Origin of the sequence: Streptomyces mutabilis, assembly GCF_046628145.1 — a bacterium.
GTDB lineage: Bacteria > Actinomycetota > Actinomycetes > Streptomycetales > Streptomycetaceae > Streptomyces > Streptomyces mutabilis.
This window is the reverse complement of record NZ_CP176874.1, coordinates 3940687-3997130: the sequence shown is the minus strand read 5'-3', so window position 1 is coordinate 3997130 and position 56444 is coordinate 3940687. Positions and strand designations below refer to the sequence as shown.

The 56444-nt window shown below is 72.4% G+C and carries 52 protein-coding genes and 2 tRNA genes (1 of these 54 running past the window's edge); 23 read left to right on the top strand and 31 right to left on the bottom strand.

Annotation, left to right across the window (positions count from 1 at the left end; genetic code table 11):
• Positions 1-240 precede the first annotated feature (240 nt).
• Together ACLIN4_RS17920 and ACLIN4_RS17915 are read left to right on the top strand one after the other, a co-directional pair.
• Positions 241-897 (top strand): response regulator, encoded by a 657-nt coding sequence (locus tag ACLIN4_RS17920; protein WP_100047470.1) that lies wholly within the window; start codon positions 241-243, stop codon positions 895-897.
• Positions 898-1028: 131 nt separating this feature from the next.
• The gene (locus tag ACLIN4_RS17915; RefSeq protein WP_100047471.1) at positions 1029-1436 is read left to right on the top strand and encodes a hypothetical protein; all 408 of its coding nucleotides are present in this window, start codon (positions 1029-1031) and stop codon (positions 1434-1436) included.
• 80 nt (positions 1437-1516) lie between these two features.
• Here ACLIN4_RS17915 and ACLIN4_RS17910 read toward each other — a convergent pair whose 3' ends face one another.
• A complete protein-coding gene (locus ACLIN4_RS17910; RefSeq protein WP_179342444.1) occupies positions 1517-3151 on the bottom strand; it encodes a protein kinase domain-containing protein in 1635 nt (544 codons plus the stop codon).
• Positions 3152-3497: 346 nt separating this feature from the next.
• Between ACLIN4_RS17910 and ACLIN4_RS17905 the strand changes: the two genes are divergently transcribed.
• A complete protein-coding gene (locus ACLIN4_RS17905; RefSeq protein WP_107477851.1) occupies positions 3498-5159 on the top strand; it encodes a protein kinase domain-containing protein in 1662 nt (553 codons plus the stop codon).
• Positions 5159-5338 carry a hypothetical protein gene (locus ACLIN4_RS17900; RefSeq protein ID WP_411575999.1) on the top strand — a complete coding sequence of 60 codons (180 nt, stop codon included), beginning with the start codon at positions 5159-5161 and terminating at the stop codon, positions 5336-5338. Before ACLIN4_RS17905 ends, ACLIN4_RS17900 begins: the two co-directional genes overlap by 1 nt.
• Here ACLIN4_RS17900 and ACLIN4_RS17895 read toward each other — a convergent pair.
• Positions 5329-5868 (bottom strand): bacterial proteasome activator family protein, encoded by a 540-nt coding sequence (locus ACLIN4_RS17895; protein ID WP_100047474.1) that lies wholly within the window; start codon positions 5866-5868, stop codon positions 5329-5331. The genes ACLIN4_RS17900 and ACLIN4_RS17895 overlap by 10 nt on opposite strands.
• A gap of 199 nt (positions 5869-6067) precedes the next feature.
• Between ACLIN4_RS17895 and ACLIN4_RS17890 the strand changes: the two genes are divergently transcribed.
• Positions 6068-6847 (top strand): hypothetical protein, encoded by a 780-nt coding sequence (locus ACLIN4_RS17890; RefSeq protein WP_289908562.1) that lies wholly within the window; start codon positions 6068-6070, stop codon positions 6845-6847.
• Positions 6848-6857: 10 nt separating this feature from the next.
• Here the strand turns inward: ACLIN4_RS17890 and ACLIN4_RS17885 are convergent, their stop codons facing one another.
• A complete protein-coding gene (locus ACLIN4_RS17885) occupies positions 6858-7838 on the bottom strand; it encodes an NAD(P)H-quinone oxidoreductase (protein ID WP_290013082.1) in 981 nt (326 codons plus the stop codon).
• Positions 7839-8388: 550 nt separating this feature from the next.
• On the opposite strand from ACLIN4_RS17885, the gene ACLIN4_RS17880 reads away from it, so the two are divergent.
• Positions 8389-9423, top strand: coding sequence for an ATP-binding cassette domain-containing protein (locus ACLIN4_RS17880; RefSeq protein WP_100047477.1), 1035 nt, complete (start codon positions 8389-8391; stop codon positions 9421-9423).
• A complete protein-coding gene (locus tag ACLIN4_RS17875) occupies positions 9420-10268 on the top strand; it encodes an ABC transporter permease (RefSeq protein ID WP_107476135.1) in 849 nt (282 codons plus the stop codon). The genes ACLIN4_RS17880 and ACLIN4_RS17875 overlap by 4 nt, the downstream gene beginning before the upstream one ends.
• Before the next feature lie 69 nt (positions 10269-10337).
• On the opposite strand, the gene ACLIN4_RS17870 is transcribed toward ACLIN4_RS17875, so the two are convergent.
• From ACLIN4_RS17870 to pdhA, 6 genes are all read right to left on the bottom strand, one after another.
• The gene (locus tag ACLIN4_RS17870) at positions 10338-11435 is read right to left on the bottom strand and encodes a potassium channel family protein (protein WP_107476134.1); all 1098 of its coding nucleotides are present in this window, start codon (positions 11433-11435) and stop codon (positions 10338-10340) included.
• The gene (locus ACLIN4_RS17865; protein WP_411575998.1) at positions 11432-12865 is read right to left on the bottom strand and encodes a molybdopterin molybdotransferase MoeA; all 1434 of its coding nucleotides are present in this window, start codon (positions 12863-12865) and stop codon (positions 11432-11434) included. Before ACLIN4_RS17865 ends, ACLIN4_RS17870 begins: the two co-directional genes overlap by 4 nt.
• The gene (locus tag ACLIN4_RS17860) at positions 12865-13860 is read right to left on the bottom strand and encodes an NTP transferase domain-containing protein (protein ID WP_381989862.1); all 996 of its coding nucleotides are present in this window, start codon (positions 13858-13860) and stop codon (positions 12865-12867) included. The genes ACLIN4_RS17865 and ACLIN4_RS17860 overlap by 1 nt, the downstream gene beginning before the upstream one ends.
• 101 nt (positions 13861-13961) lie before the next feature.
• On the bottom strand, positions 13962-15542 hold the full coding sequence (locus ACLIN4_RS17855; RefSeq protein WP_411575997.1) for a dihydrolipoamide acetyltransferase family protein: 1581 nt from the start codon (positions 15540-15542) through the stop codon (positions 13962-13964).
• Positions 15542-16546, bottom strand: a complete 1005-nt coding sequence (locus ACLIN4_RS17850; protein ID WP_100047482.1) for an alpha-ketoacid dehydrogenase subunit beta — start codon at positions 16544-16546, stop codon at positions 15542-15544. Before ACLIN4_RS17850 ends, ACLIN4_RS17855 begins: the two co-directional genes overlap by 1 nt.
• A complete protein-coding gene (gene pdhA / locus ACLIN4_RS17845; protein WP_411575996.1) occupies positions 16543-17724 on the bottom strand; it encodes a pyruvate dehydrogenase (acetyl-transferring) E1 component subunit alpha in 1182 nt (393 codons plus the stop codon). Before pdhA ends, ACLIN4_RS17850 begins: the two co-directional genes overlap by 4 nt.
• Positions 17725-17913: 189 nt before the next feature.
• On the opposite strand from pdhA, the gene ACLIN4_RS17840 reads away from it, so the two are divergent.
• Complete coding sequence (locus ACLIN4_RS17840; RefSeq protein ID WP_100047484.1) at positions 17914-18417, top strand: Lrp/AsnC family transcriptional regulator; 504 nt, start codon at positions 17914-17916, stop codon at positions 18415-18417.
• A 29-nt stretch (positions 18418-18446) separates the two neighbouring features.
• Here the strand turns inward: ACLIN4_RS17840 and ACLIN4_RS17835 are convergent, their stop codons facing one another.
• Both ACLIN4_RS17835 and ACLIN4_RS17830 read right to left on the bottom strand, forming a co-directional pair.
• The gene (locus ACLIN4_RS17835; protein WP_100047485.1) at positions 18447-19058 is read right to left on the bottom strand and encodes a TetR/AcrR family transcriptional regulator; all 612 of its coding nucleotides are present in this window, start codon (positions 19056-19058) and stop codon (positions 18447-18449) included.
• Positions 19055-20572 carry a 3-hydroxyacyl-CoA dehydrogenase gene (locus tag ACLIN4_RS17830; RefSeq protein ID WP_381910892.1) on the bottom strand — a complete coding sequence of 506 codons (1518 nt, stop codon included), beginning with the start codon at positions 20570-20572 and terminating at the stop codon, positions 19055-19057. The genes ACLIN4_RS17835 and ACLIN4_RS17830 overlap by 4 nt, the downstream gene beginning before the upstream one ends.
• A gap of 173 nt (positions 20573-20745) precedes the next feature.
• Between ACLIN4_RS17830 and paaN the strand changes: the two genes are divergently transcribed.
• A complete protein-coding gene (gene paaN, locus ACLIN4_RS17825) occupies positions 20746-22437 on the top strand; it encodes a phenylacetic acid degradation protein PaaN (RefSeq protein WP_289908554.1) in 1692 nt (563 codons plus the stop codon).
• A 50-nt stretch (positions 22438-22487) separates the two neighbouring features.
• Here paaN and ACLIN4_RS17820 read toward each other — a convergent pair whose 3' ends face one another.
• From ACLIN4_RS17820 to ACLIN4_RS17795, 6 genes are all read right to left on the bottom strand, one after another.
• A complete protein-coding gene (locus tag ACLIN4_RS17820) occupies positions 22488-23249 on the bottom strand; it encodes a TrmH family RNA methyltransferase (protein ID WP_289908553.1) in 762 nt (253 codons plus the stop codon).
• 10 nt (positions 23250-23259) lie between these two features.
• On the bottom strand, positions 23260-24546 hold the full coding sequence (locus ACLIN4_RS17815; RefSeq protein ID WP_289908552.1) for an HTTM domain-containing protein: 1287 nt from the start codon (positions 24544-24546) through the stop codon (positions 23260-23262).
• Positions 24543-25394: a DUF5819 family protein gene (locus ACLIN4_RS17810; RefSeq protein WP_289908551.1), complete on the bottom strand. Its 852-nt coding sequence runs from the start codon at positions 25392-25394 to the stop codon at positions 24543-24545. The genes ACLIN4_RS17815 and ACLIN4_RS17810 overlap by 4 nt, the downstream gene beginning before the upstream one ends.
• 163 nt (positions 25395-25557) lie before the next feature.
• Positions 25558-25905 (bottom strand): rhodanese-like domain-containing protein, encoded by a 348-nt coding sequence (locus ACLIN4_RS17805; RefSeq protein ID WP_289908550.1) that lies wholly within the window; start codon positions 25903-25905, stop codon positions 25558-25560.
• 31 nt (positions 25906-25936) lie between these two features.
• Positions 25937-26752, bottom strand: coding sequence for a hypothetical protein (locus tag ACLIN4_RS17800; RefSeq protein WP_289908549.1), 816 nt, complete (start codon positions 26750-26752; stop codon positions 25937-25939).
• 57 nt (positions 26753-26809) lie between these two features.
• Complete coding sequence (locus tag ACLIN4_RS17795) at positions 26810-28297, bottom strand: DUF2252 domain-containing protein (protein ID WP_381910883.1); 1488 nt, start codon at positions 28295-28297, stop codon at positions 26810-26812.
• 600 nt (positions 28298-28897) lie between these two features.
• Here ACLIN4_RS17795 and ACLIN4_RS17790 point away from each other — a divergent pair.
• A complete protein-coding gene (locus tag ACLIN4_RS17790) occupies positions 28898-29785 on the top strand; it encodes a carbohydrate-binding protein (protein WP_107479468.1) in 888 nt (295 codons plus the stop codon).
• An 87-nt stretch (positions 29786-29872) separates the two neighbouring features.
• On the opposite strand, the gene ACLIN4_RS17785 is transcribed toward ACLIN4_RS17790, so the two are convergent.
• Positions 29873-29959, bottom strand: a tRNA-Leu gene (locus ACLIN4_RS17785).
• Positions 29960-30493: 534 nt separating this feature from the next.
• Between ACLIN4_RS17785 and fhaA the strand changes: the two genes are divergently transcribed.
• The 6 genes from fhaA (at position 30494) to pknB (ending at position 38735) form a co-directional block, all read left to right on the top strand.
• Complete coding sequence (gene fhaA / locus ACLIN4_RS17780; RefSeq protein WP_289908546.1) at positions 30494-31375, top strand: antibiotic biosynthesis regulator FhaA; 882 nt, start codon at positions 30494-30496, stop codon at positions 31373-31375.
• 10 nt (positions 31376-31385) lie between these two features.
• Complete coding sequence (fhaB, locus tag ACLIN4_RS17775) at positions 31386-31904, top strand: antibiotic biosynthesis regulator FhaB (protein WP_100048619.1); 519 nt, start codon at positions 31386-31388, stop codon at positions 31902-31904.
• Between the two features lie 144 nt (positions 31905-32048).
• On the top strand, positions 32049-33596 hold the full coding sequence (locus ACLIN4_RS17770) for a Stp1/IreP family PP2C-type Ser/Thr phosphatase (protein WP_307653564.1): 1548 nt from the start codon (positions 32049-32051) through the stop codon (positions 33594-33596).
• Between the two features lie 27 nt (positions 33597-33623).
• Positions 33624-35060, top strand: coding sequence for an FtsW/RodA/SpoVE family cell cycle protein (locus ACLIN4_RS17765; RefSeq protein WP_107479174.1), 1437 nt, complete (start codon positions 33624-33626; stop codon positions 35058-35060).
• Positions 35057-36529 (top strand): peptidoglycan D,D-transpeptidase FtsI family protein, encoded by a 1473-nt coding sequence (locus ACLIN4_RS17760; protein ID WP_289908545.1) that lies wholly within the window; start codon positions 35057-35059, stop codon positions 36527-36529. The genes ACLIN4_RS17765 and ACLIN4_RS17760 overlap by 4 nt, the downstream gene beginning before the upstream one ends.
• Before the next feature lie 190 nt (positions 36530-36719).
• A complete protein-coding gene (gene pknB, locus ACLIN4_RS17755) occupies positions 36720-38735 on the top strand; it encodes a Stk1 family PASTA domain-containing Ser/Thr kinase (protein WP_411575995.1) in 2016 nt (671 codons plus the stop codon).
• Positions 38736-38951: 216 nt separating this feature from the next.
• On the opposite strand, the gene ACLIN4_RS17750 is transcribed toward pknB, so the two are convergent.
• The 5 genes from ACLIN4_RS17750 to ACLIN4_RS17730 are packed head-to-tail and all read right to left on the bottom strand — an operon-like array spanning position 38952 to position 42439.
• On the bottom strand, positions 38952-39722 hold the full coding sequence (locus ACLIN4_RS17750) for a class E sortase (RefSeq protein WP_290014960.1): 771 nt from the start codon (positions 39720-39722) through the stop codon (positions 38952-38954).
• 13 nt (positions 39723-39735) lie between these two features.
• Complete coding sequence (locus ACLIN4_RS17745) at positions 39736-40785, bottom strand: class E sortase (RefSeq protein WP_381940818.1); 1050 nt, start codon at positions 40783-40785, stop codon at positions 39736-39738.
• Positions 40782-41420, bottom strand: coding sequence for an aminodeoxychorismate/anthranilate synthase component II (locus ACLIN4_RS17740; RefSeq protein WP_290014961.1), 639 nt, complete (start codon positions 41418-41420; stop codon positions 40782-40784). Before ACLIN4_RS17740 ends, ACLIN4_RS17745 begins: the two co-directional genes overlap by 4 nt.
• Complete coding sequence (locus ACLIN4_RS17735; protein ID WP_369176692.1) at positions 41417-41614, bottom strand: hypothetical protein; 198 nt, start codon at positions 41612-41614, stop codon at positions 41417-41419. Before ACLIN4_RS17735 ends, ACLIN4_RS17740 begins: the two co-directional genes overlap by 4 nt.
• 45 nt (positions 41615-41659) lie before the next feature.
• On the bottom strand, positions 41660-42439 hold the full coding sequence (locus tag ACLIN4_RS17730) for a DUF881 domain-containing protein (RefSeq protein ID WP_179350528.1): 780 nt from the start codon (positions 42437-42439) through the stop codon (positions 41660-41662).
• A gap of 121 nt (positions 42440-42560) precedes the next feature.
• On the opposite strand from ACLIN4_RS17730, the gene crgA reads away from it, so the two are divergent.
• Positions 42561-42815 carry a cell division protein CrgA gene (gene crgA, locus ACLIN4_RS17725; RefSeq protein ID WP_003975080.1) on the top strand — a complete coding sequence of 85 codons (255 nt, stop codon included), beginning with the start codon at positions 42561-42563 and terminating at the stop codon, positions 42813-42815.
• 253 nt (positions 42816-43068) lie between these two features.
• Here crgA and ACLIN4_RS17720 read toward each other — a convergent pair whose 3' ends face one another.
• Together ACLIN4_RS17720 and ACLIN4_RS17715 are read right to left on the bottom strand one after the other, a co-directional pair.
• Positions 43069-43959, bottom strand: coding sequence for a rhomboid family intramembrane serine protease (locus ACLIN4_RS17720; RefSeq protein WP_289908537.1), 891 nt, complete (start codon positions 43957-43959; stop codon positions 43069-43071).
• Between the two features lie 112 nt (positions 43960-44071).
• The gene (locus ACLIN4_RS17715; protein ID WP_100048611.1) at positions 44072-44605 is read right to left on the bottom strand and encodes a peptidylprolyl isomerase; all 534 of its coding nucleotides are present in this window, start codon (positions 44603-44605) and stop codon (positions 44072-44074) included.
• Between the two features lie 385 nt (positions 44606-44990).
• On the opposite strand from ACLIN4_RS17715, the gene ACLIN4_RS17710 reads away from it, so the two are divergent.
• The gene (locus ACLIN4_RS17710) at positions 44991-45692 is read left to right on the top strand and encodes a DUF5324 family protein (RefSeq protein ID WP_100048610.1); all 702 of its coding nucleotides are present in this window, start codon (positions 44991-44993) and stop codon (positions 45690-45692) included.
• A 97-nt stretch (positions 45693-45789) separates the two neighbouring features.
• Here ACLIN4_RS17710 and ACLIN4_RS17705 read toward each other — a convergent pair whose 3' ends face one another.
• On the bottom strand, positions 45790-46566 hold the full coding sequence (locus ACLIN4_RS17705; protein ID WP_100048609.1) for an isoprenyl transferase: 777 nt from the start codon (positions 46564-46566) through the stop codon (positions 45790-45792).
• A 365-nt stretch (positions 46567-46931) separates the two neighbouring features.
• Positions 46932-47004, bottom strand: a tRNA-Ala gene (locus tag ACLIN4_RS17700).
• 178 nt (positions 47005-47182) lie between these two features.
• Here ACLIN4_RS17700 and ACLIN4_RS17695 point away from each other — a divergent pair.
• The gene (locus tag ACLIN4_RS17695; RefSeq protein ID WP_100048608.1) at positions 47183-47731 is read left to right on the top strand and encodes a helix-turn-helix domain-containing protein; all 549 of its coding nucleotides are present in this window, start codon (positions 47183-47185) and stop codon (positions 47729-47731) included.
• A gap of 88 nt (positions 47732-47819) precedes the next feature.
• On the top strand, positions 47820-49556 hold the full coding sequence (locus ACLIN4_RS17690; RefSeq protein ID WP_411575994.1) for a protein kinase domain-containing protein: 1737 nt from the start codon (positions 47820-47822) through the stop codon (positions 49554-49556).
• Positions 49557-49566: 10 nt separating this feature from the next.
• Here ACLIN4_RS17690 and ACLIN4_RS17685 read toward each other — a convergent pair whose 3' ends face one another.
• Positions 49567-50865, bottom strand: a complete 1299-nt coding sequence (locus ACLIN4_RS17685) for a hypothetical protein (protein WP_411575993.1) — start codon at positions 50863-50865, stop codon at positions 49567-49569.
• Positions 50866-51183: 318 nt separating this feature from the next.
• Positions 51184-51312 carry a DLW-39 family protein gene (locus tag ACLIN4_RS17680; protein ID WP_003999697.1) on the bottom strand — a complete coding sequence of 43 codons (129 nt, stop codon included), beginning with the start codon at positions 51310-51312 and terminating at the stop codon, positions 51184-51186.
• A 337-nt stretch (positions 51313-51649) separates the two neighbouring features.
• On the opposite strand from ACLIN4_RS17680, the gene ACLIN4_RS17675 reads away from it, so the two are divergent.
• The gene (locus ACLIN4_RS17675; RefSeq protein WP_100048237.1) at positions 51650-52024 is read left to right on the top strand and encodes a DUF6344 domain-containing protein; all 375 of its coding nucleotides are present in this window, start codon (positions 51650-51652) and stop codon (positions 52022-52024) included.
• A gap of 326 nt (positions 52025-52350) precedes the next feature.
• Positions 52351-53145, top strand: a complete 795-nt coding sequence (locus tag ACLIN4_RS17670; protein ID WP_107480315.1) for a glycosyltransferase family 2 protein — start codon at positions 52351-52353, stop codon at positions 53143-53145.
• Between the two features lie 191 nt (positions 53146-53336).
• Here ACLIN4_RS17670 and ACLIN4_RS17665 read toward each other — a convergent pair whose 3' ends face one another.
• Both ACLIN4_RS17665 and ACLIN4_RS17660 read right to left on the bottom strand, forming a co-directional pair.
• A complete protein-coding gene (locus ACLIN4_RS17665; protein WP_107480316.1) occupies positions 53337-54212 on the bottom strand; it encodes an FkbM family methyltransferase in 876 nt (291 codons plus the stop codon).
• A 62-nt stretch (positions 54213-54274) separates the two neighbouring features.
• On the bottom strand, positions 54275-54469 hold the full coding sequence (locus ACLIN4_RS17660) for a ferredoxin (protein ID WP_107480313.1): 195 nt from the start codon (positions 54467-54469) through the stop codon (positions 54275-54277).
• A gap of 739 nt (positions 54470-55208) precedes the next feature.
• Here ACLIN4_RS17660 and ACLIN4_RS17655 point away from each other — a divergent pair.
• Positions 55209-56444, top strand: partial view of a WD40 repeat domain-containing protein gene (locus ACLIN4_RS17655; RefSeq protein ID WP_307652470.1) — the beginning only. 2787 nt of this gene lie beyond the right edge of the window; 1236 of the gene's 4023 nt are visible here — the first part of the coding sequence; its start codon is at positions 55209-55211; its stop codon lies off the right edge, out of view.

The window sequence follows — 56444 nt, the reverse complement described above, 5'->3', positions numbered from 1 at the left end:
GTGCGGCCCGTTCGGGAACAGGCGTGACAGGTGCCCCGGCGAGCGCCCTGCGAACAGCACGTTACCCAGTGCTCCACATTTCTGTGAAACCCCTCCTGACCTGCTTTTTTACTCGGATTTCCAAGTAAATCGGCGAAGTGCGGAAGTTTTACTGGTCACAGCCTCGCAGGGGGCCGGAACAACGGCACGTTATCCCGGGCACCCCGGGCACGGGAAGAGTCGGTGTGTGACACTGAGCGCGTGCGCGAAGACGGAAAAATCCGGGTATTCCTCCTCGACGACCACGAGGTCGTCCGCCGTGGCGTGCACGATCTGCTCGCGGGCGAGCCCGACATCGAGGTGGTGGGCGAGGCCGGCACGGCGGCCGACGCGCTGGCCCGGGTCCCGGCCGTCCGGCCCGACGTCGCGGTCCTGGACGTCCGGCTGCCCGACGGCAGCGGCGTGGAGGTGTGCCGCGAGATCCGCTCCCGGGACGAGTCCGTGCGGTGCCTCATGCTGACCTCCTTCGCGGACGACGAGGCCCTCTTCGACGCGATCATGGCGGGCGCCTCCGGGTACGTCCTCAAGGACATCCGGGGCGCCGAGCTGCTGGGCGCCGTACGGGAAGTGGCCGCGGGCAAGTCGCTGCTGGACCCGGCGGCCACCGCGCGGGTGCTGGAGCGGCTGCGCGACGGCGGCACCCGGACGGACGACCGGCTCGCCCGCCTCACCGAACAGGAGCGGCGCATCCTGGAGCTGATCGGCGAGGGGATGACCAATCGCGCGATCGGCGAACGGCTGCACCTCGCCGAGAAGACGATCAAGAATTACGTGTCGAGTCTGCTGGCCAAACTCGGAATGCAGCGGCGTTCGCAGGCGGCGGCCTTCGTCGCTCGCCTTCAGGCCGAGAACCGGTGAGAACCGCTGCGAAGCACTTGGCCACGGGGAGCCCCTGAGGATCCGGGCGGGGATTTATTCGGGACTTACGTCCCTTCCTGCCGGGGCGGGCGACTCTGTCTCCTTTCCGTCCACCCGCGCACAGTGGGTGCATGCCCTCCGACGCACAGCTCGCCGTCGGCCTGCTCGGCCGCACCGCCTACGGCCGGGCGGCCACCACCATGCGCGCTCTGCCCTTCCTCGCCACCGCGCGGCACATCGTGGCCGACGGCCGGGTCCTGCTGCGCATGCCCAGGAGCTGCGGGTACCACCAGGTGTGCGCCGGGAGCGTCGTCGCGTACGGCGCGGACAACCTCGGCTCCGCCGGGCCCGGCGAGAGCCTGTGGACGGTGCAGGTCGTCGGCAGGTGCGAGGCCCACGAACCCAGCGCCGCCGAGATCGACCGGTTCGGTCCGGCACCGCGCCGGGTGGACGGCGAGCCGTTCGAGCCGGTCTACCTGCGGATCGAGCCGCGGTTCGGGTCGGTGCACGTGACGGAGGGGGCCGCCGGCGTGCTGTGACGGTCGGCGTGGCGCCCGGAAACGCGACGCGCGCGTGGCCCGGGGTCGGGTCGCACGCGCGCGTGGGGAGTCGGTTGCGGTCAGCCGCCTTCGCCGCCCGGGGCGGTCGCGCCACCGGTCGGCTCACCGCCGGTGCCGCCGGTCGGTTCACCGCCACCGCTGCCACCGGTCGGCTCACCACCGCCGTCCGTGGGCTCACCACCGCCGTCCGTGGGCTCGCCACCGCCGTCGGTGGGCGTGGACGGCTCCGTCTGACCGTCGGTCGGCTCCCCGGTCGGGTCGTCCGTCGCGGTCTGGGACGGCGCGTACGACGGCGTGTACGGCTGGTCCCAGTCCCCGCCGGTGCCCCCGCTGCCGTTGTTCCGGTCCGTTCCCGGGTCGGTGTTCTCCTGCGTCTCCTCGTCGCTCGGCGAGGGGCTGGACGACTCGGTGCCGGTGCTCTGCGAGGTGGTCGCCGTCGGGCTCTTGTCCGTCTCGCCGCCGCCCTCGCCGCCCCCGTCGTTGTTCAGGGCCAGCGCGACACCGGCGGCGATGGCGATCACCGCGAGGACGGCCAGTATCCACAGCTTGCCGCGGCCGCTGCCCTTGTTGCCGTGGTTCTCGAAGCCGCCGTCGTCGCTCCCGCCGTAGCCGTTCGGCAGGATCGGCTGGGGGATCTGCTGGGTGCCGGAGGCGCCGTGGCCGGGGTGCGGCATCACCGTCGTGCCCGCGAGGCCGGCCGCGGGCGTGTGCCGGCCATCGTGCGCGACGACCGGGCCGGTGTTCCAGGTGCCGGTGTGGCCGCCCTGTTCGTACAGCATCTGCAGCCCGTACTGGACCAGCCCGCGCATCTCCTCGGCGGTCTGGAAGCGGTCGTCGGGCTCCTTGGCCAGCGAGCGCATCACCAGGCCGTCCAGCTCCGGCGGGCAGGCGTCGGAGGCCTCGGACGGCGGCGTCGGGATGTCCTGGACGTGCTGGTAGACCACCGACAGCGGGGTCTCGCCGGTGAAGGGCGGGCGCAGCGCGAGGAGTTCGTAGAGCAGGCAGCCCGTCGCGTACAGGTCGGAGCGGTGGTCGACGGCCTTGCCGAGGGCCTGCTCCGGGGAGAGGTACTGCGGGGTGCCCATGACCATGCCGGTCTGCGTCATCGTCGTGGACGCGCCGTGCAGGGCGCGGGCGATGCCGAAGTCCATCACCTTCACGGCGCCGTTGTTGGTGATGATGACGTTGGCGGGCTTGATGTCGCGGTGCACGATGCCGTGCTGGTGCGAGTAGGCCAGCGCCTCCAGGACGCCGGAGACGATGATCAGCGCCTGCTCGGGGCCGGGCGCCTCCGCGTTGAGGAGGAGGTCGCGGATGGTGCGGCCCTCGACGATCTCCATCACGATGTACGGCACGGACTGGCCGCCGACGAAGTCCTCGCCGGAGTCGTACACGGCGACGATGGCGTGGTGGTTGAGCCCGGCCACCGACTGGGCCTCGCGCGTGAAGCGGGCCTTGGAGACCGGGTCCTCGGCGAGATCTGCACGCAGCAGCTTGACCGCCACGGTGCGTCCGAGGCGGACGTCCTCGGCGGCGAACACCTCGGCCATGCCGCCCCGCCCGAGTCTGCGGGTCAGCCGGTACCGGCCGTCGCCGACCAGGCCGCCGTTGCCCCAGTTCTCCGGCGCGTCAGACATACCGCCGCCAGATGCCTCGGGTTCGGACGGGCCCTGGGCGCGCTGCTGCTGTGCCATCAGTCCTCGCCGTCGTTTCTGCCCGCGGTGCGCGCGGTGTTGTTACGGTCTCCGTCGGCCACGCTACAGCCTCCGCGCAAGCCTCCGGTCCGAGACGGGCTGCCGGGACCGGCATCGAGACGGACCGGTCATGAAACCCTGGTTCCGTACTGCCGTGCAAATTCTGTGTGCCGGTAGTACGCCGGCTGTAACGCTTCCGCGACGCTTCTTTCGCGTACGGTCACGGAACGGGCACCGCGCTTGACGTGTCGGTGCCCTGGGGCAGACTTGGCCGGGAATAGCACTTTCGATCACGAGCGTGCGTGCCGCCGCCAACGGCGCCGACGCCTATGGGGGACGCAGACACATGAGCCAGGACGCCGGACAGGGCCGGTATGCGGGGCGCGCGCTCGCCGGCGGCCGCTACCAGCTGCGCGACTTGCTCGGCGAGGGCGGCATGGCCTCGGTGCACCTGGCGTACGACTCGGTGCTGGACCGGCAGGTCGCGATCAAGACACTCCACACCGAGCTGGGCCGGGAGCAGGCCTTCCGCGAGCGCTTCCGCCGCGAGGCCCAGGCAGTGGCCAAGCTCACGCACACCAACATCGTCTCCGTCTTCGACACCGGCGAGGACGACCTGGGCGGCATGACGACGCCGTACATCGTCATGGAGTACGTCGAGGGCCGGCCGCTCGGCTCGGTGCTCGACGAGGACGTCCGGCAGCAGGGCGCGATGCCCGCCGACAAGGCGCTGAAGATCACCGCGGACGTGCTGGCGGCGCTGGAGATCAGCCACGAGATGGGCCTGGTCCACCGGGACATCAAGCCGGGCAACGTGATGATGACCAAGCGCGGCGTGGTCAAGGTGATGGACTTCGGCATCGCCCGCGCCATGCAGTCCGGCGTGACGTCCATGACGCAGACCGGCATGGTGGTCGGCACCCCGCAGTACCTCTCGCCCGAGCAGGCCCTCGGCCGCGGCGTGGACGCCCGCTCCGACCTGTATTCGGTCGGCATCATGCTGTTCCAACTGGTCACCGGGCGCCTGCCGTTCGACGCGGACTCGCCGCTGGCCATCGCGTACGCGCACGTGCAGGAGGAGCCGGTGGCTCCTTCGTCGGTCAACCGCTCCCTGCCGCCGGCCGTGGACGCGCTGGTGGCCCGCGCGCTGAAGAAGAACCCCAACGAGCGCTTCCCCAGCGCCGAGGCCATGCGCGACGAGTGCCTGCGGGTGGCGGCCTCCTTCCAGGCGGCCCCCCCGAGCATCGTGCCCGGCGCGCAGACGTCCAGCGGCGCGGGCGTCGGCTCCGCGGTGTTCCCGCCGGTCGACCAGAGCGCCCCGGCGCCCACCGGTCCGGTCCAGACGCCGTACCAGCCGACCCCGACCCCCAACCCGTACGGCACGCCGACCCCCGCGCCCGCTCCGGCGTACGGCTATCCCCAGCAGGGCGGCTACCCGACGCCGGCCGCGTCGCCGTACGCGCCGCAGCAGCACTCGCAGCCGCAGGGCGCGCAGACGCCGCCGCCGTACAACCTCACGCCTTCCGCCCCGGCGTCCGGCTCCGGAGGCGGCCGCAAGGGCAACAAGATGGTGATCATCGGTTCGATCGTGGTCGCCGTCCTGGTGGTCGGCGGTCTGATCGGCGCGCTGACCATGGACGACGGCGGGGAGGACGCGAAGGGCGGGGACACCACCGCCAGCGGGTCCGCGTCGCCGTCGAAGGCGGAGGGCTACCGGGGGCCGGACACGACGAAGACGATCGAGAAGGACGAGTGCACGGAGCCTGAGGAGTCGTACAACGACCCCGACCAGATCAAGGTGCCGGACTTCACCTTCAAGTACATCGGCTCGGTCAAGGAGTGCTTCCAGGCCGCCGGCTGGTCGATGGAGGTCGTCGAGGTCGACGAGAACACCTACGGCGAGGGCTCGGTCCGGGACCAGTTCCCCACGCCCGGCACGGACGTCGACCCCGAGAAGATGCCGACGATCCAGCTCAAGGTGTCGACGGGCAACCCGCCGTCCTCCTGATGACCCGAGACAGGGCGAAGGGCCCGGCGGCCGGTGCCGCCGGGCCCTTCGTGTCGGTCCTGTCGGTCGTGGCGGTCGTGGCGGTCGTGGCGGTCGTGGCGGTCCTGGCGGTCCTGGCGGTCGTGGCGGTCCTGGCGGTCCTGGCGGTCAGGTGCGCGTGGGCCGGGGCCTACAGGTAGGGGCCGCCGGAGCGGCCGCCCGGGTGCGGCTCCTCGCCCTCCTGGCCCACGCCCGGCGGCAGCGCCCGGCGCATCTGCTCCAGCTGGGCCCGCGCGGCCATCTGCTGGGCGAACAGCGTGGTCTGGATGCCGTGGAACAGGCCCTCCAGCCAGCCGACCAGCTGTGCCTGGGCGATCCGCAGCTCCGCGTCGGTCGGGGTCGCGTCGTCCGTGAAGGGCAGGGAGAGCCGCTCCAGTTCCTCGACCAGCTCGGGGGCCAGGCCGTCCTCCAGCTCCTTCACCGAACTGGCGTGGATCTCCTTGAGCCGGGCCCGGCTCGCCTCGTCCAGGGGCGCGACACGCACCTCTTCCAGCAGCTGCTTGATCATGCTGCCGATCCGCATGACCTTGGCAGGCTGCTCCACCTGCTCGGTCACCGGGATCTCACGGGAGTCGTCGTCTCCCCCGCCGCCGCTGAGCGCCATTCCGTCCTGGCCGACGACCAGGATCTGGGGGTTCTCCGGCGACCTGTCGTTCCTCGGCATCTCCATGCCGCCATTCTCTCGTACCCGTACGCCTCCACAGGGTGGTGCCCCCGCCGGGCGTTGATCCACCACACCCCGGCGCACGATCCACCGCTTTCGGCGGTGTCCGGAATGCCGGGAGGGCCGAGCGATGTGAGGCTTGTTCCGTCGATTTCCGCGACTGGCGATTACTGCGACCGGTCATCACCGGGAGGGGATCACGGGCGTGACTCCATGGCTGCGCACCCTGCGAGCGACGGGGCTGGTGGGCGTACTGGGGGTGGGGGCGCTGCTGTCGCCGTGCGGGGCCGGCCCGGCTCACGGCGCCGGGTCCGCGGTGGTGGGAGCCGCCGTGGAGCCGGCTCCGCCCGTGCCGGACGCCGCCTCGGGGCGGGCCTCCGAGCCGGACGGGTCCGAGGGGCACGACGGGTCCGAGGGTGACGGAACCAGGGGTGAGGGCCCCCGGGACGATGGGTCCGGAGGCCACGCGCGTCCCCCGGGGCAGAACGGTCACGACGGCCCCGGCGGTCCGGACGCGGGGGCCGCCGACGACGACGCCGAGGAGGCGCGGCCCGCCGGGCGGCCGACCTCCGGTCCGGCGGGCAGCGCGGCGCGCGGATCCGCGTCGCCCTCCCCCTCGTCCTCGGCGTCCGACGCCGCCTCGGCGACCGCGGAGCCGTCCCGGGCGGGGAGCCGGCCGGGTGAGGGGCGGCAGCGGCCCGGGCGGCCCGCGGAGCCGGAACCGGAGCGGGACGACGCGGACGGGAGCGCGCGCCACCGCGCGGAGGACGAGGGCGGGGGCCCGGCCGACGACGCGGCCGTCGCCGTCCCGTCCGGCGAGGCCGCCCCGGCCTCCTCCGCGGCCCCGTCCCGTGGGCGGGCCGGTACGCACACCGAGCAGGCCGCCGGGGGCGTACCGCAGGTCCTGCCCCTGGGCACCGGGCTGGTCCTGGTCGGCCTGGGGCTGGCCCTGGCCTTCGTCGGCCTCCGCCTGCGGCGCGGCTGAGCCGCAGGCGCTACGAGGTGACCAGCAGGACCTTTCCGATGTGGCCGCTCTCCTCCACGACCCGGTGGGCTTCGGGGGCGTCGCTCATCGGGAGCTCGCGGTCGACGATCGGGCGGACGTGACCACCGGCCAGCAGCGGCCAGACGTGTTCGCGGACGGCCGCGACGATGGCCGCCTTCTCCTCCAGGGGACGGGCGCGCAGCGAGGTCGCGCTGACGGCGCCGCGCTTGGCGAGGAGGGCGCCGATGTTCAGTTCGCCCTTCCGGCCGCCCTGCATGCCGATGATCGCGAGCCGGCCGTTGACGGCGAGCGCCTGGACGTTGCGGTCCAGGTACTTGGCGCCCATGTTGTCGAGGATGACGTCGGCGCCCGCGCCACCGGTGGCGTCCTTCATCTCGGCGACGAAGTCCTGCTCCCGGTAGTTGATCAGGATGTCGGCGCCCAGTTCGGCGCAGCGCTCCAGCTTCTCCTCGGTGCCCGCCGTCACGGCGACCTTCGCGCCGACGGCCTTGGCCAGCTGGATCGCCATGGTGCCGATGCCGCTCGAGCCGCCGTGCACCAGCAGTGTCTCCCCGGGGCGGAGGTGGGCCACCATGAAGACGTTCGACCAGACGGTGCAGACCACCTCGGGCAGTGCCGCCGCCTCCTTGAGACCCACGCCCTCCGGCACCGGCAGCAGCTGGCCGGCCGGTACGGCGACCTTCTCGGCGTAACCCCCGCCCGCGAGCAGCGCGCACACCTCGTCGCCGACGGACCAGCCGGACACGCCGGGACCGAGGGCGGCGACGCGCCCGGAGCACTCCAGGCCGGGGTAGGGGGAGGCGCCCGGCGGGGGATCGTAGAAGCCCTGGCGCTGCATGATGTCGGCGCGGTTGACGGCACTGGCCGTCACCTCGACCAGGACCTCGCCCTCGCCGGGCACCGGATCGGGGACCTCGGCCCAGGCCAGCGCCTCGGGGCCTCCGGGTTCGGAAATCGTGATCGCATGCATGAGGGCGACGCTACTCCCCGGTCCCGGGCCGGGGCCCCCACCCGGGTCCGGGTCGCGGGTCGTCTGCTCCCGGGGCACCGGTCACGGGGCGGGGTCGCGGGCACGGGCGCGGGTGGGGGCCCCGGCCCGGGTCGCAGGGCGCGGGCGCGGGTCGCAGGCGCCGAGGCAGATGGCGGGCGCGGGGGCAGATGGCGGGCTGCCGCCCCGTCGCAGGTGGCGGTGGCGAGCCCGCGACCGGGCCCCGGTGGCGGGTCGCGAGCCCGGGACCGGGCGCAAGTGGCGGGTCGCGGGACCCCGGGCCCCGGGTATCGGCCTTCCGTCCCGGACGTTCTCCGCCTCACGTCCCGGGCGGCCTCGGCCTTTGGGCCCGTTCGCCCGAAAACCTCGTGCGCGACCGATGAATTTGCGCGACGGTAAAGGTCTTCCCATGCGTAGCCCAAGAACGCGTAGCCCAAGAACGCGTAGGCCAAGAACGCGCAGCCGAAGACGCGCAGCCGAGAAGGCGCGGCGCAAGAACGCGTAACCGAAGAACGCGGAAGGACCACGAAGCATGAGCACGCACACGTCCGGACTCGCGATCGAAACCGCGGGGTTGGTGAAGACGTTCGGTGAGACCCGGGCCGTGGACGGCGTCGATCTCGCGGTGCCCGCCGGCACGGTCTACGGCGTCCTGGGGCCGAACGGCGCCGGCAAGACCACCACGGTGAAGATGCTCGCCACCCTGCTGCGGCCGGACGGCGGCCAGGCCCACGTCTTCGGTCACGACGTCGTGCGCGAGGCGGACGAGGTGCGCAGCCGGGTGAGCCTCACCGGTCAGTACGCGTCCGTCGACGAGGACCTCACGGGCACCGAGAACCTGATCCTGCTGGGCCGGCTCCTCGGACACGGCAAGACGGCCGCGCGGCAGCGGGGCGAGCAGCTGCTGGAGGCCTTCGGGCTGACGGACGCGGCGGCCAAGCAGGTCAAGCACTACTCCGGCGGCATGCGGCGGCGCATCGACATCGCCGCGTCCATCCTCAACACGCCCGACCTGCTCTTCCTCGACGAGCCGACCACCGGCCTCGACCCGCGCAGCCGCAACCAGGTGTGGGACATCGTGCGCGCGGTCGTCGCCCAGGGCACGACCGTGCTGCTGACCACGCAGTACCTGGACGAGGCCGACCAGCTCGCCTCCCGGATCGCCGTCATCGACAAGGGCAGGGTGATCGCCGAGGGCACCAAGGGCGAGCTGAAGGCGTCCGTCGGGGCCGGCACCGTGCATCTGCGGCTGCGGAACGCGGACCAGCGGCCCGAGGCCGAGCGGCTGCTGCGGGACCTGCTGACCGCCGAGGTGCAGCTGGAACCCGACCCGGTCGCGCTGACCGCGCGGCTCGCGGCGGCGGCGAGCGACACGGCCGCCGACCAGGCCGCCAAGGCGCTCGGCGAGCTGGCCCGGGCCGGCATCACCGTCGACAACTTCTCCCTGGGACAGCCCAGCCTCGACGAGGTCTTCCTGGCGCTGACCGGGCACGACACCGGCCAGGGCACCGGTGACGCCACCGGTACCGGACCCGACACGGACACGAAGGACGAGGTGGCGGCATGAGCACGGCCACGAGCACCGAGAGCAAGGAGCTCTCCGCGGTCAGCACCGAGTCGCTGGCGGCCCTGCTGGTCGCCAAGGAACGGCCGGCACGGCCCAGCGCCCTGTCGACGTCGCTGACGTTCGGCTGGCGCGCGATCCTGAAGATCAAGCACGTGCCGGAGCAGCTCTTCGACGTCACCGCCTTCCCGATCATGAACCTGCTGATGTTCACGTACCTCTTCGGCGGTGCGCTGGCGGGTTCGCCGAGCGACTACATCCAGTTCGTGCTGCCGGGCATCCTGGTGATGTCCGTCGTGATGATCACGATGTACACCGGAGTCTCGGTCAACATCGACATCGAGAAGGGCGTCTTCGACCGCTTCCGCTCGCTGCCCATCTGGCGGCCCTCGGCGATGGTCGGCTATCTGCTCGGCGACGCGCTGCGCTACACGATCGCGTCCGTGGTCATGCTCGTCGTGGGGCTGATCCTCGGCTACCGGCCGGACGGCGGCTTCGGCGGTGTCGTCGCCGGGATCGCGCTGCTGCTGCTGTTCTCGTTCGCGTTCTCGTGGATCTGGACGATGTTCGGGCTGATGCTGCGCACCGAGAAGTCGGTGATGAGCGTCAGCATGATGGTGATCTTCCCGCTCACCTTCCTGTCCAACGTCTTCGTCGACCCGAAGACCATGCCGGGCTGGCTGCAGGCGTTCGTCAACAACAGCCCGATCACCCACCTGGCGTCCTCGGTGCGCGGGCTGATGGCGGGCGAGTGGCCCGGAGTCGAGATCGCCTGGACGCTGGGCTGGGCCGGCGCCCTCCTCCTCGTCTTCGGCCCCGTCACCATGCGGCTGTACAACCGCAAGTAACCCGGCCGGTACGACGTCGGCGCCCCGTGAGCCGTGCGGCTCGCGGGGCGCCGTGTGCGTTCGGTGTCGTCAGTCGCGGGGCAGTGGGCGGGCGTCCGGGGCCACGTAGGTCGCCGGGGTCGCCCGCACGATCGTGATCAGGCGGTCCGTCAACTGCAGTTCACCGACGGCCGGGTCGTCGTAACCGAGCACCCGGTGTCCGCGCAGGACACTCACCACCAGGTCGCTCACCTCGCGCGGCTTCTTGCCCGCCTCGGACTTTATGACCGGCCGTTCGATGAGATCGAGTCCGCTGCCCTGGCTGATCAGGTCCTCCATGACCATGCCGGCGGCGGGGCTGAGCACCGAGAGGCCGAGCAGGCGGCCCGCGGCACTGGCACTGGTGATCACCGCGTCGGCGCCGGACTGCTTCAGCAGCGGCGCGTTCTCCTCCTCGCGGACCGCGACCACGATCTTCGCGCCGCGGTTGAGCTGCCGGGCCGTCAGCGTGACCAGCACGGCCGTGTCGTCGCGCTGGGTGGCGATGATGATCTGCTTCGCCCGGTACAGCTCGGCCCGGTTCAGCACGTCGCTGCGCGTGGCGTCACCGACGACACCCGCGTAACCGTGGGCCGTGGCGGCCTCGATGGCCTTTCCGCTGGGGTCGACCACCACGACCTGCTCCTTGCGCAGCCCGGTCGCGCAGACGGTCTGGATCGCCGACCGTCCCTTGGTACCGAAACCGACGACGACGGTGTGATCACGCAAGGTGGACCTCCAGCGGTTCAGGCGCCACTCCTCCCGAGTGCGCTCGGTGAGGGCTTCGAGGGTGGTGCCGACCAGGATGATCAGGAACAGCACGCGCAGGGGCGTGATGACGAAGATGTTGGTCAGCCGGGCGGCGTCACTGACGGGTGTGATGTCGCCGTAGCCCGTGGTGGAGAGGGTGACGGTGGCGTAGTAGAAGGCGTCGAGGAGGTCGACGGAACCGTCGGAGTTGTCGGTGTAGCCGTCGGCGTCGGCGTAGACGATGAAGGCCGTCACCAGCAGGACCACCAGGGCCAGGGACAGCCGTTTGCCGACCTGGCGGATCGGGTGCTCGACCAGCTTCCGCGGGAGTTTCACCCGATGGGTCACGAGGTGCTCGTCCGCCTGGCGGGCGATCGCGTCCTGGCCCGGAAGTTTCACGTGAAACACACTCCGATTCCGCCGGTGGTCCAGGGCAGGTCGAGCAGCTCGGCCTCCTGGCCGGGCCGCGCACCGCCCGGGGGTACGACGGCCAGGGCGTCGGCGGCGGCGATGCCGCGCAGCATGGCCGGACCGTTGTAGTGCAGCGGCACGGCGCGGTCACCGCGCAGGACCACGGGGACGAGCCGGGTGTCGTACGGGTGCCCGTGCACGGCGTCCCGCAGCGGCAGCGTGTAGGGCTCGGGTGCCGGGCGGGCGGCGAGGGTACGCAGCAGCGGCTCGGCGAGGGTGAGCAGTCCGGAGACCGCGGCGAGGGGATTGCCGGGGAGGCCGACGAGGTGCTGGTCGTCCTTGAGGCGGGCCAGCAGCATGGGGTGCCCGGGGCGCACCTCGACTCCGTCCACGAGGAGTTCGGCGCCGATGCGGGTCAGCACCGGGTGGACGTGGTCGACGGGGCCCGCGGCGGTTCCGCCGGTGGTGACCACCAGGTCGGCGTCGGAGGACGCGACGGCGCGGTGCAGGGCCTGGGCGTCGTCGCCGATCCGGCAGATCGTGCGGACCTCGGCGCCCAGGGCACGCAGCCAGGGCGGCAGCATCGGGCCGAGCGCGTCCCGGATGAGGCCGTCGTGCGGCAGTCCCGCGGTGAGCAGTTCGTCACCGAGGACGAGGACGTCGACGCGGGGGCGGGGCACCACGGTGAGGGTGTCGTACCCGGCGGCTGCCGCGAGGCCCAGTACGGCCGGGGTCACCAGGGTGCCCACGGGCAGCAGTTGATCACCGCTGCGACACTCCTGTCCACGCGGGCGGATGTCCTGGCCGTGGCCGACCTCGCGGGTGGGGTGCAGACGGTCCCGTTCGTCGGTGCGGCCGTGCTCGGTACGCAGGACGGCGGTGGTCTCCGCGGGGATGCGGGCGCCGGTGGCGATGCGGACGGCCTCTCCGTCGGTCAGCGGCTCGGGTGCCGCGTGTCCGGCCAGGACGCCTTCGTCGCGCACCGACCACGGGGCGGGACCGGAGACGGCCCAGCCGTCCATCGCGGAGGTGTCGAACGGGGGCAGGTCGGTCAGGGCGGCCAGCGGCGCCGCCAGGGTGAGTCCGAGGGCCGCGTCGAGGGGCGCGGAGACGGGAGCGCGGCGGGCGGCACGGACGGCGGCGCGGGCCGCTCGCTCGGCGGTCGTCCGGGCCTCGGGCCAGGGGGTCGCGCGGTGGCGGGAGTCGCCGTGGCGGTGGGTGGCGTGGCGGTGGGTGGCGCCGTGGTGGTTCGGAGCGCGGTGATGACGGGCGTCGTCGTGGGGTGAGGTGCCCGCTTGGGTGGCCCGTCCGTCGGGTGTGCCGGGCGGAGGGCCGGGGTTCTCGTTCACGAGGGCCAGTGCCTCCTCGACGTCGAGGTCTTCCGCTTCCTCGCCGGTCCGGGTGCCGGGGGAGGTCATCAGGCGTCCGGGCGGGTGTCGGGGGTGGCGTCGGGAGCCACGTCGGGCTTGCCCGCCGGGTTGCCGGCGGCCGGGGAGTCGGCGGTCGCGGTCTCCTCCGCCCAGCGCCGGGCGAGGGCGGCCGCCTTGCGGGCGGTCTCGGCCACGGCCTCGGGGCCGCCCCCGGCCCGTCCGGCCGCGTAGCCGACGAGGAAGGTGGTCAGCGGGGCCGCGGGCCTGGCCACCCCATGGGCGGCGTCCCGGGCGAGGTCGAGCAGGAGGCCGGTGTCGACATCGAGGTCGATGCCCAACTCGTCCTTGGCTGCGGAGATCCATTCATCCAACACGTGACCATGCTCCCTGATGCGTGCCCTTGCGGTGGCGATGTCGTCCCAGGTGTCGCAGTCGAAGGACGCGACGGCGTCGGGGACACGGGTGAGGCGGAGTGCGCCGGTCAGCCGGCGCAGGGGCAGCCCGGTGAGGTCCCCGCGGCCCGTCCCGCCGGCCCCGCCCCGGCCGAGCGCGGCCAGTTCGCGGCGGAGCGCGGACGCGCGGTAGGCGGCGACGAGGGGCTGGTCGCGGCCGTCGGCGTCGGTGAGCAGCGCACCGTCGGCGTCGCTCGCGGCCAGGGCCGACAGCAGGCGGCCGACGGTGGGCCCGGCCAGGAACGGGAGGTCGGCGGAGAGGACCGCGACGTGCTCGGCCGTGGTGTGCCCGAGTCCGGCGGCGAGCGCGGCCAGGGGGCCGCCGCCGGGCGGGTCCTCGCGCGCCCAGGTCACCGGGCGCGCGGTGGGCCGTGGGGAGGCCACGACGACGGTGGTCCGCGCTCCGGCGCAGGCTGCGAGCACCCGGTCCAGGAGCGCGCGACCGCCCACGCGCAGGCCGGGCTTGTCGGCACCGCCGAGCCGCCGGGCGGCCCCGCCCGCGAGCACGACGGCGTCGTACCCGGAGGGGTCCGGGTCCGGCGCGGGGTCGGTGCCGGCGCCGGGGGCACCGGAGGGCTCGTACGCGGTCACCCCCCGAGTATGCGTCCCGGCGCGATCACAGGGAACGCGGGGGAGCCCGCGCGATCAGAGTGTGCGCACCGGCACCACTGCCGGCCCCGCGGCCCCGACTGTCACAGCGTCCGCAGCAGCACCGTCGGCTGTTCCACGCAGTCCGCCACGTACCGCAGGAAACCGCCCGCCGTGCCTCCGTCGCACACCCGGTGATCGAAGGTCAGCGAAAGCTGCACGACCTGACGCACCGCCAACTCGCCCTCGTGGACCCAGGGCTTGGGGACTATGCGGCCGACACCGAGCATGGCCGCCTCGGGGTGGTTGACGATCGGTGTGGAGCCGTCGACCCCGAAGACTCCGTAGTTGTTCAACGTGAAGGTGCCGCCGGTCAGTTCGCCGGGGGTCAGCCGGCCCGCGCGGGCGGCCTCGGTCAGCCGGGCGAACTCCGCGGTCAGCCCCTCGGCGTCCCGCGCGTGCGCGTCCCGCACGACCGGCACGACCAGTCCCCGGTCCGTCTGCGCGGCGAAGCCGAGGTGGACGTGGTCGAACTGGACGACCTCCCGGGCCTGGGTGTCGACCGTGGAGTTCAGCTCGGGGAAGCGGGCCAGGGCGGCCGTGCAGATCCGGGCCAGGAGGGCGAGGAGGGAGATCTTCGGACCGCCGGCCGCGTTCATCGCGGTCCGCGCCCGCATCAGCTCCGTCGCGTCCGCGTCCACCCAGCAGGTGGCGTCCGGGATCTCGCGCCGGCTGCGGGAGAGCTTGTCGGCGACGGCGCCGCGCACGCCCTTGAGCGGGATGCGGATGCCGCCTGGCGGCACCGTCGACGGCGCGGTGCCCGCGGCGGGCGCGGAGGCGTGCTCCCGGACCGGCCCGGCCGGGCGCGGGCCGGCCTCCGGTGCCGCGGTACGGCCCCCCTGGGCCGCCGCGGCGCGCAGGGCGTACTCCACGTCCGCCCGCAGGATCAGTCCGTCCGGTCCGGAGCCGGTCAGCTCGCGCAGATCCAGGCCGTTCTGCCGGGCGAGCCTGCGCACCAGCGGGGAGATCACGGGCACCGGTCCGTCCACCGGCTCGGCGGCACGCACCCGGCCGTTGGCCCGCCCGGACGGCGCGGCACCGGCCTCCCCGGCACCCGAGGCCGCCCCGGACACCGCCGCACCGGCCTCCCCGGCACCCGACGCCACCCCGGACACCGCCGCACCGGCCACCCCGGCACCCGACGCCACCCCGGACACCGCCGCACCGGCCGCACCGGCACCCGACGCCACCCCGGACGCACGCCGCTCCGGCCGCACCCGGCGCCGGCGGGCCGGAGCCTGCGAGGTGCCGTAGCCGACCAGGACGTTGCCCGAGCCCTCGGACGTCTGCTCGCGCCCGCCGGTCTCCTCGGCCCGCGGCGCCCGCACCGCGCCGCCGCCGCTGCCCGGGTCCCCCGCCGGGCGGTGGCCGTCGGCCCCCTCACCCACCGCCACCGTCAGCAGCGGCGCCCCGACCGGCAGCTCCGCGCCCTCCTCGCCGAAGCGGGCGGTGACCACGCCGCCGTAGGGGCAGGGCACCTCGACCATCGCCTTGGCCGTCTCGACCTCGACGACCGGCTGGTCGACGGCGACGACGTCGCCGACCTCGACCATCCAGCGCACGATCTCCGCCTCGGTGAGCCCCTCACCGAGGTCGGGGAGCTTGAACTCCAGCACCTGTGCCATCAGCTTTCGGCCTCCCACTGCAGGCGCCCCACGGCGTCCAGGATCCGGTCCACACCGGGCAGGTGGTGACGCTCCAGCATCGGCGGCGGGTACGGGATGTCGAACCCGGCCACACGCAGCACCGGCGCCTCCAGGTGGTGGAAGCAGCGCTCCGTGACCCGTGCCGCGATCTCCCCGCCCGGACCCCCGAAGGAACCCGACTCGTGGACGACGACCGCGCGTCCCGTCCGCCGCACCGAAGCGCACACCGTCTCGTCGTCGAACGGCACCAGGGAGCGCAGATCGACGACTTCGAGGTCCCAGCCCTCGGCCCGGCCCGCCTCGGCCGCCTCCATGCAGACGGCCAGCGACGGCCCGTACGTGATGAGTGTGGCGCTCCGGCCGGGGCGCCGCACCACCGCGCGGCCTGTCGGTTCAACGGGCGTCGGCTCCTCGGGGTTCCAGGCGTCCTTCGACCAGTACAGGCGCTTGGGTTCGAGGAAGACCACCGGGTCGTCGGAGGCGATGGACTCGCGCAGCAGCCCGTAGGCGTCGGCGACGGTCGCGGGCGTGACGACATGGAGCCCCGGAGTCGCCATGTAGTACGCCTCGGACGAGTCGCTGTGGTGCTCGACACCGCCGATGCCGCCTCCGTAGGGGACGCGGATGGTGATCGGCAGGGGCATCCTTCCGCGCGTGCGGTTGCGCATCTTGGTGACGTGGCTGACGACCTGCTCGAACGCCGGGTAGGCGAAGGCGTCGAACTGCATCTCCACGACCGGGCGCAGCCCGTACATCGCCATGCCGACGGCGGTGCCGAGGATGCCGGCCTCGGCCAGCGGGGTGTCCGTGCAGCGGTCCTCGCCGAACTCCTTCGCGAGGCCGTCGGTGACCCGGAAGACGCCGCCGAGGGTGCCCACGTCCTCGCCGAGGACGTGCACGCTCGGGTCGGCGGCCATGGCGTCGCGCAGGGCGCGGGTGAGGGCCTGCGCCATGGTGGCCGGCTTGACGGCGACGGTGGTCATCGGTGTCCCCCTTCGGGCGCCCCGGACGCGGAGCCGATCCCGGCCCCGGCCTCGTCCTCCGCCTCCGCCGCCAGCTCCGCCCGCAGCATCTCCCGCTGCTCACGGAGCTGTGGCGTGGGCTCGGCGTAGACGTGGGCGAAGAGGTCCATCGGGTCGAGCCGCAGGTCCTGGTTCATGCGGGCGCGCAGGTCGGCTGCCATGGCCTCGGCGTCCTCGCGGGCGGCCGCGATGCCTTCGTCGTCGAGCAGCCCGCGCTCGGTCAGCTCCCGCTCCAGCAGCTCGACCGGATCGTGCCGGCGCCAGGTCTCGACCTCGGCGTCGCCCCGGTAGCGCGTCGCGTCGTCCGCGTTGGTGTGGGCCTCCACGCGGTACGTGATCGCCTCGACCAGCGTGGGGCCGCCGCCCGCGCGCGCGTGCCGCACGGCGTCGGACAGGACCTCGTGCACGGCGGCGGCGTCGTTGCCGTCGACCAGGCGGCCCGGCATCCCGTAGCCGACGGCCTTGTGGGCCAGCGACGGGGCGGCGGTCTGCTTGGCGAGCGGGACGGAGATCGCGAAGCCGTTGTTCTGCACGAGGAAGACGACCGGCGCCTGCCAGACGGCGGCGAAGTTCAGCGCCTCGTGGAAGTCGCCCTCGCTGGTGCCGCCGTCGCCGACCATGGCGAGGGCGACCACGTCGTCGCCCTTGAGCCGGGCGGCGTGCGCGAGGCCCACGGCGTGCGGCAGCTGGGTGGCGAGCGGCGTGGACAGGGGCGCGACCCGGTGCTCGTAGGGGTCGTAGCCGGTGTGCCAGTCGCCGCGCAGCAGGGTGAGCGCCTCGACGGGGTCGACGCCGCGGGCGACGACGGCGAGGGTGTCCCGGTAGCTGGGGAAGAGCCAGTCGCGATCCTCGAGGGCCAGCGCGGCGGCGACCTCGCAGGCCTCCTGGCCGGTGCTGGAGGGGTAGACGGCCAGTCGGCCCTGCTTGGTCAGCGCCGTGGCCTGCGCGTTGTAGCGGCGGCCGTGGACCAGTCGGGCGTACAGCGTGCGCAGCAGCTCGGGGTCGGTCTGCTCGGCGGCCTTCGTGCCGAGGACGCGGTACGGCTCCGCGTCGGGCAGCAGCGGCGCGGGGTCGGTTCGGGGCTGCCAGGCGGGCGGCGGTGTGGGCCGGTACGCGCCCCGCTGCTCCATGACCGTCATGACGGCACCTCCTCGTGGGAGCGGCTGTGGGCTCGCCACGGGTGTGACGGGCCTCACCTACCGATTGTTCGGTCGTCGGCACATTTTGGCTACAGGCGACCCCAGGCTGTGGACAAACGGTTCTCCACAGCCTGAGATGGACGCAGTACGTCCATCGTAAGAAGGCGGGGGGACATGGCATCTGAACAAATGGCCGAACGCCCGGACGACGCCGGCGGCCCGGAGGAGCCCGGCACCCCGCCGCCCCCGCGCCCGCTGGACGCCATCGATCAGGACATCCTGCGCATGCTCCAGGCGGACGGCCGCGCCTCGATACGCTCGGTCGCCGAACGGGTCCACGTCTCCCGCGCCAACGCCTACGCCCGCATCAACCGGCTCGTCGAGGACGGCGTCATCCGCGGGTTCGGCGCCCGCGTCGACCACGAACGCGCGGGGCACGGCACGTCGGCGTACATCACCCTGAAGATCGTCCAGAACTCCTGGCGCACCGTCCGGGCACAGCTGCGACAGCTCCCCGGGGCCTCCCACATCGCCCTGGTGGGCGGCGACTTCGACGTCCTGCTCCTGGTGCACACTCCCGACAACCGGGCCTTGCGGGAGCTGGTGCTCACCCGCCTCCAGGCCATCCCGGAGGTGCTCAGCACCCGCACCCTGCTGGTCTTCGAGACCGAGGACCTGGAGCCGCAGAGCTGACCGCCGGGGCCACGGGCAGGCGGACCACCTCAGGACGCCTTGCGCAGCCCCCCGAACACCAGCCGCGCCACCGCGTCGACCACCTCGCGCTCGCCCGCGCCGCCGCTGCCGCCCCGGCCGTCGGGACCGTCGGGCCGGTACCACTCGACGATCGAGTTGATCATGCCGAAGACCAGGCGGGTCGCCAGCCGCACCTCCACGTCGGCGCGCACGTCCCCCTCGGCCGCCGCCGCCTTGAGCAGACCGGCCACCCGGTGGTCGAACTCGCGCCGCCGCTCCAGCGCCCACCGCTCGGTGCCGGTGTTGCCCCGTACCCGCAGCAGCAGCGTCACGTACGGCAGTTCGGCCATCAGCACCTCGACCATGCGCCGCACGACGTACTCCAGCCGCTCGGCGGCGGACCCCACGCGCGCGTGCTCCTCGTCGAGGATGCCGAAGAGCTCGTCCAGGGCCCGGCTCACGGCCCGTCGCAGGAGCTCCTCCTTGCCGGTGACGTGGTGGTAGATCGACGACTTGGAGATGCCGGCCGCCTTGGAGAGGTGCTCCATGGAGGTGCCGTCGTAGCCGCGCTCGATGAAGACCTGCACGGCGACGGTCAGCAGCGTCTCGGGCGTGTAGGTGTCGCGCTTGGCGGTGGTCATGAGGTGCCGCCCTCCTGCTTGTCGGAGGCGTACGCGTGGCGGTAGAGCGCCAGGGAGGGCGCGTACCGGCCCGTGGGCGCGCACTCGTGCAGGTTGTCGAGGAGTTCGCAGGCCCAGCCGCCGCCGAGCCTGCGGCTCCACTCCAGCGGACCGAGCGGGTAGTTGACGCCCAGGCGCATCGCGGTGTCGACGTCCTCCTCGGTGGCCACGCCCTTGGCGACCGCCTCCACGGCGAGATCGATGATCCGCGCGACCGTGCGCGCCACGATCATCCCGGGGACGTCGCCGATGACGCTGACCTTCTTGCCGAGCGCCTGGAACAGGCCGGTGGCCTGGGCGAGGGTCTCCGGTGAGGTGCACTGCGCGGCGGACAGGGCGATCCGGGTCGCCGCGCGGTAGTCCAGCGCCAGGTCGAAGTACACGACGTCCCGGAACTCCACGGAGGTCTGGCCGTCGGCGAGCACGAGCTGCCCTCCGCTCGGCAGGACGAAGCGCGTGCCCTTGTCCTCGTCCTCGTGGCGCACCTCGATCCCCGCCTCGCGGACCATCGCGACCAGCTCGGCGGCCGGCCCCAGGCCGCCTTCGACGACGACGTACGGGGGCGGGTCGGCGGGCTCGGCGGTGTGCGGCTCGGGCCGCTCGGCACCGTCGCGGTAGTCGTACCAGCCCTGCCCGCTCTTGCGGCCGAGCCGGCCGGACTCCACCAGGCGGCGCTGGGCGAGGGACGGCGTGAACCGCACGTCCTGGAAGAACGCCTGCCACACGGAGTGCGTGACGGACTCGTTGACGTCCTGTCCGATGAGGTCGGTCAGCTCGAAGGCGCCCATCCGGAAGCCGCCGGACTCGCGCAGCACGGCGTCGATGGTCGCCGGGTCCGCGCCCTGGTCCTCGTACACCGCGAGGGCCTCGGCGTAGAAGGGCCGGGCGATGCGGTTGACGATGAAGCCGGGGGTGTCGGCGCAGGCGACCGGGGTCTTGCCCCAGGCGCGCGCCGTCTCGTACGCGCGCGTGGCCGACGCGACCTCGGTGGCGAACCCGGAGACCACCTCCACCAGCGGCAGCAGCGGCGCGGGGTTGAAGAAGTGCAGGCCGACGAAGCGGCCGGGGTGGCGGAGCGCGCCGCCGATGGCGGTGACGGACAGGGAGGAGGTGTTGGTGGCGAGCAGGCAGTCGTCGCCGACGACGTCCTCGATCGCGCGGAACAGCTCCTGCTTGACCTCCAGCCGTTCCAGGACCGCCTCGACGACCAGGGCGCAGTCGGCCAGCTCGGCGAGGTCCTCGGCGGGCCGGAGCCGGGCGCGGGCGGCGTCACGTTCGGCGCCGGTGAGGCGTTCCTTCTCGACGAGCCGGTCGAGCCGGGCGCCGATCGCTTCGGCGGCTTCCCGGGCCCTCCCGGGGGCGGCGTCGTACAGCTGTACGGGGTGGCCCGCGACCAGCGCCACCTGGGCTATGCCCTGACCCATGGTGCCGGTGCCGACGACGGCGACGGGGCTGCTGAGGTCGAGTGCTGTCATGTGCGCGATCCTCCCGCACGGGGTTTTCCACAGATGCGGCGGTCCCCCTTGTCCCGACCGATCGTTCGGTTACTCTAGCCGTGTCCGCCTGTTTCTGCCCAGGTTTCCCCCAGGTCCCGAAGTCGACGCCGGAGCCGACGGCGCGTTCGGGAGAGACGAGGAGTTGGTCCCGCATGGCCGCCGAACTCACCGCGCACCAGCTGATCGACCGGCACCGGCCGACCCTGGACCAGGCGCTGGAGACGATCCGCACGCGCGCGTACTGGTCCCCCCACCCCGAGCACCCCAAGGCGTACGGGGAGAACGGCAGCCTGGACACGGCCGCCGGCAAGGCCGCCTTCGACGCCCTGCTCGGCACCCGCCTCGACCTCGGCCAGCCCGGCACCGACGGCTGGGTGGGCGGCGAGGTCTCCCCGTACGGGATCGAGCTGGGCGTGGAGTACCCGCACGCGGACCTCGACGTGCTGCTGCCCGCCATGAAGGCCGGTCAGCGGGCCTGGCGGGACGCGGGCGCGGAAGCGCGCGCGATGGTCTGCCTGGAGATCCTGAAGCGGATCGCGGACCGCACGATGGAGTTCGCGCAGGCCGTCATGCACACCTCCGGGCAGGCGTTCATGATGGCGTTCCAGGCGGGCGGCCCGCACGCCCAGGACCGCGGCCTGGAGGCGGTCGCGTACGCGTACGTGGAGCAGTCCCGCACGCCCGACACGGCCGAGTGGACCAAGCCGCAGGGCAAGCGCGACCCGCTGGCGCTGACCAAGCAGTTCACGCCGGTCCCGCGCGGCATCGGCCTGGTCATCGGCTGCAACACCTTCCCGACGTGGAACGGCTACCCGGGCCTGTTCGCCTCCCTCGCCACCGGCAACGCGGTCCTGGTCAAGCCCCACCCCCGCGCGGTGCTGCCGCTCGCGCTCACCGTCCAGGTCGCCCGCGACGTGCTCACCGAGGCCGGCTTCGACCCGAACCTGGTCGCGCTGGCCGCCGAACGCCCCGGCGAGGGCATCGCCAAGACCCTGGCGACCCGCCCCGAGATCCGGATCATCGACTACACCGGCTCCACCTCCTTCGGCGACTGGCTGGAGGCCAACGCCCGCCAGGCGCAGGTCTTCACCGAGAAGGCCGGTGTCAACACGGTGATCGTGGAGTCGACCGACGACTACAGGGGGATGCTCGCCAACCTGGCGTTCTCGCTGTCCCTCTACAGCGGCCAGATGTGCACCACCCCGCAGAACCTGCTGATCCCCCGCGACGGCATCCGCACCGACCAGGGCGCCAAGTCCTACGACGAGGTGACCGCCGACCTCGCCCGCGCCGTCGACGGCCTCCTCGGCGACGACGCCCGCGCGAACGCGCTGCTGGGCGCCATCGTCAACCCGGACGTCAAGGCCCGCCTGGAGGCCGCCGCCGGACTCGGCGAGGTCGCCCTGGCCTCCCGCGAGGTGACCAACCCGGAGTTCCCGGACGCGGTCGTGCGCACCCCGGTGATCGTCAAGCTGGACGGCGCCAAGCCCGACGACGAGGCCGCCTACACCAGTGAGTGCTTCGGCCCCGTCTCCTTCGCCGTCGCCGTCGACTCGGCCGACCACGCCGTGGAGCTGCTGCGCCACAGCGTCCGCGAGAAGGGCGCGATGACGGTGGGCGCGTACACGACCGACCCGGAGGTCGAGCGGTCCGTGCAGGAGGCCTGCCTGGAGGAGGCCGCCCAGCTCTCCCTCAACCTCACCGGCGGGGTGTACGTCAACCAGACGGCCGCCTTCTCCGACTTCCACGGCTCGGGCGGCAACCCGGCGGCCAACGCGGCCCTGTGCGACGGGGCGTTCGTCGCCAACCGCTTCCGGGTGGTGGAGGTCCGCCGACAGGCCTAGACGGGCGTACAAAGGCCCGGACAGACACGAAAGAACCTCGAAGGACGGGCTCAGATGCCCTGGGCCGCGCCCCCGTCGGCGCTCCAGTGGTACAGCGTCATGGCCACACTGGTCGCGAGGTTGTAGCTGGAGACCTGGGGGCGCATCGGCAGCGCCACCAGGTGGTCGGCACGCGCGCGCAGCTCGCTCGACAGCCCGCTGCGCTCGGAACCGAACGCGAGCAGCGCGTCGTCCGGCAGCTTCAGCCCGCGGATGTCCTCGCCCTCCGGGTCCAGCGCGAACAGCGGCCCGTCCGGCAGCTCGGCCACCTCCAGCCGCTCCACGGCGGTCGCGAAGTGCAGCCCCGCCCCACCGCGCACCACCGTGGGATGCCACGGGTCGAGCGTGCCGGTGGTCACGACGCCGGTCGCGCCGAATCCGGCGGCCAGTCGGATCACCGCCCCCGCGTTGCCCAGGTTGCGCGGCTGGTCGAGGACCACGACGGGCGCCCGGCGGGGCGTGCGCGCCAGCGCCCGCAGACCGTCCTCCCGCGAGGGCCGTACGGCGAGGGCGGCCACCGCGGTGGGGTGCGGGCGCGGCACCAGGGAGGCGTACGCCTCGCGCTCCACCTCGGCCAGCAGCGCGTCCATGGCGTCCCGCACGTCGGGCGCCAGCTCGTCGGCGAGGGCCAGCGCCGCCGTGCGGTCGGCGGTGACGGCCACGGGGACCTCCGCACCGAAGCGCAGCGCGTGCTTGAGGGCGTGGAAGCCGTCGAGCAGCACGCACGGGTCGGCGTACCTGCGCCAGGCGACGAGCGGGTCGGGGTCGGTCATGCCCCGAAGCCTACGTGCGCGTGCCCGGGAACCCTTCGGTCACCGGCAGCCGCCCCTCCTCGCCGCTCCCACCGGAGTGGGTACGCGGCCCGGGCACCGCCGCCGTACCCCTGTCACCGCCCCCGGACGGCGGCCCGCCCGCCGGCGAGCCCGACAGCCGGCCCGGCAGCCGGTCGCGTCCGCGCGCCGCCCAGCCGCCCAGACGGCGCAGGAAGGAGGTCGGCAGGAAGACCGCGTCGGCGGCGATCATCGCCAGCGAGAAGAACGGCAGCCCCAGCACCACGGCGATCACCGCGTGCTCGGTCATCATGGCGACCAGCAGCACGTTCTTGACCCGCCGGTTGAACAGCGTGAACGGGAACGCGACCTGCACGGCGACCGTGCCGTAAGTGATGAGCATGACCATCGTGCCGCTGGCGGAGAGCGCGTCGGAGAGCGCGGGCCACGGCGAGAAGTAGTCCAGGTGCAGCGGGTAGAAGACCGCGGTGCCGTCCTGCCAGCGCGAACCCTGGATCTTGTACCAGCCCGCGGTCGCGTAGATCAGACAGGCCTCGGCCATGATCACGACCAGGGCGCCGTTGTGCACGACGTTGGTGACCACGTCGAGCAGGATGCGCGGCTGGCCGCTGCCCGCGCCGCGCCCCACGGCCCACCACAGGCCCTGCGCCACCCACACCGTCCACAGCAGCGTCGGAACGAACCAGTCGCCGTCCATCCCGCCCGCCAGCGTCACCGTGAGCAGCAGGAACCCGAACACGCACCACAGCACCGGCCCGACCCGGTCCGCCGCCGGCCGCTCACCGCGCGCGCGTGCCTCGTCCGCCTGCCGCGCCCGGCGCGCGTCCAGCGACCAGACCTGGCCGCAGCGGGTGAGGACCAGGTAGATGCTCATCAGGTGCAGGACGTTGTCGCCGCCGTCCCCCATGAAGACGCTGCGGTTCTGCAGGGAGAGCACGCCGACCATGAAGAGGACGGACATCGTCCGGGTGCGCCAGCCCAGCAGGAGCAGCACGCTGCTCAGGACGGCCAGCGCGTAGACGATCTCGAACCAGGCCCGCCCGTCCGACCACATCAGCGCCGTGAAGGCGCCGTTGTCCGCGATCAGCTGCTCGGCGAGGTCGTGGCCCCAGGGGCTCTCCGGTCCGTACAGCTCGTGGCGGTGGGGCAGTTCGCGCAGCAGGAACAGCAGCCAGGTGACGCTGAAACCGATACGGATCACGGCTGTCTGGTACGGGCCGAGCGCGGCGCCGGTGACGCGGGCGATGCCGCGGGAGACCGAGAGGGCGATGCGGTTCACGCGGCGCCCTCCTTCTGCGCACCGTCGCCGGCCACCGTCCACCAGGGCAGCTCGCGCACGGTCGGCCGGTCGGAGACCTTCTCACCGCTCCACGGGGGCGGCTCCACGTTGGTGGTCCGGGAACGGTACTGCACCCGCTCGACCACGCCGCCCGGCCCGGCGGCGTCGTTGCGTTCCAGCCGCAGGACCGCGATGCGCCGCAGATAGGACTCGGAGAGCGTGCCCCGCAGGCCCACCGGGCGGTCTTCGGAGTCGTGGGTGGCGACGAAGAAGTCCCAGGCCCGCCGGAGCTCGTTCTGCTGGGTGTGGCTCGGCACCGGGTTGCCGTCGATGGCCCGGCCGTCCTCGGCGGACAGGTCGTACCAGCCGGTCGTGCGTATCTCGCCGTCCGCCGTGCTCACCTCGGCGCGGACCTGGACGGAGATGTTCTGCTGGAGGGGGTTGGGGGCGAAGAGCTTCCAGTTCTGCTCGAACTCCGGGAAGACCCACTCGTCCACCGCGGCGCCGTGCTGCTTGGTGAGGGTGTTCGACGGGGCCAGGTGCAGGAAGACCAGCCCCAGGTGGGCGCAGACGGCGACGGCGACGACCGTGAGGGCGACCACGGCACCGATCTGGTAGCGCGGGGAGAGCGCGGCGACACCGGTTCTCGGCTCCGTGGGCTCCGTACGGGGACCGGTCGCGGGCTCGGCGGCCTCCTCGGACGGCCCGGGAACGGCGCCCGTTGCGCCCGTCCCCCCGGCCGCTCCGACGGACTCACCGGTTGCGCCGGCCTCGCCGCCCGGCCCGGCCGGGTGCTCCTGCCCGCCCCACCCCTGACGGGCGCCCGAGCCTGTGTCGTACGCGTCCATTCCGCCCCGTTCCTCGTTCCGCCCGCCCCGCCGCGGGGCGTCCGCCCACCACTCGTGCGGCCGCTCGGCAACGTTCGAACGGGAACGGTACTCAGGACCGGCCGCCCGCACAGCCCCCGGCGGACCGACCGCACCGTGGCCGACACCACACCGACGGGACAGGCTAGAGAACGTGCCCCGGCTCGCCCTTGCCGTCCACCACCGGGCGCCCGGCCGCGGCCCACACCTGCATGCCGCCGTCGACGTTCACCGCGTCGACGCCCTGCTGGACCAGGTACGTGGTGACCTGCGCCGAACGTCCGCCGGACCGGCAGATCACGTGGACGCGGCCGTCCTGCGGCGCGGCGTCGGTCAGCTCACCGTAGCGGGCCACGAACTCGCTGAGGGGAATGTGCAGCGCCCCGGCGGCGTGACCCGCCTGCCACTCGTCGTCCTCGCGGACGTCCAGCAGGAAGTCGCCGTCCTTGAGGTCCGTGACCTCGACCGTGGGAACACCAGCTCCGAAACTCATGCCCCAGACGCTACCGGAGCCACCGCCCGGCTCAGTCCTGCCCGAGCGCCGCCGCCAGCTCCGCCTCGCGCTCGCGCACCTGCGTCGCGAGCTGTTCGGCGATCTCCTCCAGCAGCCGGTCGGGATCGTCCGGGGCCAGCCGGAGCATGGCGCCGATCGCGCTCTCCTCCAGCTCCTTGGCGAGCAGCGTGAGCATCTCCTTGCGCCGGTCGAGCCATTCGAGGCGGGCGTACAGCTCCTCGCCGCGGCTCGGGCGCCGCTCGGGCACCGGCCCCGCGGCCCACTCCTCGGCCAGCTCCCGCAGCAGGGCCTCGTCGCCGCGGGCGTAGGCGGCGTTGACCCGGGTGATGAACTCCTCGCGCCGGACGCGCTCGTCCTCCTCCTGCGCCAGGTCGGGGTGGGCCTTGCGGGCCAGCTCCCGGTAGAGGCGCCGGGCCTCCTCGCTCGGCCGCACCCGCTGCGGGGGGCGTACCGCCTGGTCCGTGAGCATCGCCGTGGCCTCCGGGAACAGCCCGTCCCCGTCCATCCAGCCGTTCAGCAGCTCCTCGACCCCGGGGATCGGCATCAGCCGGGCCCGCGCCTCGTCGGCCCGACGCCGGTCGTCGGCGTCACCGGTGCGGGCCGCCCTGGCCTCCAGGATCTGCGCCTCCAGCTCCTCGAGCCGCGCGTACACCGGGCCGAGCCGCTGTTCGTGCAGGCGCGAGAAGTTCTCGACCTCCACGCGGAAGGTCTCCAGCGCGATCTCGTACTCGATGAGTGCCTGCTCGGCGGCCCGTACGGCCTGTTCCAGCCGTTCCTCGGGACGCGGCGCACCCCCCTGCTCGGGCTCAGCTTCCGGCGTCGTCACCCGTCCAGCCTAGGGCCTGCGGGCGCCGGGAACCGCCCGCGCGCCCCCGGCCCCTCCTCATACCCCCAGTTCCGCCGCGACCCGGCCCGCCCGCACCGCGGTGACCAGCGCGGCGTGGTCGGCCTCCGTGCGGTCGGCGTAGGCCACGGCGAAGGCGGCCACCGCCTCGTCCAGCTCGCCGTTCTTGCCGCAGTAGCCGGCGATCAGCCGCGGGTCGGCGCTGTGCGCGTGGGCGCGGGCCAGCAGGGCGCCGGTCATCCGGCCGTAGTCGTCCATCTGGTCGGCGGCCAGGGCGGTGGCGTCGACGCTGCCCTTGCGGTTGCGGAACTGCCGCACCTGGTAGGGCCGCCCGTCGACCGTGGTCCAGCCCAGCAGGATGTCGCTGACCACCTGCATCCGCTTCTGCCCCATGACCACCCGGCGCCCCTCGTGCCCGACCTCGGGAGTGTCGAACCCGGCGGTCGCCAGGTGAGGCAGCAGCGCGGAGGGCCGTGCCTCCTTCACCTGGAGCACGAGCGGTTCGCCGCGGTGGTCCAGCAGCAGCACGACGTACGACCGCGTGCCGACGCTGCCGGTGCCGACGACCCGGAAGGCGACGTCGTGCACCGCGTACCGGGCCAGCAGCGGGAGCCGGTCCTCGGAGAGGGTCGCCAGGTACGGCTCCAGGGCGCCGGCGACGGCGGCGGCCTCCTCCTCCGGCACCCGGCGCAGCACCGGCGGGGCGTCCACGAAGCGCCGCCCGCCGTCCACGGTGGACTCGGTCGACCTGGCGGCGAAGCGTCCGCTGGTGTTGGCGCGGGCCTTCTCCGAGACCCGCTCCAGGGTGCCGAGCAGGTCGTGGGCGTCGGTGTGGGAGACCAGTTCCTCGTCCGCGATGGCGTTCCAGGCGTCCAGCGCGGGGAGCCTGGCCAGCAACCGCATGGTGCGGCGGTAGGCGCCGGCCGCGTCGTGGGCGGCCTCGCGGCAGGTGTCCTCGTCGGCGCCGGCCTCCCGGCCCGCGAGGACGAGCGAGGCGGCGAGCCGCTTGAGGTCCCACTCCCAGGGGCCGTGCACCGTCTCGTCGAAGTCGTTCAGGTCGATGACCAGACCGCCGCGGGCGTCGCCGTACAGGCCGAAGTTTGCGGCGTGCGCGTCGCCGCAGATCTGGGCGCCGATCCCGGTCACCGGAGTGCGGGCCAGGTCGTACGCCATCAGCCCCGCCGACCCGCGCAGGAAGGCGAACGGTGTGGCCGCCATCCGCCCGGCCCGGATCGGGGTCAGCCCGGGTATCCGGCCCCGGTTGGACTCCTCCACGGCACTCACCGCGTCCGGGCGGTCGCCGTCCAGGCCGAGGACGGCGTGCGCGGACCGCGGGACGCGCGTGCGCAGCGCCTTGCCCTCCGCCTTCGGCGAACCGCCGACGGGCCACCGCGCGAACCCGGGCACGACCGGCACCCGCGCACCGCCTCCGCCGTCTCCCCCGACGCCCGCCGCGTCCGCCGCACCCGCACCCGTCGCGTCGGCCGCGTCCGCCACCGCACGCGTCCCCGCCATCACCTCGGCCATCCCGGCCACCCTCCCCGTCCTCGTACCTGAGCCGTACCGCACACCTGAGCCGCGCGCCGGAACGCACCACCTGAGCCCCGCCCGCACCGGAACGCACCGGATCCACACCCGGATCCGAACCACCGTCCGGACCCGGACCGCGCCCGCCCGAGCCGCAACCGCCCCGGGACCGCCCCGAACCCGACCGAACCCGAGCCCAACCCGACCCGACCGCCCCTCAGCCCGACGCCCCCGACCCGGCCTCGTCCACCCGGCGCCGACGCGCCACGACCGTACCCCCGTACGAACCGCCCGTACACGCCCCTCCCGCCGCCCGCCCGAACAGCGCCCCGGCACCCGCACGAGCCACCCCCGCCGCCACCCGCACGCCGGCCGCCGCCCGCATAACGCCGGACAGGGGGCGAAACAGGAGGTGCCCGGAGCCCGGCCGGCACGCCTACGGTTTCCAGCGATCCCCACGGAGCGCGCCCGCCGGAGCAACGACAACAGCCTGCCCCGCGCCGGCGGGCGCGCTCCCTGCCCGTCCCCGACGACCCGGATGTCGCACGTCCCGTCCGTCTCCCCCAGGGACCACCCCGACGAGAGGACCGAGGAACCCCCATGACCTCCGCCACCCCCGACGGCCACGGCACCGCCCCCGCGACCGGTTCCGACCCCGGACACGCCCCCACCGCCGACCGCGGCGTCAGCCGCAAGACGCTGCTGAGGGCGGCCGTGGCCGCGGGCGCCGCCGTCCCGCTGCTCGCCACCGGCTCGATCGCGCTCGCCCGGGACGCCGCCCGCGCCTCCACCGACCGGACCCTGCCGCCGACCCCCTACTGCGACGACGGCGATGACCCGACGCCCGACCAGATGGAGGGCCCCTACTTCAGACCGAACTCCCCGCTGCGCACCGACCTGGTGACGCCCGGCGCCCCGGGCACCCGGCTGACCGTCAGCGGTTACGTCTTCGGCCGCAACTGCGTACCGCTGCCCGGCGTGCTCCTGGACTTCTGGCAGGCCGACAACGCGGGCGCCTACGACATGGCCGGGTACCGCTTCCGCGGCCACCAGTTCACCGACGCCACCGGCGCGTTCACGCTGCGCACGATCGTCCCCGGCCTCTACCCGGGCCGCACCCGCCACCTCCACGTCAAGGCGCAGGCGCCCGGCGAGCCCGTGCTGACCACCCAGCTCTACTTCCCCGGCGAACCCCGCAACAGCACGGACGCCCTCTTCGACCCCGCGCTCCTGATGAACGTCCGCGACACCGGCGGCGGCAAGGAAGGCACCTTCGACTTCGTCCTGAACGTGGACGGCGCCCCGGGCCCGGACCCCACCGACCCGCCCACCGAACCCCCGGGCGGCACCTGGGCGCCCGGCCGCTCCTATGCCGCGGGCGACCGGGTGACGTACGGCGGGGGCGCCTACCGCTGTCTCCAGGCCCACACCTCGATGGCGGGCTGGGAGCCGCCCGGCGTGCCCGCGCTCTGGCGCCGCGAGCCCTGAGACCTTCCTCACAGCGCCCGGCACCCCACGGATCCGCGTCCGAACACGCGGAAGCCCCCCAGGTCCGAGACCTGGGGGGCTTCCGGCTGGTGCGCGAGGGGGGAGTTGAACCCCCACGCCCTTGCGGGCACTGGAACCTGAATCCAGCGCGTCTGCCTATTCCGCCACCCGCGCATTGGGTGTGTCTTCGGGGCCTTTCCTTGCGGTCCGGCGCCTTCCGACACGAGAACATTAGCACGCTGGAACGGGTGGATTCACATCCCTTTCCCCGCGGCGGGAGCAGGGGGAACCGGGACGCCCGCCCTCCTTCGGGCACTCGTCCCGGCCGCCACCCGTTCACGTATCAACCTCGTACCGGTCCGGGGCTTTCGCCCGGGAGCCGGTAGGGGCCCGCAGTCGGGTGCGGGACACTGGTCTGCGGCCGCCTCTACGATCCTGGGCATGAGTACCTGCGGGAGACCGTCCCGAAGGGCCCCCGGCGTTCGAAGGACGGCGCCGGTGGGAACTCCGAGAGGCGTCGACACCCGTCGACCGGGCCGACAGGGGGAACCAGCCGATCGACCGGCGCGTGGATACGATCAGTAAGCAGTACCAGGTGGGCAATGCGCGGGTGAGCGGTACGCACGCCGGCAGCACGCACAGCAGCGGCACGCAAGGCAGCAGTACGCAGGACAGTGGACAGGACGGCAGCGACGGAGGAGGTGCCCCATGGGAGTCCTGAAGAAGTTCGAGCAGCGTCTCGAAGGTCTGGTCAACGGCACCTTCGCGAAGGTGTTCAAGTCCGAGGTGCAGCCCGTGGAGATCGCGGGAGCGCTCCAGCGCGAGTGCGACAACAACGCGACCATCTGGAACCGCGACCGCACCGTCGTACCCAATGACTTCATCGTGGAGCTGAGCACGCCCGACTTCGAGCGCCTCAGCCCCTACTCCGGCCAGCTCGGCGACGAGCTCGCGGGCATGGTCCGCGACTACGCCAAGCAGCAGCGCTACACCTTCATGGGACCGATCAAGGTCCACCTGGAGAAGGCGGACGACCTCGACACCGGCCTGTACCGGGTGCGCAGCCGTACGCTCGCCTCCTCCAGCAGCCACCAGGGCGCCCCGGGACCCTCCGCCGGCCCCGCCGCGCCCCCGGCCCCGACCGGACGCCCCGGCGCACCCGGCGGTTACGGCTACCCGCCGGCCGCCCCGCCCGCCGGCGCCCCGCCCATGCCGAGCGCGCCGCCACCCGGCGGCCGCCCCGGCGGTTACGGCTACCCGCAGCCCGCGGGCGGCCAGCAGCCCCCGGCCGCACCCGCGGCCGGCGGACGCACCCGCCACTGGATCGAGATCAACGGCACCCGCCATCAGATCTCCCGCGCGACCCTCGTGCTCGGACGCAGCACCGAGGCCGACGTGCGGATCGACGACCCCGGCGTGAGCCGCCGGCACTGCGAGATCCGGACCGGAACGCCCTCGACGATCCAGGATCTCGGGTCCACCAACGGCATCGTGGTGGACGGGCAGCACACCACCCGCGCTACGCTCCGCGACGGCTCGCGAATCGTCGTGGGCAGCACCACCGTTATCTACAGGCAAGCCGAAGGGTGATCCGGGGGCAATGTCAGAGCTGACCCTCACGGTCATGCGGCTGGGTTTTCTCGCCGTACTGTGGCTGTTCGTGATCGTGGCCGTGCAGGTCATCCGCAGCGACCTGTTCGGCACGCGGGTCACCCAGCGCGGAGCACGGCGCGGCGCCGACCGGCCGCAGCAGGCCGCCGCGCGCCAAGGCCAGGCGCCACCGCCGCAGCGCCAGCAGCAGGGCGGCGGCCGGGGACGCCGGGGCGCCCCCACCAAGCTGGTCGTAACGGAGGGCACCCTCACCGGCACCACCGTTGCCCTCCAGGGCCAGACCATCACGCTCGGCCGGGCACACGACTCGACGATCGTGCTGGACGACGACTACGCCTCCAGCCGCCATGCCAGGATCTACCCGGACCAGAACGGCCAGTGGATCGTCGAGGACCTGGGCTCCACCAACGGCACCTACCTGGACCGGTCCCGGCTGACGACCCCCACACCGATTTCGCTGGGTGCGCCGATCCGCATCGGCAAGACCGTCATCGAGCTGCGGAAGTAGTGCTACACCAATGATTGAGCGCGAGCGGAGCGAGCACGCAGCGGCGGCCGGCACCCCGGGCCCCGGCGCGCTCCCGACCGGAGGGTGGGCAGTGTGGCTCGACACGACCGGCTGTACCCGGAGCAGCCGACGGGCGAGGTGGGCATGAGTCTGTCACTGCGCTTCGCCGCCGGATCCCACAAGGGCATGATCCGGGAGGGCAACGAGGACTCCGGTTACGCCGGCCCCCGCCTGCTCGCCATCGCCGACGGCATGGGCGGCCAGGCCGCCGGTGAGGTCGCCTCCTCCGAGGTGATCTCCACCATCGTCGCCCTCGACGACGACGTGCCCGGCTCCGACGTCCTCACCTCGCTCGGCGCCGCCGTCCAGCGCGCCAACGACCAGCTGCGGCAGATGGTCGAGGAGGACCCCGCCCTGGAGGGCATGGGCACCACCCTCACCGCCCTGCTGTGGACCGGCCAGCGCCTCGGCCTCGTGCACGTCGGCGACTCCCGCGCCTACCTGCTGCGCGACGGCGTCCTGACCCAGATCACGCAGGACCACACCTGGGTGCAGCGCCTCGTCGACGAGGGCCGCATCACCGAGGAGGAGGCCGGCACCCACCCGCAGCGCTCCCTGCTGATGCGGGCGCTCGGCAGCGGCGACCACGTCGAGCCCGACCTGTCCATCCGCGAGGTGCGGGCCGGCGACCGCTACCTGATCTGCTCCGACGGGCTCTCCGGCGTCGTCTCCCACCAGACGATGGAGGACACCCTCGCCAGCTACCAGGGACCGCAGGAGACCGTGCAGGAGCTGATCCAGCTCGCGCTGCGCGGCGGCGGCCCCGACAACATCACCGTCATCGTCGCCGACGTCCTCGACCTGGACACCGGCGACACCCTCGCCGGGCAGCTGTCCGACACCCCGGTCGTGGTCGGCGCCGTCGCCGAGAACCAGGCCCAGTTCGGCGACAACGGCATCATGCAGACCCCGGCCGGCCGCGCCGCCGGCCTCGGCCGCCAGGGCGGCGGCCGACACGGCGGCGGCGAGTTCGGCCCGCCCGGCAGCGGCGACACCACCGGCTTCATCCCGGCCGGCGGCTTCGACGACTACGGCCCCGACGACTTCGCCAAGCCCCGCAAGAACCGCAAGTGGCTCAAGAGATCCCTCTACACGGTGCTCGCCCTCGCCGTCCTCGGCGGCGGCACCTACGGCGGCTGGCGCTGGACCCAGACCCAGTACTACGTCGGCACCAAGGACGACCACCTCGCGCTGTACCGGGGCATCAGCCAGGACCTGGCCTGGATCTCGCTCTCGAAGGTCCAGAAGGACCACCCCGAGATCGAACTCAAGTACCTGCCGCCCTACCAGCAGAAACTGGTCGAGGCCACCATCCCCGAGAGCGACCTCGCCGACGCGCGGGCCAAGATCGAGGAACTGGCGGTCCAGGCCTCCGCCTGCAAGAAGAAGGCCGAGCAGAGCGCCGCGGCGACCGAGCAGAGCGCGAAGCCTGGCGAGGGACAGGCCGGAGGCACCACGGGGACCAGCCCCGCCTCCTTCACGTCCAAGGCCTCACCGAGCCCGAGCACGTCGGGAACGCCGAAGGCACCCGAATCGTCCGAGCCCCCGTCCACGACCGCACCCACTCCAGGCCCCGGCCCGACCCTCTCGGAGGAAGAGCAGAAGGTCGCCTCGCTGTGCGGTAAGCAGTAGGCCAGCCGTGAGAGGCACCGTCACCCGATGAGCAGTACTTCCAACTCGCCGACGCACCACACGTCCACGATCGGCGCCATCGGCGCCCCGAGCCGGCGCAACACCGAGCTGGCCCTGCTCGTGTTCGCCGTACTCATCCCGGTCTTCGCGTACGCCAACGTGGGACTGGCCATCAACGACGAGGTGCCCGCCGGCCTGCTGAGCTACGGCCTCGGCCTCGGCCTGCTGGCCGGCGTCGGCCACCTCGTCGTGCGCAAGTTCGCGCCCTACGCGGACCCGCTGCTGCTGCCGCTGGCCACCCTGCTCAACGGACTGGGGCTCGTCGCCATCTGGCGCCTCGACCAGTCCGAACTGCTCCAGGACATCCAGCAGGCAGGCACCGCCGCACCCCGCCAGCTGATGTACACCGCGATGGGCATCGCCCTGTTCGTCGCCGTGATGATCTTCCTCAAGGACCACCGCGTCCTGCAGCGCTACACCTACATCTCCATGGTCACCGCGCTGTTCCTGCTGCTCCTGCCCCTGGTGCCGGGCCTCGGCAAGAACATCTACGGCGCCAAGATCTGGATCCAGGTCGGCTCCTTCTCCATCCAGCCCGGTGAGTTCGCCAAGATCGTCCTGGCGATCTTCTTCGCCGGCTACCTGATGGTGAAGCGTGACGCGCTGGCCCTCGCCAGCCGCCGCTTCATGGGCCTCTACCTGCCCCGCGGCCGCGACCTCGGCCCGATCCTGGTCGTCTGGATGGTCTCCATCCTCATCCTGGTCTTCGAGACCGACCTCGGCACCTCGCTGCTGTTCTTCGGCATGTTCGTGATCATGCTGTACGTCGCCACCGAGCGGACCAGCTGGATCGTGTTCGGTCTGCTGATGTCCGCGGTCGGCGCCGTCGGCGTCGCCACCTTCGAACCCCACATCCAGCAGCGCGTCGACGCCTGGCTCGACCCGATGAAGGAGTACACGCTCTCCCGCGCCGGCCAGGTCGGCCACTCCGAGCAGGCCATGCAGGCCCTGTGGGCCTTCGGCTCCGGCGGCACCCTCGGCACCGGCTGGGGCCAGGGCCACTCCGAACTGATCCGCTTCGCCGCCAACTCGGACTTCATCCTCGCCACCTTCGGCGAGGAACTCGGCCTCGCCGGCCTCATGGCGCTCCTCCTGCTCTACGCACTGATCGTCGAACGCGGCGTGCGCACCGCCCTCGCCGCCCGCGACCCCTTCGGCAAGCTCCTCGCCATCGGCCTGTCCGGCGCCTTCGCCCTCCAGGTCTTCGTCGTCGCCGGCGGCGTGATGGGCCTCATCCCGCTCACCGGTATGACGATGCCCTTCCTCGCCTACGGAGGCTCCTCCGTCATCGCCAACTGGGCCCTGATCGGCATCCTGTTGCGCATCAGCGACACGGCACGCAGGCCCGCACCCTCGGCACCCGCGAACCCCGACGCCGAAATGACCCAGGTGGTCCGCCCGTGAACAAGCCACTGCGCCGCATCGCGATCTTCTGCGGCCTCCTCGTCCTCACCCTGCTCATCCGCGACAACTGGCTCCAGTACGTCCAGGCCGACGAGCTCAAGGAGGACGAGCACAACCGCCGCGTCGCCATCGAGCGCTACGCGAGCCCGCGCGGCGACATCATCGTCGACGGCAAGGCCATCACCGGCCACGCCACCACCGAGGGCGACTTCAGGTACAAGCGCACCTACAAGGACGGCGCCATGTGGGCGCCCGTCACCGGCTACGTCTCCCAGGCCTACGGCGCCACCCAGATCGAGGCCATCGACGACGGCATCCTCACCGGCAACGACGACCGGCTCTTCTTCCGCAACACCCTCGACATGATCACCGGCAAGAAGCGCGAGGGCGGCAACGTCGTCACCACCCTCAACAGCGCCGCCCAGAAGGCCGCCTACGACGGCCTGAAGAAACAGGGCGGCAAGGGAGCCGTCGTCGCGATCGAACCGTCCACCGGCAAGATCCTCTCGATGGCGTCCTACCCCTCGTACGACCCGACCGCCATCGCCGGCAGCGACGAGGCGGCCGGCGAGGCCTGGAACAAGCTCCAGAAGAAGAACAACCCCGACGACCCGATGCTCAACCGGGCCCTGCGCGAGGTCTACCCGCCCGGCTCCACCTTCAAGGTCCTCACCGCGGCCGCGGCCCTGGAACACGGCCTGTACGACTCGGCGGACGAGAAGACCGACTCCCCCCTGCCCTGGACCATGCCCGGCACCACCACCGAGCTGCCCAACGAGGGCGACCTCCCCTGCGAGAACGCCTCCCTCCGCGAAGCACTCCGCGTGTCCTGCAACACCGTCTTCGGCAAGGTCGGCTCCGACCTCGGCAACGACGAGATGCTGGAGACGGCCAAGAAGTTCGGCTTCACCGAGGAGCAGTTCGTCCCCGTCCGCTCCAGCGCCTCGGTCTTCTCCGGCGACATGAACCAGTCGCAGACCGCACTCTCCGCCATCGGCCAGTACAACACCGCCGCCACCCCGCTCCAGATGGCCATGGTCACCTCGGCCATCGCCAACAACGGCACCCTGATGAAGCCGTACATGGTGGACGAACTCCAGGCACCCAACCTCGACACCATCGAGAAGACGGACCCCGAGGAGATGAGCAAGCCGCTGTCCGCGGACAACGCCCAGATCCTCCAGGACATGATGGAGACCGTCGTCGAGAAGGGCACCGGAAGCAACGCGCGGATCGACGGCGTCACCGTGGGCGGCAAGACCGGCACCGCGCAGCACGGCGTGGACAACAAGGAGAACCCCTACGCCTGGTTCATCTCCTACGCCAAGGGCGAGGACGGAAGCTCGCCCGTCGCCGTGGCCGTGGTCGTCGAGGACGAGAACGCCGTCCGTGACGACATCTCCGGCGGCGGCCTCGCGGCCCCGATCGCCAAGAACGTGATGGAGGCCGTTCTGGAGAGCAAGAAGTGACCACGGGCTGAACAGGACGTGACTCCGGTCACGTCCCCTTCACATAGGCGCACGTTGCGATACCGGTCCTGTATCGGGTATCGGGCTTGGCCAGGCCACCCGGGGCGAGCCGGGTACGGTAGGCCGGACGGCAGCCTCCGACCGTACAAGCATGCCGGTCGGGACCGACGGAGAGGGCTGGTAGGTAACCATGGAAGAGCCGCGTCGCCTCGGCGGCCGGTACGAGCTGGGCCAGGTGCTCGGCCGTGGTGGCATGGCGGAGGTATACCTCGCGCACGACACCCGGCTCGGCCGCACCGTGGCGGTGAAGACGCTGCGCGCCGACCTCGCGCGCGACCCGTCCTTCCAGGCCCGCTTCCGCCGGGAGGCCCAGTCGGCCGCCTCGCTCAACCACCCCGCGATCGTGGCGGTCTACGACACGGGCGAGGACTACATCGACAACGTGTCGATCCCGTACATCGTCATGGAGTACGTCGACGGCTCCACACTCCGGGAGCTGCTCCACTCCGGCCGCAAGCTGCTGCCGGAGCGGACGCTGGAGATGACCATCGGCATCCTCCAGGCGCTGGAGTACTCGCACCGGGCCGGCATCGTCCACCGCGACATCAAGCCGGCCAACGTGATGCTGACCCGCAACGGCCAGGTCAAGGTCATGGACTTCGGCATCGCCCGCGCCATGGGCGACTCCGGCATGACCATGACCCAGACGGCCGCCGTGATCGGCACCGCCCAGTACCTCTCCCCGGAACAGGCCAAGGGCGAGCAGGTCGACGCCCGCTCCGACCTGTACTCCACCGGCTGCCTCCTCTACGAACTGCTGACCGTGCGCCCGCCCTTCGTCGGGGACTCCCCGGTCGCGGTCGCCTACCAGCACGTGCGCGAGGAACCGCAGGCACCCAGCGTCTTCGACCCCGAGATCACGCCCGAGATGGACGCGATCGTCCTCAAGGCCCTGGTCAAGGACCCCGACTACCGCTACCAGTCGGCCGACGAGATGCGCGCCGACATCGAGGCCTGCCTCGACGGCCAGCCGGTCGCGGCCACCGCCGCGATGGGCGCCATGGCTGCCGGCGGCTACGGCGCCTACCCCGACGACCAGCCGACCACCGCCCTGCGCTCCGACGCCGGCGCGGGCGCCACGACCATGCTGCCGCCGATGAACCCGGACGACGGCGGCTACGGCTACGACGACCGCCCCGACCGGCGCCGCCAGCAGTCCCGCAAGTCCAACGCCTCCACGATCTTCCTGGTCCTGGCCGGCGTCCTCGTCCTGGTCGGCGCGATCCTCATCGGCATGCAGCTGTTCGGCAACGACGCGGGACCGAGCAACGACAAGGTCGACGTACCCGCCTTCGTCGGCCAGACCAAGGCGGACGCCCAGCAACTCGCGGACAACGCCGACCTGGAACTGACCTTCAAGCAGCAGCCCTGCGAGGACCAGCCCAAGGGCAACATCTGCTCGCAGAACCCCGAACAGGGCACCTCGGTGCAGAAGCAGTCCGCCGTCGACCTGGTGGTCTCGACGGGCGCGCCGAAGATCGAGATCCCCGACGTCGAGGGAATGACCTACAGCGAGGCCGAAGCGGCGCTGAAGGACAAGGGCTTCGAGGTCGAGAAGCAGTCCGAGGAGTCCACCGAGACCCCGGACACGGTCCTCTCCCAGGACCCCGAAGGCGGTGCGTCACGGGAGAAGGGGACCACCGTCACCCTGACCGTCGCCAAGGAGCAGGCGCAGGTGACCGTGCCGGACCTGACCGGTATGACTCCCGAGGACGCCAGGAAGCGTCTGGAGGAGGAGGGCCTCGTCCTCGGCACCCAGGAGCAGGTGCCTTCCGCCGCTCAGGCCGAAGGCACGATCTTCGAGCAGAGCATCGGGGGCGGCAAGGACGTCGACCGCGGCAGCACGATCAACGTGAAGATCGCCAAGGCCGTCGAGAAGACGAAGGTGCCCGAGATCCCGCTGGGCACCCCCCTGGCACAGGCCCAGCAGACCCTGAACCAGGCCGGTTTCACCAACATCCAGGTCTCCGGGCCCAATGACGGCAACGCCGTGGTGATACAGCAGACCCCGCCCGCCAACTCCGAGGTCGACGACCCCGCCGCCACGCAGATCACCCTCACCACCGTGGGCGCCAACGGCGGCAACGGCGGGAACGGCGGCAACAACGGCGGCGGCTTCATCGGCGGCCTCCGCGGCGACGACTGACGCTCCCGCGAGGCCCCCGCGCACGGCAAGAGCCCCGGCCCCTCACCGGAGGGACCGGGGCTCTGTCGTTTCCGCGGTATCACCGTCATACACCGCGGACTCCTGGAGGCATGGAGCGCCGGAGCACCACTGACCGTCCTGCAGTGACGTGAACGACGAGGCCCGAAGCCGCAAGAGGAAGGTGCGGCTTCGGGCCTCCGTCATTTCAGGGTCCCGTCACCGCAACTCCTTCGGCGGCGTCCGCTCCCCGTCCACCTTCTCCGTGCGCACCAGCTCGCCCCACACCACGTACCGGTACCGGCTCGTGTACACCGGCGTGCAGGTCGTCAGGGTGATGTAGTGGCCGGCCTTCTTCTTGCCGGACTCCTTGGGGACCGGGTCGAGGACCCTGACGTTGTACTTAGAGGTCTCGGGGAGGACGGCGTAGGTCTTGTAGACGTACCAGGTGTCCTTCGTCTCGAAGACGATCGGATCACCCTCCTCGATCTTGTCGATGTTGTGGAACTTGGCGCCGTGCCCGTCCCGGTGAGCCGCCAGGGAGAAGTTGCCCTCCTTGCCGGAGGTCGGCAGCGCCGACTCGACCGGATCGGTGTAGTAGCCGGCCACGCCGTCGTTGAGGACCTTCATCGACGTGCCCTTCTCCACCAGGATGTCGCCGTCGCCCATGGCCGGCACGTGCAGGAATCCGATGCCCGCCTTGGTGTCCAGCGCCCCCGGGCCGTCCGATCCGACCCGGTCCTGGGCCCAGTTGTCACGGACCTTGTCGGCCTGCTCGTCCGCCGCGCGGTCGGCGACCACGTTCGTCCACCACAGGGAGTAGACGACGAACAGGCCCAGCACCAGGCCCGCGGTGATGAGGAGTTCGCCGAAGACACTGACGGTCCGCGCGACGACGCGCCCCGCGCGACCGCGGCGGCGTGCCGCGGGCGCCGCAGGGCCGTCCGTTCCGGACTGCTCTTCGTGCTGCGTGTCGGTGGTCGCTGCCACTGGTCATCCGCCCTTAACTGACGAGCGCATCCGGCTTGCCCTTGCTGCGCGGCCGTTCCTCGACCATCTTGCCCCAGACGATCATCCGGTACTTGCTCGTGAACTCCGGCGTGCACGTGGTGAGGGTGATGTAGCGGCCCGGTTCCTTGAAGCCGGACTGCTTCGGCACCGGATCGAGGACGCTGATGTTGCTCGGCGACGTCACCGGCAGGATCGACGCCATCTTGTAGACGAAGTACTCGTCCTGCGTCTCCACGACGATCGGATCACCCGGCTGGAGCTTGTTGATGTACCGGAAGGGCTCACCGTGCGTGTTGCGGTGCCCGGCCAGGCCGAAGTTGCCGGTCTTCGCGTCCGGCATCGCCGTCTTCAGCGCACCCTCGGCATAGTGCCCGACCATGCCGCGGTCGAGGACCTTCTCGTCGTCGATGCCCTCGGCGATCGGCACCACCACGTCCAGCTTCGGAATGTGCAGCAGCGCGAAACCCTGCCCCGGCTCGAAGACCCCCGGATTGCGCTCGCCCTTCGCCCAGTCCTCCTGGAGGCTGCTCGCCGCCCGGTCCGCCTGCGCCTGGGCACGGACGTTGGTCCACCACAACTGGTACGTGACGAACAGCAGCATCAGCACACCGGTCGTGATGAAGAGCTCACCGACCGCACGGCTGGCGATCACCGCGGCGCCCGGCTTCCGGGCGCGGGCCTGCCGACGCGCCTCCACGCGCGACAGAGGGGCCTTCGGCGCCTCGTCCGACTCCTGGGCCGGGGAGGGCCCCCGGGAGCCGCCACGGCGCCCGTGACGCCGCTTCGCGGCCTTCCTGCGGGCCGCGCGCCCCCCGCCCGGAGGAGTCACGGCGGCGGGCGCCCGTACCGGCGGCGGGTCCGGAACCCGCAACGCCACCGTCTCGTCGTCGACGGGAACCTGCGCCGCCCCCTCCGAGGCGGAATCCCCGTACCACCCGTCCCAACCGCCCCCGAACGCACCGGAATCCCCGTACGGCTGCCCGTACGAGGATCCCTGGTCACCGGCCGAGCCGGAGTCGCGCTCGGGGCGCAGCGCGGTCACGCCGTGGCCCTGCCCACCACCGGGGCGAGCCCCGCCGACCTCGCCACCGCACCCTGGTCACCGCACTCCGTCAGCCAGTTGGCCAGCATCCGGTGCCCGTGCTCGGTCAGCACCGACTCCGGATGGAACTGCACGCCCTCGACGGGAAGTTCCCGGTGGCGCAGCCCCATCACGATCCCGTCGGACGTGCGCGCCGTCACCTCCAGCTCCGCCGGCACCGTGGCCGGCTCGGCCGCCAGCGAGTGGTACCGCGTCGCCGTGAAGGGCGAGGGCAGACCGGCGAAGACACCCCTGCCCGCGTGCTCGACCGGGGAGGTCTTGCCGTGCAGCAGTTCCGGCGCCCGGTCCACCACACCGCCGTACGCCACCTGCATCGACTGCATGCCCAGGCAGACGCCGAAGACAGGGACCCCGGTCGCCGCGCAGTGCCGGACCATGTCGACACAGACCCCCGCCTGCTCCGGCGTACCCGGCCCGGGGGACAGCAGCACGCCGTCGAAGCCGTCCTGGGCGTGCGCCGTCGACACCTCGTCGTTGCGCAGCACCTCGCACTCGGCGCCGAGCTGGTAGAGGTACTGGACCAGGTTGAAGACGAAGCTGTCGTAGTTGTCCACGACGAGGATGCGCGCGCTCACTGGTTGTCCACCGTCACATCATTGAAGGGAAGCAGCGGTTCCGCCCACGGGAAGACGTACTGGAAGAGGACGTAGACCACGGCCACCGCCAGCACGAGCGAGAGCAGCGCCTTCACCCACGCGTTCCCCGGCAGATGCCGCCAGATCCAGCCGTACATGCCGTCCCTTCCGTCGCACCACGGCGCCGCACTCACGCCGCACCGCACCAGACTAACGGCGCGAGGCCCTCCACAAAGGCGTCAATCCACAGGCTGGGCATACTGCAGATCCGCCGTGCCCGAGTAGCCCGGCAGCGTCACCGTCCCGTCGTCCTCGACCTTCCAGCCGAGCCCGTAGACATTGACGTACACCATGTAGTTCTGGATCGCCGGGGACGCGGCCAGCGCCTTCTTCAGCTTCCCCGGATCGCCGACCGCCTGGATCTTGTACGGCGGCGAATAGACGCGGCCCTGGAGGATGAGGGTGTTGCCCACGCAGCGGACCGCACTGGTGGAGATAAGCCGCTGGTCCATGACCTTGATGCCCTCGGCGCCGCCCTGCCACAGGGCGTTCACGACCGCCTGGAGGTCCTGCTGGTGGATCACCAGGTAGTCGGGCTGGGGCTCCGGGTAGCCCGGGAGCTTGGCGGTGGCGTCCGGCGGGGCGTCGTCGAGCGTGACGGATATCGCCTCGCCCTTCAGTTCCTGCGTGCCCGCCTTCTCCTCCAGCGCCGCCAGCTTGTCGTCCTCCGACTTCGTGCGCCCGTCGTCGCGCTCGGCGAGCGATTCGATGTCGTCGCGCAGGGCCGCGTTGGACTCCTCGAGTTCGCCGTTGTCCCGGCTGCGCTCGTGGATGAGATCGGACAACTTGAGCAAAGAGGCATCCGTACGGATATTGGTGCCCTTCGCGGTGTCGAAGCTGGTGAAAAAGATGAGTCCCGCGAGCGCGAAGACGGCTGCCGTCAGGACTCGCACGGGCCGGAAACGGCGCCCGCGGGCGGGGCTGGATCCCGCCTGGGGGGAGTCGGCAGAATTGCTCAACGTACCCTTATCTCCTTCGGCGCCACGGAAGCACTACGCTAACGGACGCCCGGGGGAGCGCTCCAAGTCCCCGACCCCGTTCCCTGCGCGGCCACGCAGCGCATCGACAGGAGAGACCCTCGTGCCGAAGTCACGTATCCGCAAGAAGGCCGATTACACGCCGCCGCCGTCGAAGCAGGCGACCAGCATCAAGCTGACGAGCCGCGGCTGGGTCGCCCCCGTCATGCTGGCCATGTTCGTCATCGGTCTCGCCTGGATCGTCGTCTTCTACGTCACCGACGGTTCACTGCCCATTGACTCCCTGGGCAACTGGAACATCGTGGTGGGCTTCGGTTTCATCGCCGCCGGATTCGGTGTCTCGACGCAGTGGAAGTAACCCGGCGGTAGACCCGGAACAGCTCTCCCCAGGGCTATCCACGGAGTTATCCACAGGCGTTGTCCACAGGTGGAAAAGAAAGAAGATCTGTGGATAACCCACCGGGCATTGACGCCGGTGTGACGGAAGTACCGGCAACCGAAAGCACGTTTGCCCCCTGCCTGACCTGCGGAAACACTGGTCAGTGACAGGGGGCACACCTGTTCCCGCACACTGTGCACAAGATCGGCCACACACTGTGGACAACCTGCGCTCAGGTGAGCTGGGCGGTCCTCAACAGGGTCAGGCCGACGACGGCCACCAGGACCAGCGCACAGGTGCCGTACTGCACGAGCGCCCGCCGCTCGCGCGGGGCGTGGAGCATGGCGTAGCCGATCGCGGCGCCGGCGACGAGGCCGCCGATGTGGGCCTGCCAGGCGATCCCGCTCCAGGTGAAGGTGAAGACCAGGTTGATCGCCAGGAGGATGACGACCGGCCGCATGTCGGCGTTGAGGCGGCGGACGAGGGCGGCGGTGGCGCCGAAGAGGCCGAAGACCGCGCCGGAGGCGCCGAGGGTGGCCTGGCCGGGTGAGGCGAGCAGGTAGGTGAGGGCGCTGCCGGCGAGGCCGGAGGCGAGGTAGAGGGTGAGGTAGCGGGCTCTGCCGAGGGCCGCTTCCAGGGGTCCGCCGAGGAACCAGAGGCTGAGCATGTTGAAGCCGAGGTGCCAGATTTCCTCGTGGGTGAACACGGTGGTCACCAGGCGGTACCACTCGCCCTCCGCGACGCCCTCGTGCGGGACGTAGGGGGCGGGGGGCCACTGTCCGATCAGCACCATGTCGCCGAGGAAGGTCTCCGACAGGGTGTGGACGGCGATGAAGACCGCGATGTTGATCCCGATGAGGATCTTGGTGAGGAGGTGGGGGTCGGCGGCGATGGTGCCGCCGGCGAGGGTGCGGGGGCGGGAGGCGGCCGGGGCCGGGCCGTTCCCGCCGGTGCGGCCGCTCGCGCAGTCGGGGCAGTGGAAGCCGACGGATGCGTTGACCATGCAGTCCGTGCAGATGGGGCGTTCGCAGCGGGTGCAGCGGATGCCTGTCTCGCGGTCCGGGTGGCGGTAGCAGCCCGGCAGGCTCTGGGCTTCCGGTGAGCCGGCTGCCGCGTGATCCATGGCTTCCCCTCGGTCGTCCTGCGGGCAGTGGTCGGTCGGTGTTCGGCAACGGACCGCCCCGCCCATCTTTACGGATGAGCGGGGCGTTTGGTTCCTTGCGGCCCGGTCGGGGTCAGCCTTCGCGGGTCTCGACCACGACCGACTCGATGACCACGTCGTCGACGGGGCGGTCGGTGCGGGGGTTGGTCGGGAGGGCCGCGATGGTGTCGACGACCTTCTGGCCGGCTGCGTCCGTCACCTCGCCGAAGATCGTGTGCTTGCGGTTCAGCCACGTGGTCGGGGCGACGGTGACGAAGAACTGGGAGCCGTTGGTGCCGGGGCCGGCGTTCGCCATGGCCAGCAGGTAGGGCTTGTTGAAGGAGAGGTCCGGGTGGAACTCGTCCTCGAACTGGTAGCCCGGGTCGCCGGTGCCGTTGCCCAGCGGGTCGCCGCCCTGGATCATGAAGCCGCTGATGACCCGGTGGAAGACCGTGCCGTCGTAGAGCCTGGCCGTGGTCTTCTCGCCGGTTGCGGGGTGGGTCCACTCCCGCTCGCCCCGGGCGAGTTCGACGAAGTTCCTGACCGTTTTGGGGGCGTGGTTCGGCAGGAGCCGGATCTCGATGTCGCCGTGGCTGGTCTTCAGGGTGGCGTAGAGCTGCTCGGCCACGATGTGCCTTCCGTCGTGTTTTGGTGCTCGCCGATCCTCGCACGGCGGGGGGCGGGCAGGGCGTCGGGCAGGCGTTTCCTGCTCCGATTCGGCGAAGTGGGTTGCGGTGATCCGGTCGAGTGCTCCGGCCGGTACTGCTGGGTCGCGAGCGCGGGGCGCCGATTCGTGGCATTGTCGTCGGCAGGCTCCCGTTGCCCGGTATTCATTCGTTATTGAGGTTGATCGGCGGTTGTCGGCAACTTCATCACCACGTGTCCCGGACATCACGAAGACACCGCCCGTGACCCGGATGCCCGCCCTCACATGCCCGGCGGTGCGTCCGCAGGCATGATCCGTAAAAGGGTGGAAAGTCGAATTACCGTACGCCACCGAGGAGGAGGAACCCGTGACCCGCATCGACAGCGTGCGCGCCGCGACCGGTTCGGCGAAGGACAGCGTGCTGCACGCCGCGGAAGTGGTGGCGCCCTACGCCGATACGGCCAAGGACAGGGCCGCTCACTACGCACAGGAGGCGCGCGTACGGCTGGCGCCCAAGGTGTCGCAGGCCGCGTGCCAGGCGCGTCTTCAGTACGGCACGCACGTCGCGCCGAGGCTGGACCAGGCGCGTACGCATGTGCCGCCGAAGGTGGACGCGGCCGCTCAGGAGGCCGCTGTCCGTACGCGCCTCGCCGCCCGGCAGGCCGCTGAGTACTCCAAGCCGATGATCGGGCAGGCGGTGGCCGCGGCCGTGCCTGTCCGGGACGAGGCCGCTGCGCGGGGTGCCGCCGCGTTGGCCGCGCTGCGGGGTCAGGTGACGGCCAAGGAGATCCAGAAGTTGACGCGCAGGCATCAGCGACGGGCTCGGGCCGGTCGTGTCGCCAAGGTTCTGGCGGTGGTGGGCGTTGTCGCCGGCGGGGCCTTCGCCGCGTGGAAGTGGTGGGACAAGCAGGCCAACCCGGACTGGCTGGTGGAGCCGCCGGAGGCGACGGAGGTCGCCGAGTCGGGGCGTCTGTCGTCCGTGGACGGCACTGGTGAGGCGCTTCTCGACCCCGAGGTGCAGGCCAAGCAGGCGCGGGATGACGCGGCGGAGGGCGAGGAGCCTCGCTGAGGTCCGTCGGACGGCATCGGGCCGCATCGGCATCGTCGCGGGGCAGGAGGCTGGAGGGCCTCCTGCCCCGCGGCGATGTTTCACGTGAAACGGCGACTCAGCGGCCGTAGCGGCGTTCGCGCAGGGAGTAGGAGCGCAGGGCGCGCAGGAAGTCGATCTCGCGGAAGTCCGGCCAGTAGGTCTCGCAGAAGTGGACCTCGGCGTAGGCGGACTGCCAGAGCAGGAAGCCGGAGAGGCGCTGCTCGCCGGAGGTGCGGATGATGAGGTCGGACTCGGACCGCGTCTTGGAGTACAGGTGCTTGGAGATGTGCTCCATGGTGAAGGTCTCGATGAACTCGTCGATGTCCCCGCCCTGTGAGCTGTGCTCGGTCAGGGCGGACCGCACGGCGTCGACGATCTCCCGGCGGCCTCCGTAGCCCACGGCGACGTCGACCTTGGTGCCGCCCTTGCGGCCCTGGGTGGCGGCGGTGGCGGTCTTGAGGCGGCTCGCGGACTCGGCGGGCAGGAGGTCCAGGGCGCCGACGGCTTCGACGGGCCAGGGGTTTCCGGGAGCGGCGAGCCGCTCGACGACCTCGGCGATGATGTCGATGAGGGGGGTCAGCTGCTCCTCGGGCCGGTGGAGGTTGTCGTCCGAGAGCATGAACAGGGTGACGTGCTCGATCTTCGCGGAGTCGCACCAGCGCAGGAAGTCCAGCACTTTCGCTCCGCCGGCCCGGTAGCCCTCACGCGGGTCGTCGATGCCCGACATCTTGGCCCACCGGCGGTTGCCGTCGAGCATGATGCCGATGTGCTGGGGGCGTGGGCGTCCCTCCAGTTCTTTGACCAGCCGCTTCATATAGAGCGCGTCGAGAGCGGCCCGTACCTTCGCCCGCATGGTCTACCCCTTCCACCTCGTCGACAGCGACCGAACGGCTGCGACGGCGATGAGCCACGTGGCACCGCCCCGCAGGGGTGTGGCGCTGGTGCCCTGTGGGGTGACGATATCAAGAGCAGACAGCGTCCCCGGGTGCTCGGCGGGGTCCCGGGAGGTCGGTGCAGGTCCCGGGGGTGCGGCCTTTCCGGCCCGGGGGTTCGGCGGGGTCCGCGGGACAACTCTTCCTGTCTGTGAGGGGGTTGTCGGCGGGGCCGGGGGCCGGTCGGCGGGGCGGGCGGTGAGGTGGTGGGCCGTTGCTCCGGGCTTGGGCCTCCGACGACGAAACGCCCTCCGGGACGGTGTCCGGGAGGGCGTTTGACCTGCTGTGGAGCCTAGGGGAGTCGAACCCCTGACATCTGCCATGCAAAGACAGCGCTCTACCAACTGAGCTAAGGCCCCTGAAGTGGCTTCCGGCCGGAGTATCGCGTACCGGCGGGTGCCGCAGACAAGAGTACCGGGTCGCCCCCCGTATCTCACAAATGATTGGGGGTCCCGGGGAACGACCACGCTCCGTAAGATGCTCGGCGTGGTTCGCTGGAGCGAACTGCGGTTTTTGGGGAAGCGATGGGGAGACGCAATGGACGCCGCACAGCAGGAAGCCACCGCAAGAGCGCGGGAACTGCAGCGGAACTGGTACGGGGAGCCGTTGGGGGCGCTCTTCCGTAGGCTTATCGACGATCTCGGTCTCAACCAGGCTCGTCTGGCGGGGGTGCTGGGACTGTCCGCTCCGATGCTGTCGCAGCTGATGAGCGGCCAGCGGGCGAAGATCGGCAATCCCGCGGTGGTCCAGCGGGTGCAGCTGCTGCAGGACCTGGCGGGGCAGGTCGCGGACGGCAGCGTGAGCGCGGCCGAGGCTACGGAGCGCATGGACGAGATCAAGAAGTCGCAGGGGGGGTCGGTGCTCAACAACACCACTCAGACGACGAGCAGTTCGGGGGCGCCCACGGTCAAGCGGGTGGTCCGCGAGATCCAGTCGCTGTTGCGCTCGGTGGCGGCGGCCGGCGACATCATCGATGCGGCGGACGCGCTCTCCCCCACCCACCCGGAGCTGGCGGAGTTCCTGCGCGTGTACGGCGCGGGCCGCACCTCGGACGCGGTCGCGCACTACCAGTCCCACCAGAACTGATCCCGGCCTCCGGTCGCCGCTCGGGGGTGCGGCGGCCGGGCCGTGGGTAGTGGCGTGACAGGTACCGGGGGAGGAGCGGCGCACGGCCATGGGTGAGGTCTTCGCGGGTCGGTACGAGCTGGTCGATCCGGTCGGCCGGGGCGGCGTGGGTGCCGTCTGGCGTGCTTGGGACCACCGGCGGCGGCGCTACGTGGCGGCCAAGGTGCTCCAGCAGCGGGACGCGCACGCGCTGCTGCGGTTCGTGCGGGAGCAGGCCCTGCGGATCGACCACCCCAATGTGCTGGCTCCCGCCAGCTGGGCCGCCGACGACGACCAGGTGCTGTTCACCATGGATCTGGTGGCGGGCGGTTCGCTGGTCCATCTGGTCGGGGACTACGGGCCGCTGCCGCCGGCGTTCGTGTGCACCCTTCTCGACCAGCTGCTGGCGGGCCTGGCCGCGGTGCACGCGGAGGGTGTCGTGCACCGTGACATCAAGCCCGCCAACCTGCTGCTGGAGGCGACCGGGACGGGCCGGCCCCGGCTGCGGCTGTCCGATTTCGGCATCGCGATGCGGCTGGGCGAGCCCCGGCTGACGGAGACCAACCTCGTGGTGGGGACACCGGGTTATCTCGCGCCGGAGCAGATGATGGGCGCGGAGCCGGACTTTCCGGCCGATCTGTTCGCGGTGGGCCTGGTCGCGCTGTATCTGCTGGAGGGGGCGAAGCCGGACGCCAAGGCGCTGGTGCAGTACTTCGCCGAGCACGGGACGCCGCCCGCGCCGCAGGGGATTCCCGAGCCGTTGTGGCAGGTCGTGTCGGCGCTGGTGCAGCCGGACCCGGCGGCGCGGTTCCGTACGGCGACGGGGGCGCGGAAGGCGTTGGCCGCGGCGGCGGAGCTGCTGCCGGAGCCGGGTCCCGACGACGAGCTGATCGAGATCTTCGACCAGGTCGGGCCGCTGCCCGCCGGGTTCACCGCCGACGGCCCGCTCGAACGGGCATCGGGGCTGGACCCCACACCGACGTCCCCCCGCGACGCGCCCCCTTTGCCCACCGTGCGCCCCGCACCGGCGCTCCGGCCGGACACGCCGCCCGCACCGGGGCCGGGCGCCACACCGTCCGCCGCGAGCCGCACCCCGGCGCCCCCCTCCGGCCCGCGGCCGGACCCGGACGGCGCACCGGGCGCCTTCGGCACCACGCCGTCGGCCGGGTACCAGGTACCTGATCCTCCGGACGGCCCGCAGTCGCCGCCGGGTCACATGCCACCGTCCTCGCCCGGAGCGGCGCTCCCTCCGCACCGCACGCCACCGCCCGGCTCGCTCCCGGCGCCGGCTCCCGAGGCCCCGCGCCCGGCTGACCTGTCGGAGACGGGCAGTTTCCGTCTGCCGCCTCCGCAGGCGGCCGTCACCGCCGCGCCCGCGTCCGGTCCGCACTCGGGCAGCCGGCGGGAGCAGGGCGCGTACCACGGCCCGCCGCTCCCCGCCCCGCCCCTGCCTGCGCCGTCCGCGGGGCCGCGCGACGCCGACACCACCACCGCCTCGCCGTCCGTGGGGCAGCGCGACGCCGACACCACCACCGCCTCGCCGTCCGTGGGGCCGCGCGACGCCGACACCACCACCGCCTCGTACACCGCCCGGAACCCGCGGGGTTCGGAACCGGCCTCGCCACCGACGTCACCGTTCGTGCCCGCACCCGCCCCTGCCCCCGCCCCTGCCCTCGCCGGGCCGCAGCACCGCGCGGCGCGGCGACGGCGGCGTCCTACCGGACCGCCGGCCGGCGTGGCGGTCGCGGTGCTGCTGCTGGCGCTGGTCTGCTACGCGGTGGGTTTCTGGGCCCTGGCCCGGCTCTGAGTCCGGCCGTCTACACCCTGCGGGCCCCGCGCCGGGCCGCCGCCGTCCATGCGCCCAGGCCGAGGAGCAGCACACTGCCCGTGCCGATCCCGCCCACGGCGATCGCCTTCAGGGCGCGGTCGTCGTCCGTGCCCGAGGCCCGAGGCGCGGCCGCCCGCTCCGGTGCCGAGACCTCGAAGACGCCCTCCGGCCGGGACTTCGCCGTGTACTCCGGCCCGGCCTGCGCCGCTCCCCCGAGCCGTACGCGCAGCGTCAGGCCGAAGGGGCCGTCGCCGAAGTCGTCGGCCACCTGGGCCGCCAGGTGCACCACCAGGTAGTAGGCGCCGGCGAACCGCATCGCGGCGACCTGGCCGTCGGCGGCGTACCGGTTGGCGTAGGCGACCGGCGGCAGGGGGGCGAGGCCGATCGTGGCCTGCCGGCCGGTGTAGCCCTTGGAGATGTCGTCGACCTCACCGCGCACCGGGTTGTGCAGGGCCAGGTGCAGGGCGCCGGTGGCGTAGCCGGAGCGGTCGCCGGGTCCGTCGAGTTCGGCGGTGGCGTGGACCTGGCGGCCCCAGTCGAGCGGCACCTTGTAGAAGAGGGTCTGTCCGGGGCGGATGTCGTCGCTCCAGGCTCCCTGTCCGACCGGAGTGGCGTGGGCGAAGCCGTTGCCGCCCGGACGCCGCTCCGGTTCACCGGCGAGGGGTTCGGGTGAGGCGGAGTCCCAGGGCTCGGGTGCGGTGGTCCGGCCGGTCTTCTCCGGGCGGGGTTCGGTGACGGCCGCGAGTTCCAGGTCCCAGGCGTCCGGTGGGGAGTCCTCGGGCCGGGTCCGCTCGACCGTGACGTAGTACGTGCCCGGGTCCTGGCAGCGGGATCCTCCGGGGTCGATCTCGCGCAGTCCCCAGGCGGTGACCGGCCGGGGACTGCGGGCCGCGCCGAAGGTCGCGCTGTCCGAGGAGCAGGAGGCGCCGTCGGCGTCCTGGACGGTGACCCGGACGCCGTCGACGGCGGTGACCTCGCCGCCGGCGCCGGGTACGGCGGTGACGGAGACGTAGGCGTCCGAGGCGGCGTCGAGTTCGAGCCGGTAGTAGAGGGTGCCGTTCCTCGGCAGGGAGCTGTGGTACGTGGCTCCGGGTTCCAGCGGTACGGCGCCCGAGGCGCCGCTCGCGCCCTCGATCCGCCGGGCGTCCTCGGCGAAGGCGTATCCGGCGGGCGCACCGGCCGCGAGAGCCGCACCGCCGGGCAGCGCGGTGGCCGTGACCAGTGCGGCGGTCGTGGTGAGCGCGACGGTCGCGGCGCGTACGTGGGTCGCGGCACGTACGGCGGTCACAGCGCGTACGCGGGTCACGGCACGTACGGCGGATGCGGCACGTACGGCGGTCACCGCCGTCGGCCGCTCGCGTCCCGCCCTGGCACCCCGCCGGTCTCCGCACCGCCGTCCCATCACCCGCCACCCCTCGCGCTCACCGGCACTGTCGCCGCCGCCCCGGACCGGACCGGACCGGACCGTGGCCCATCCTGCCGCGCGGACCCGTACTCCCGCGCCCCCGCCGGGAATTCACGAGGATTCCGGGCAACACAAAACCCCGACCGCGAGACGGCCGGGGTCTGCTCGGAACCGGATGTCAGAACCGGATGCCGGTGGTACTCACGAACCCGTGGGCACGGAGTCAGTCGCCTCCGTCCACAGATCCTGCTCGGCGCGATCCGCCTGGATCTGGCGGTACACGAGGAGCCCGCCGATGGCGGCCAGTGCGACCAGGAGAAGCTTCTTCACCGCGCGACCTCGTCTTTCCTTGACGTAGGGGACCTCTGGCGCCCGACTATACACACCGGCCGATATCGATCGGTGACCTGCGTCGGCGGCCAACTGCCGGTTTCCGGAGCCCCGTAGAAGCGGACGGTGCCGATCCGATCGGAGGGTGATCGCATCCTCACGAACGGTCACTTCGCCCGATTCCCTCCCGTCTAGGCACCTTTTCGGACCCCTTGCGCCCATCCGGGTGGTGTTCATCTGAACATCGCCGCGCCACGGGCGTCGGTCCACCACTTCGCGATGCTCATACACATCATGAGGAAAGTACGCAAATCGCCCAACCCGAAAGTGAGGGGTTATGGCCCGGAACAAGGTCATGACGCTGTGGACCACCATCGTCACCGCCTTCCTCGCGCTGTGCACGGCGCTCGGATTCGTCACGACGACCGCCTCGGCCGCGGTACCGCAGAGCGGAACGCACAGCAACACGGAGAGCGCCTCGTCCGAGACGGCACCCGCGGTGACGATCCCCCGGCCCCGGTCCCGCACCGGCTCCCTGCCCCCCACGATGAAACAGCGCATCCGCGCCGAGGCCCACGGCAAGGCCCCCAGCTGCCGGCACCGCCCGGCCGCCGGCACCGCCGCCACCGCCACCGACCTCCTGTGCGACGACACCGCCGAATCCCGGACGCAGCACTCCGCCGACCAGCACACCGCGCCTCTGCAACGCTGAGCCGCTCCCACGCACCACCGACCCGACGGCGATCTGCGTACCGCACCACACGCCAGAACGGCCCGGCCGCTCGACAGAGCAGCCGGGCCGCCGCCATGTCGGGCGCCGTCCCGCAGGGAACACCCGGCTCAGCAGGACCTCTTGAGGAGTCGTACGGTGGGTCCGCATCACGACCCCCGCACCCGGAACCGGTGAGTGACCGTGCCCACGGCGTACGAAGTCATCGCCGACGACCTCCGCCGCTCCGTCCGCGAGGGTCGGCGGGGGCCCGGCGACCGCACGGAACTGCTGTTCACCACTCGACTGGAAAGGTGGTGAGTGCCGCCGTGAGCCGGCGCGTCATCATCGTCACGGCCGTCCACGCCCCCTCGGCGCCCTTCCTGCCCCAGGCCCACCGTTCCCTGTGCGCCCAGGAGTTGCCCGAGGGCTGGGAATGGCGCTGGGTGATCCAGGAGGACGGGCGGACCGACGACGTACGGCCGTACGTGCCCGACGACCCGCGCGTCGTCTTCCGGCAGGGGCGGCCGGGGATGCGCGGCGGGCCCGGTGTCACCCGCACCCTCGCGCTGTCCCACGCGGACGGCGAGTACGTGAAGACCCTGGACGCCGACGACCGGCTCGCGCCGGGTGCGCTTGCCCGTGACCTGGCGGCCCTGGAGGCCGACCCGACGCTCGGATGGGCCACGTCGCGGGCGCTGGACCTGCTGCCCGACGGGTCGACGATCGGCTTCCCGGGCGATCCGGAGCACGGACCGATCGAGTGCGGTGAGGTGCTCGACCACTGGAAGGCCAACGACTACCGAGCCCAGGTCCACCCGGCGACGCTCCTGGTACGGCGCGACCTGCTGCTCGCGCTCGGCGGCTGGATGGCTCTGCCGGCCTCCGAGGACACCGGCCTGCTGCTGGCGCTCAACTGCGTGAGCCGGGGGTGGTTCTCCCAGGAGGTGGGGCTTTTCTACCGCAAGTGGGAGGGCCAGGTCACCGGCCAGGCGGCCCATGTGGACACCGTCGAGCGGGATGCCCGGATGGCGGTGGTGGAGGCCAGGGCGCGGGCGCTGTCCTCCCTCGGGTGGCGCTTCCCGGCCGACGGCGACGGCTCGCCGGGCCGACCGGCCCGGTGAGGCCCGCGGGACACGCCCACCGCACCGCCCGACGCCCACCCCGCCCGACGCCCTCCGACGCCCCCTGTCCGACGCACAGCCGGGACGACCCGCCCGACCGACTGGCCGGGAACGCCCCGGACGGCACCCCGCCCGCGCCCCACCGCAGGCTCCGCGATGCCCTCCGGCCCCGCCGAGGCGGACCCTCCGGATCAGCGGAGCGTCTCCGCGTCGACCCGGGAGAAGATCAGGTCGCTCTCCCCGGCCACGGGCCCCCGCACGCGCACCGCGACGCCCAGCGTGCCGCCGCGCGCCGACGGGTAGCTCTCGGGCGTGTAGTCGTTGGGCAGCCGGTAGACGTGGAAGCCGGCGTCCCGCATCACCGCCAGCAGTTCGCCGATGGAGTCCCCGAGGCGGGCCATGCGCTCGGGTGCCACCTCGACGCTGATCTCCGCGTCGGGCCGCAGGGCGCCCAGCATCGGCACCAGCCCGCGCACGACGCCGCCCTCCGCGCCCTCGACGTCGATCTTGATCACCCGGGCGCTCGCGATCTCCGCCGGATCGAGCAGTTCCGGCAGCGGCCGGGCCTCGATCTCGAACGTGGACTCCGCCGGGCCGTCGTAGGGGACGATGCTGTTCGCGCCCATGTTGCGCGAACTGGCGAGGACGAAGGTGAGGGTCTTGCGGCCGTCGGAGACGGCGGCGTTGACCGCCCGGATGTTCCCGCACGCGTTCAGCCGGCCGTGCTGCACCAGCCGGCGGTGGAAGGCGGGGGATGCCTCGATCGCGACGACCCGGCCCGCGTCGCCGACGAGCCGTGACGCGAGGACGCTGAAGACGCCGATGTTGGCCCCGACGTCGACGAAGCCGTCCCCCGGCCGCAGCCGGCGCCGCAGCCATGCCGTCAGGTGCGGCTCCCAGACACCGAAGAGGTAGAGGTACCGCTGGATCAGGTCCTGCGTGTCCACGGCGAACCGGTCGCCGGAACGCACCTGGACGACTCTGCGGCGCGGGTGGTCGCGCAGATGCGGGTTCAGCACACGCGCGGCGAGCGCCGCCTTCCCGACCGTGCCGGGGGCGCCGCGCACGTAGCGGCTGCCGAGGGTGACCAGGGTCCGGGGGACGATGCCGCCCGGACCGCCCCGGATGATCAGTCCTCCCGCGTGACGGTGATCGCGGCGGCCGGGCATCCCTCGACCGCCTCGCGCACCCGCGGCAGATCGAGGTCGTGCTCCCGCCCGGGTATCACGGCGCCCAGTCCGTCCACCTCGGTGAACACCGACGGGGCCCGGTGGACGCAGTCGCCGGAGCCGTAGCACTGCTCGGGATCGACGGAAATCCTCATACGCCCTCCAGCGGCGGTCGGGTTCGGAACCAACACGACGTGCCTGCCCGCGGACCGGCCCGCTGAATCCGCTCTCTCCGCTCACCCGTTGGTGCATCGGACGCAAGATCTACCGGCATTTCCGCGAAGGGGGCCGGGGGCGGACCGAGGAGGAACCCCACGAGGGCCCGGCGGAGACAGAAGTCCGGAGTCCGGAATCCGGAGTTCGGAGTTCGGAATCCGATGTCCGGAAAGCGGCCGTCACCGGGGCCCGCCTTCGAGCGGGTCATGCCGCTCCGCGGTGACGATGCCGTCGAAGCCCGGCCCGAGCCGCGTCCGCCGACGTACCGAACAGTCGCCCAGCCGCCCACCGCCCGCCGCCGACGTGCCCGCAGGCCGCCGCCGAGGACCGACCGCCGCCGTCGGGAGACCGCGACCACCGGCATGCTTCGGCACCGGTCCCTCCCCTCGTGGGGACCGGTGCCCAACCATGCCGGCGGCGTGCTGGACGCCGTACCGGACTAGAAGGGCTGGGCCGTCGAAAGCTGACCGAGAACGTGCGGCCTCACGGGGCGCCTTCGGGAGCACCGGGCCGCTGACCTGTCCGGGTGCCGGCCGACCGGATCGCCACTGCGACGCGATCCTGCCAGCTGCGGTCGCCCGCGAGGAGGGTCCGGTCTCGCGACAGTGACGTAGCCGCAGGTCAGGCGTATAGAGTGAGTTTTCCGGTCCGGACGTCCAGGTGCGGGGGAAGTAAGGAGTGGAGACCTTGAGTTTCGACTCAGGGGCACGCACGGCCTTCGCCGAACGTCTCGCACTGCTGTACCGGGAGGCCGGCAACCCGCCCCTCAAACGCGTCTCCGAAGCGGTCGTCCGGCTCCAGCGCGTCGACGAACGGGGGCGGCCCGTACGGGTCTCCGCCCAGCGGATCAGCGACTGGCGGCGGGCCAAGAACGTACCCGCCCAGTTCCCCGCCCTCGCCGCGGTTCTGCACGTCCTCATCCCCCAGGCGCGGCGCGCGCGGCCCGAGCCGGTCGCCGCGGGCCTGTACGACCTGGCCCAGTGGCAACGCCTGTGGGAGCGGGCGGTGGCCGATCCGACCGCCGAACGTCCGGCGCCGGCCGCGGGCGAGGAGGAGAGCCCGCCGGACCGTGCCCCGGGCGGCGTCTGCCCCTACCGGGGGCTGGCCGCCTACCGGCAGCAGGACGCCGGCTGGTTCTTCGGCCGGGAACGCAGCACCGACGCCCTCGTCGCCCAGCTGTGCGCGGCCGAGGTCACCGGGGGCCTGGTGATGCTCGTGGGCGCTTCGGGAGCGGGGAAGTCCTCCCTGCTCAACGCGGGCCTGGTGCCCGCCCTGCGCGACGGCGGGCCGACCGGCGACACCGGGCCGCCGAGGGAGGTGCTCCAGCTCGTGCCGGGAGCCGATCCGCTCGGGGAACTGTCCCGCCGGATACCCGGGCTCGCCTCCGTGGTCGCCGCCGGCCGGGCGCGGCCGGACGACCCGGGGCTCGGGCGCGCGGCCCGGCAGGCCTTCGCGGCCTGGGCGCGCGACGGGTCGGCTGCGACAGCGGAGCCTGCCGCGTCGAACGCACCGGCCCGTCCGGTCCTGATCGTGGACCAGTTCGAGGAGGTCTTCACCCTCTGCGCCGACGAGCGGGACCGGCGCGCGTTCATCCGGCTCCTCCAGGCCGTCTGCACACCCGGCGGCCCGGACGACCCCGCGCCCGTCCTGGTCGCCCTCGGCGTGCGCGCCGACTTCTACGAACAGTGCCTGCGCCACCCCGAGCTGGCCGACGCGTTGCAGCACCGGCACATGGTGCTCGGACCGCTGACCACCGCGGAACTGCGCGAGGCGGTCACCGGCCCGGCCCGGGCCGTGGGCATGGAGCTCGAACCCGGACTCGCGGAGCTGATCGTCCGGGAGGTCGGTGCCGACGGCCCGCGCGGCGCGCACGACGCGGGCGTGCTGCCGCTGCTGTCCCACGCCCTGCTGGCC

What these genes read in the sequence shown, in the direction of transcription:
- ACLIN4_RS17915 (WP_100047471.1), top strand. Translation starts at nt 1,029, where the DNA reads ATGCCCTCCGACGCACAGCTCGCCGTCGGCCTGCTCGGCCGCACCGCC.
- ACLIN4_RS17910 (WP_179342444.1), bottom strand. Translation starts at nt 3,151, where the DNA reads ATGGCACAGCAGCAGCGCGCCCAGGGCCCGTCCGAACCCGAGGCATCT.
- ACLIN4_RS17905 (WP_107477851.1), top strand. Translation starts at nt 3,498, where the DNA reads ATGAGCCAGGACGCCGGACAGGGCCGGTATGCGGGGCGCGCGCTCGCC.
- ACLIN4_RS17900 (WP_411575999.1), top strand. Translation starts at nt 5,159, where the DNA reads ATGACCCGAGACAGGGCGAAGGGCCCGGCGGCCGGTGCCGCCGGGCCC.
- ACLIN4_RS17895 (WP_100047474.1), bottom strand. Translation starts at nt 5,868, where the DNA reads ATGGAGATGCCGAGGAACGACAGGTCGCCGGAGAACCCCCAGATCCTG.
- ACLIN4_RS17885 (WP_290013082.1), bottom strand. Translation starts at nt 7,838, where the DNA reads ATGCATGCGATCACGATTTCCGAACCCGGAGGCCCCGAGGCGCTGGCC.
- ACLIN4_RS17880 (WP_100047477.1), top strand. Translation starts at nt 8,389, where the DNA reads ATGAGCACGCACACGTCCGGACTCGCGATCGAAACCGCGGGGTTGGTG.
- ACLIN4_RS17875 (WP_107476135.1), top strand. Translation starts at nt 9,420, where the DNA reads ATGAGCACGGCCACGAGCACCGAGAGCAAGGAGCTCTCCGCGGTCAGC.
- ACLIN4_RS17865 (WP_411575998.1), bottom strand. Translation starts at nt 12,865, where the DNA reads ATGACCTCCCCCGGCACCCGGACCGGCGAGGAAGCGGAAGACCTCGAC.
- ACLIN4_RS17855 (WP_411575997.1), bottom strand. Translation starts at nt 15,542, where the DNA reads ATGGCACAGGTGCTGGAGTTCAAGCTCCCCGACCTCGGTGAGGGGCTC.
- ACLIN4_RS17850 (WP_100047482.1), bottom strand. Translation starts at nt 16,546, where the DNA reads ATGACCACCGTCGCCGTCAAGCCGGCCACCATGGCGCAGGCCCTCACC.
- pdhA (WP_411575996.1), bottom strand. Translation starts at nt 17,724, where the DNA reads ATGACGGTCATGGAGCAGCGGGGCGCGTACCGGCCCACACCGCCGCCC.
- ACLIN4_RS17840 (WP_100047484.1), top strand. Translation starts at nt 17,914, where the DNA reads ATGGCCGAACGCCCGGACGACGCCGGCGGCCCGGAGGAGCCCGGCACC.
- ACLIN4_RS17835 (WP_100047485.1), bottom strand. Translation starts at nt 19,058, where the DNA reads ATGACCACCGCCAAGCGCGACACCTACACGCCCGAGACGCTGCTGACC.
- ACLIN4_RS17830 (WP_381910892.1), bottom strand. Translation starts at nt 20,572, where the DNA reads ATGACAGCACTCGACCTCAGCAGCCCCGTCGCCGTCGTCGGCACCGGC.
- paaN (WP_289908554.1), top strand. Translation starts at nt 20,746, where the DNA reads ATGGCCGCCGAACTCACCGCGCACCAGCTGATCGACCGGCACCGGCCG.
- ACLIN4_RS17820 (WP_289908553.1), bottom strand. Translation starts at nt 23,249, where the DNA reads ATGACCGACCCCGACCCGCTCGTCGCCTGGCGCAGGTACGCCGACCCG.
- ACLIN4_RS17810 (WP_289908551.1), bottom strand. Translation starts at nt 25,394, where the DNA reads ATGGACGCGTACGACACAGGCTCGGGCGCCCGTCAGGGGTGGGGCGGG.
- ACLIN4_RS17805 (WP_289908550.1), bottom strand. Translation starts at nt 25,905, where the DNA reads ATGAGTTTCGGAGCTGGTGTTCCCACGGTCGAGGTCACGGACCTCAAG.
- ACLIN4_RS17795 (WP_381910883.1), bottom strand. Translation starts at nt 28,297, where the DNA reads ATGGCCGAGGTGATGGCGGGGACGCGTGCGGTGGCGGACGCGGCCGAC.
- ACLIN4_RS17790 (WP_107479468.1), top strand. Translation starts at nt 28,898, where the DNA reads ATGACCTCCGCCACCCCCGACGGCCACGGCACCGCCCCCGCGACCGGT.
- fhaA (WP_289908546.1), top strand. Translation starts at nt 30,494, where the DNA reads ATGGGAGTCCTGAAGAAGTTCGAGCAGCGTCTCGAAGGTCTGGTCAAC.
- fhaB (WP_100048619.1), top strand. Translation starts at nt 31,386, where the DNA reads ATGTCAGAGCTGACCCTCACGGTCATGCGGCTGGGTTTTCTCGCCGTA.
- ACLIN4_RS17770 (WP_307653564.1), top strand. Translation starts at nt 32,049, where the DNA reads ATGAGTCTGTCACTGCGCTTCGCCGCCGGATCCCACAAGGGCATGATC.
- ACLIN4_RS17765 (WP_107479174.1), top strand. Translation starts at nt 33,624, where the DNA reads ATGAGCAGTACTTCCAACTCGCCGACGCACCACACGTCCACGATCGGC.
- pknB (WP_411575995.1), top strand. Translation starts at nt 36,720, where the DNA reads ATGGAAGAGCCGCGTCGCCTCGGCGGCCGGTACGAGCTGGGCCAGGTG.
- ACLIN4_RS17720 (WP_289908537.1), bottom strand. Translation starts at nt 43,959, where the DNA reads ATGGATCACGCGGCAGCCGGCTCACCGGAAGCCCAGAGCCTGCCGGGC.
- ACLIN4_RS17705 (WP_100048609.1), bottom strand. Translation starts at nt 46,566, where the DNA reads ATGCGGGCGAAGGTACGGGCCGCTCTCGACGCGCTCTATATGAAGCGG.
- ACLIN4_RS17695 (WP_100048608.1), top strand. Translation starts at nt 47,183, where the DNA reads ATGGACGCCGCACAGCAGGAAGCCACCGCAAGAGCGCGGGAACTGCAG.
- ACLIN4_RS17690 (WP_411575994.1), top strand. Translation starts at nt 47,820, where the DNA reads ATGGGTGAGGTCTTCGCGGGTCGGTACGAGCTGGTCGATCCGGTCGGC.
- ACLIN4_RS17675 (WP_100048237.1), top strand. Translation starts at nt 51,650, where the DNA reads ATGGCCCGGAACAAGGTCATGACGCTGTGGACCACCATCGTCACCGCC.
- ACLIN4_RS17660 (WP_107480313.1), bottom strand. Translation starts at nt 54,469, where the DNA reads ATGAGGATTTCCGTCGATCCCGAGCAGTGCTACGGCTCCGGCGACTGC.